Here is a 57671-nt window from a genome sequence, read left to right as displayed (position 1 = left end):
CCCAGCCAAACCATCACCAACGATGAATTGGTGGAATCGTTTAATGCCTATGTGGCGAAATTCAATGAAGCGCATGCAGATGAAATTGCCAGCGGCGAATTGCAGCCGCTGCAACCTTCCAACTCGGCTTTCATTGAAAGCGCATCCGGCATCAAGCAGCGTTATGTGATGGAAAAAGAAGGCATCCTGAACCCGGACCGCCTTCACCCCTATTTCTCGGAACGCGCGAATTCAGAATTGTCCATGATGGCTGAAATCGCCGTCGATGCGGGTCGCAAAGCGATGGATGCAGCAGGGCTGACAGCCGATCAAATTGACGCGGTAATTTGTTCCGCCTCGAACATGCAGCGCGCTTACCCGGCAATGGCTATTGAAATTCAGGAAGCACTGGGCATTCAAGGTTTTGGTTACGACATGAACGTGGCTTGTTCGTCGGCCACCTTCGGCATTGAACAGGCTGTGAACGCAGTGCGCAGCGGCACAGCCCGTGCGGTACTGATGGTCAACCCTGAAATCACCTCGGGCCACCAGGCCTGGTTGGACCGTGATTGCCACTTCATTTTTGGTGATGTGTGTACAGCGGTGATTGTTCAACGCCTTGAAGATGCAAAACCGGGCAGTTGGGAAGTGTTGGGCACCAAGCTGGCCACCAAGTTTTCAAACAATATTCGCAACAACTATGGTTTCCTGAACCGTTCCGAAGATGCCAAGCCCGATGCGCGTGACAAGCTGTTCATGCAGGAAGGCCGCAAAGTGTTCAAGGAAGTGTGCCCCATGGCCGCAGAACACATGAGCACCCACCTCGAAAGCTTGGGGCTGAATTCAGCCAACGACGTGCGACGTTATTGGCTGCACCAGGCCAACCTGGCCATGAACCAGTTGATTGCCAAAAAACTGTTGGGCAACAGCGACTTCAGCGCCGACAAAGCACCCGTCATTCTTGATGAATTTGCCAACACCGCGTCTGCCGGCTCCGTGATTGCCTTCCACCGACACAGTGCCGACTTGGCGCAGGGTGATGTGGGTGTGATCTGCTCGTTTGGGGCTGGTTACTCGATTGGCAGCGTGGTGGTACGTAAAACCTGACAACGCTTACGTTGCGCAAGCTTTGTTCGGTGTTCGCTGCTGCCGATTTCGCTTGTTGCGTAAGCTTTGGTCGGAGTTCGTTGCCGCTCATCTCGCCTTGGACAAGGCTGATTTCCCGACTTCTTGATTCTGGCTTGGGTCATGCGACACGCCAAAGCGTGCTCGCATCGATTGCTTGCGCAATCGCCCCGCGCTGCGAATCAGCCGGGAAGCCTTGCCCTGAATCGGCAAGATGATGCAGCAAACGAACACCTCCCAAGGCTACAAACTTCCGCTCGTTAGTGGCTGGTGACAACGGACATCTCACAGGCTGCGAATTAGCGCTGGTGAGCCAGATGACTTGAGCAGCGCCGCAGCTTGCAGGTCGCGCATTACTCGAAGCAAGTCGCAGGCGCTGTTCTTCGAGTTTGCGAAGGCTGCATGTCCCTCGCACCGCCTTTCAAGAAAGCCTGCCCGTTTTGAATTCACACGCCACGTTCGGCCATTGGCCGACACCTCGATTCGGCCATCTTTTTTGCCGATCGAGGTGAGTCAGTGTGAATTTCAAAAGGGGGAGTTCAGGCTTTCTGGCGGGAGAGAGACTGCGCCTGAGTAAACGAGCAAGCAATCATTCGCCTGAGCAAGCGAACAATGCCTCAGGCGCCAACAGAACCGTTACGCCCCGTATGTCGAATCCAGATAACGCAAGATGTCATTCGACTCGTACATCGCCACACCCGTATTCGGGTCAATCAGGTACGGCACCTGAACATGGCCCGTGTTTTCCGCCAGCCATGCACGGTTACGTGTGGTGGCCTTTGGGCCTTTGAACAGCTTGTCGCGAAACACCGCAGGACCCAGGTCGGTCATCTTGCCCTTGGGGGTGTTTTTCAGCAGGTACGGTATTTCCAATTCGCACAGGCGCGCGCGCACTGGTTTTGAATAAGGGCTTGCCTCAAAGCTGTACAACACCAAGGGTTCCGCTGGCACTTTGGCAGGCCGTGCTTTCATGCCCTGAAAACCACCAATACGGTACTGGAACAAACTGGCCAGTACCGAACTGCCCACTGCCACTTTTCGACCCACGCCTTGTTGGCTTTTCAGCTTGCTGTCGTAGGTTTTGGCCAGGTAATCGATGATGTTGGCCGATTCGTTCATTACCACGCCGGTGTTGTCATCGACCAGCATCGGGAATTTTGTACCGGGCAACAAGGCGCGGGCCTCGTCGCGAAAGCGCTTGCTGCCGACAGGGCAAGGCAAGATGATCACATCCAGATCCATTTCAGACAGGGCTTCACGCACCAGTCGGCAATAGGGGCTGATCTCGATGTCATACAGCTTCAAGGGTTTTTCAGGTGTTTTTCGGGCGCGGGCAGTTACGCCAGTTCCGCGCCAGCCGCGGGCTGTTCCAGCCAGCAAATTGAAAATTGCGTCGATGTTCGTGTTCATGGTGGGCCTTGGTCTCGGAATTTGTCGTTATTTTGTGCGCGAATGGTTCTGCAGTGTAGACGAAACCCCCTAGCCCACCACTTTGCTTGTTACTATTTTTTCAAACACACCGTACCGGAGAACCATTTTGAAAAAACTGCTGTTGATCAACGGCCCCAACCTGAACCTTCTGGGTACACGCGAACCAGGTATTTACGGTCACATGACCCTAGCTGACATTGAAAAGGCGCTGAAAAACATCGCTTTTACCGACGGTTTCGAATTGCTGACCTTTCAAAGCAATCACGAAGGTGCCCTGATCGACCGTGTTCACAAAGCAAAAACTGAAGACATTGCAGGCATTGTGATCAACCCGGCTGGCTACACGCACACCAGCGTGGCCCTGCGTGACGCCTTGGCCGGCGTGGCCATTCCATTCATTGAAGTGCACCTGTCCAATATCTACAAGCGGGAAAGCTTCCGCCATCACAGCTATTTTTCGGATCTTGCTGAAGGCGTTATTTGCGGTCTGGGCTGGCAGGGCTATGTGTATGCGCTGCGCCAACTGGCGTCAAAACAGTCATAACAATAGAGTCGGCGGTGCCGACCCTGCAGAAATGTTGATTTCGTGTTCAATTTTGTAAAGATCAGTTAACCACTGAACAAAAGCCCACAGAGTGTGGTCTGATGGGCACTCGACAAGAACAATGACACCATGAAGCAGCACCCCAACTTACCTCAACCGAAAAACCTGTTGTTTGCAACGCAGGAAAACCGGTGGCCCACAACATTCACGGCTGTGGTTTCAGCCATATTGCTTGCCTTTCTTGCTGGCTGTGCCAGCATCGATGCCTCAAAACCTGAAATTGATTCACGCTTTGAAAACGCGAACTTCAAACCACTGGTGGGCAGCGATGCACAGCCAGCCCCCGCCGACTGGTGGGTTGGTTTTTCAAGCAATCAACTGAACACACTGATGCAAAAGGCGCAAGCGGACAACCTGAACCTGGCGGCTACCGCAGCACGTCTGCGTGCCGCACAAGCCAGTCTGGATGCAGCTCAGGCCAGCTTTTTCCCCACGCTGAATTTCAACGCGGGGCGACAGGAAAACACGGTCAAAGGTGTCAGCATTCAGGGCCAGGCCACCAACAACCGCGGCCTGTTTACCTCGGGCTCATTTAGCGCCAGTTATGAAATTGATTTGTGGTCGCGGGTGCGCAACACAGCGCAGACGGCTGAACTGCAACTTCAAGCCACACGTTTCGAACTGGATGCTGCAAAAATCAGCCTGGCTGGCGAACTGGCTACAACCTGGACGCAATGGGTGGCGGCAGACCAAACCGTGGCACTGCTTGAAAAAGAACTTGAAAGTTTCCAGACCAATTTGAAACTGGTTGAACTGCGCTTTCGACAAGGCAGTGCAGTTGCCTCAGATGTGCTGCAACAGCGCCAATTGGTGGAATCGGCCCAAGGCAATCTCGCACTGGCCAATTCCAATCGCGAGGTGTTGCTCAACAGCCTGTCCATTCTTGTGGGTCAAGCCCCAAACAGCCTTGATCTGACACGTGAACAACTCCCCACCCTACCCCCCATACCCGCCACGGGCATTCCGGCTGAATTGCTGAACCGCCGCCCGGATGTGCAACAGGCGTGGGCCCTGGTTTTGTCCACGGATCGAAGTGTGGCCGCAGCCATTGCAAACCGCTTTCCACAACTCAGCTTGCGGGCCAGCTTCAGTGACCAGACACGCAGCTCAGATCTGTTGTTCGACAATTGGGTGCGCAACCTCAGTGTCAACATTGTCGCCCCCCTGTTCGACGGGGGTGCGCGGTCTGCAGAAGTGAACCGTCAACGCGCCTTGCTTGATCAGGCTGTGGCGCAGTACCAAGCTGCCGCCTTGAGCGCACTGGTTGACGTGGACAATGCGCTGGTTCAGGAAACCCGTCAGCGTGAGGCCGTACGAAGTTTTCAACAACAGCTTGAGCTGGCAGAACTCAGTTTGAAACGCCTGTTTGCAGGTTATCGCAACGGGTCAGTCGACTACCTGGCCATTCTGGACGCACAACAAAGTACCAGCCAATTGCGCCGTAACCTGGTGAATGCACAACAACAATGGGTAGGCTTTCGCATCGCTTTGTACAGGGCTTTGTCAGGCAATATCCCCCAACAATCCACAGCAGCAGAACCGTCATGAGCAATCAGCCTTTTTTTAAACGCAAGTGGGTTCAAATTGGCTTGGCCATCGGAGTGATCACGCTGGGTGTGCTCGCCTCGGAATTGCTGGTGGCCACCGCGCCAACCGCCAGTCGAAAGCCACCAGAAAAAACCGCACGCCTGGTCACAACCGAAGCAGTTGAATCAGGCAACTACAACGTCAGCCTGCTGGGCTACGGCGTGGTTCAAGCCGAACAGCAGGTCACCTTGCAAGCCCGTGTCAGCGGTACAGTTCAAAGCATTGGGCCACAATTTGTTCCGGGGGCCACCTTCAAAAAAGGCGATGTTCTTGTTCAACTGGACAACACCGATTACCGAATCGAATTGCAAACAGCGCAGGCCTCTTTGGCGCAGGCACAATCCAACCTGACCTCTGAACAAGGCAACCAGGTTGTGGCGCAATCGGATTTCGAGTTGCTTGGGTTGAATGTGGACGAACGCGAACGGGCATTGATCCTGCGCAAACCGCAACTGGAAGCCGCGAAGGCCACCGTGCAATCTGCACAGGCCGGGGTAGAACGAGCCAAGGTGAACCTGGATCGCACCGTGCTGCGAGCCCCTTTTGACGGCGTGGTGGTCAGCCGCGAAGCCAGTGTGGGCGCACAGGTCAGCGCCAGCAGCACCTTGGGGGTCCTTGCCAGCAGCAAAGCCTATTGGGTTAGCGTTGCCGTTCCGCAAGCCGACGTGAAGTGGATCAATTTCCCGAGCGGGCAGCAAAAAGGCTCTACGGTGTGTGTCAATGATGCAAGCAGCAGGGAAAAAGGCTGTCACAAAGGTTATGTGCTCAGCCTGCAAACCAGTGTTCAGGACAACGGCCGACAAGCCCAGGTGTTGATTGAAATCCCGAGAACATCGGACAAAACGCTTCAACCTTTGCTGCTGGCCCAGTACGTCAAGGTGCGGTTCGAAGGCATTGAATTGAAGAATGTGTTCAAGCTGGCGCCGTCAACAGTGCACGACAGCAAGGTGTGGGTGAACGACAATGGCGAGCTTGACATTCGCCCGGTGAATATCGCGTTTCGTTCCGCAGAGTACGTGCTGATCGACAAGGGCCTGAAAGACGGTGAACACATTGTGACCTCCAACCTGGGCTCACCCGTGAACCGCATGGCCATTCGCACGAACACAGCCAATGCGTCCAACACACCCACCCCAGCGGCGGCGGTCAAGCCATGAACGCAGCCAGCAGACGGCGGGTAGACCGCTCAGGCCCACTGGCCTGGATGACCAAGAACACCGTAGCGGCCAACATTCTGATGTGGTTTTGCCTGATCGGTGGTGTCATTGGTTTCATGAACATGACCAAAGAAGTATTTCCGGAATTCGAGCTGGATCTGGTCACCATCACTGTGGCCTACCCTGGCGCCAGCCCCCAGGACGTTGAGCAGGGCATTGTGCTGGCCGTGGAGGAAGCCATTTCTGCCATTGAAGGCATTGTGGAAGTCAATTCCACTGCCAATGAAGGATCTGCCAGTGTTGTGGTGGAAATTGACGAATCCGAAGATGCCCAAGCGGTTTATGACCGAATCAAACAGGAAGTTGATCGCATCACCACGTTCCCCGGTGACGCTGAAGTACCTAACGTGGCATTGACCGCACGCAAACGCGGTGTAGTGACCCTGGTGGTTTACGGCGAAACCGATGAACTGTCGCTTCGTAACCTGGCCGAAGAAGTACGGGATGGTTTGCTTCAGAACCCTGGGATTACCCAAGTGGATCTCGCTGAAACCCGCGAACAGGAAATTCACATCGAGGTGCCCGAAGCCAAACTGAATGCATTCGGGCTCAGTCTCCAAGGAATTGCAGACAACATTCGCGCCAATGTGGTGGAAGTATCCGGCGGCAGTATTTCCACCCAAAGCGGTGAAATTCTGTTGCGCGTGTCTGAACGTCGCGACTTCGCCAATGAATTTGCTGCCCTGCCGATTGTGTCCCCGGTGGCAGGAACACCACTGAAACTGGGCGACATCGCCACAGTGCGCGATGGCTTTCAGGACGTCGACAAATACGCCACATTCAATGGCAAACCCTCGATTGAAATTTCGGTGTCGCGTATTGGGGATCAAACACCCATCGGCGTTTCAGAAGCAACCCAGGAAGCCCTGGAGAGAATTCGTCCACTAATGCCTGAAGGTGTGGACATCGCTGTGGTCAGCGACAGTTCAAGCACCTACAAACAACGTCAGGAACTACTGGCCAGTAACGCCCTGCAAGGTCTGTTGCTGGTCATGGTTCTGCTGACCCTGTTTTTGGACTGGAAACTCGCATTCTGGATCTGCATGGGCATTCCCACAGCGTTTCTGGGTGCCATGCTGCTACTACCGCTATTTGGTGTGACATTCAATATGATCTCGATGTTCGCCTTCATCATTGCCTTGGGCATTGTGGTGGACGACGCCATTGTGGCGGGTGAAAACATCTATGAATACCGCCAACAGGGCATGAGCTTGCTGGACGCATCCATCCAGGGTGCTCGCGATGTGGCCCTGCCCGTCACCTTCAGTATTCTGACCAACGTGGCTGCTTTCGCACCGCTGTTGTTTGTTCCCGGTTTCCTTGGAAAGATATGGGCGTCCATTCCTTTGGTGGTCTGCACGGTCTTCATCATTTCCCTGATGGAAGCCATTTTCATTTTGCCAGCTCATTTGGCGCACAGCAAAGAAGGGGCGGGCAAGTTTCACGACTGGCAACAACGGTTTTCCAAAAACTTCAGTCTGTTTATTGAACGTCGCTACAACCCTATCATCCAGAAATGTGTCGAATATCGCTATTTGTCCATGGCCATGGGCATTGCATTGATGATCGTAGTGCTGGCCTGGCCCATCAGTGGTCGAATGGGGTTCGAGCTATTCCCACAGGTGGAAGCTGACCTGTCTGAAGTTCGCGCAATTTTGCCGCTGGGGAGCACCAACGAACAGGTCAACGTCGTACGCGACAAAATTGTGGCCAGTGCCCTGAAAACTGTGGAAGCCACAGGCGGTGAAGAACAAAGTACAGGCATTTATGCCAGCGTAAACGAGAATAACATCACTGTAAAAACCTACCTGACCCCACCCGGCATACGCCCGGTTCCAACAGCCGAATTCACCGACCAATGGCGCAAGGAAGTGGGCACCATTCCAGGGGTTGAAACCATGCGCTTCGCTGCAGATTCTGGCGGTCCCGGGAGCGGGCCCGCATTCACAGTGCAGTTAAGCCATCGCAATGTAGATACACTTCGCGAGGCCAGTGAAGCCTTGGCACGCGAGTTGGCCAATTACCCCATGGTGTCTGAAATTGATGACGGTTTTCAAAACGGAAAGGAACAGTTCAGTTTCACATTAAAAGAGGAAGCTCGCCGCCTGGGCCTAAGCTCCAATGAGATCGGCAGGCAAGTACGTGCAGCATTTTTTGGTGCCGAGGCACTTCGCCAACAACGCGGACGCAACGAAATCAAAGTACTGGTGATGCGACCAGAAACAGAACAGTCTGCACAAACTGATGTTCGGGACCTGTTGATTCGCACGCCACAAGGTACTTTGGTGCCTTTGCATTCGGTGGTTGAATTTGATGACACCCGAGCGGTCGCCAACATCACCCGTCGCGATGGTCGCAGAACCATTTCAGTGACAGCAAACGTCAACCCACGCAACCAGGCGCAGCAAGTTCAAGCCACCACGGTGCAAGACCTGATGCCCAAGTTGATGAACGACTACCCGGGCCTGAGCTACAGCTTTGCAGGCAGGCAACAGGACTTTTCCGAAGCCACCAGCGGACTGGGCAAAGGCTTCATGGTCGCACTGTTGATGATTTACGTGCTGCTGGCCATTCCGTTCAAAAGCTACCTGCAACCCTTCGTCGTCATGCTGGCCATTCCTTTCGGAATATTTGGTGCCATTCTGGGCCACTTGCTGATGGGCTACAGCATCAGCATTGTGTCTATCATGGGTATTCTTGCGCTGGCGGGCGTGGTGGTCAACGACTCCCTGGTGATGGTGGACTATGCCAATGAAAAGGTTCGGGATGGCATGTCACCCTATGAAGCCATTTGCAGTTCAGGTGTGCGACGTTTCCGGCCCATCATGCTGACCACCGTGTCTACATTTGGTGGTTTGGCCCCCATGATTTTCGAGACATCGCGGCAAGCCAAGTTCATGATCCCCATGGCCATTTCTCTGGGTTATGGCATTTTATTTGCCACTGCTATTACACTGCTGCTGGTGCCTTGCCTCTACCTGATTATTGATGATTTGAGACGTTTGTTTGGTACGAGTCCGGGTCTTGAACCCGATAAAATTGACCTGACCAAACTCGAGGAAAACAGCGCGACATGACCGCGGCAGACCCAAATACACCCGAGTTTCTGACCACCAAAGAAGTGGCTGAACTGCTGCGGATCAAGGAACGCAAACTCTATGACCTGGTCAGCGCGCAGGAAATTCCATGTGTAAAAGCCACGGGAAAACTGCTGTTCCCCAAAGCGGAACTGATGCACTGGATACGGACCGGAGAAAAACCGGTTCAAACACAGACTGCGCCGCGTTTGAATGTGGTCTCGGGCAGCCACGACCCATTGCTGGAATGGGCCATTCGTGAATCCGGCTGTGGTTTGGCCATGCAGTTCGATGGCAGTTCAAGTGGCCTGGATGTATTCGAGAACGCGGGGTCAATGGCCACTGGCCTGCATGTTCTAAACCCGGCAGCCACCGCGTGGAATATCCATGTGGTTCAAACCCGATTTGCCAGCAGCCATGTGGTGCTGGTGAATTGGGCCGTGCGGCAGCAAGGCTTGATTGTGGCCAGAGACAACCCAAAACGGATTGGCAGTGTGGCTGACCTGTCTGCCTTGAAAGTAGCCTTACGCCAACGCGGCGCGGGCGGCATGATTCTGTTTGAACACCTGCTGCAGGCACAAGGTTTGAAACTGGATACCTTGAATGTGACCGAAACCTGCCGTACCGAGAATGACACCGTTGCTGCAGTGGCTGGAGGAAGAGCAGACGCCGCACCTGGTTTGCAGGCACTGGCCCTTCAGTTTGGTTTGGGTTTTGTGCCCACTCAAACTGAACAATTCGACTTGTTGGTGTGCAGAAAAGCGTGGTTCGAGTCACCCTTTCAAACACTGCTGAAATTCACGCAGACAAGCGAGTTCAAGACCAAAGCCCAGCAATTTGCGGGCTATGACACCACGGCACTGGGTACCGTGGTGTGGAACGCCTAGCGATTCCAAAAAACTTACTTCGTTGCCTTATTTAGGCGCATTGGGAAAGAACAGCGACTGCCCGTTCTGTTTGAATCCCGCAATGGTGGCCTGTCCTTTCGGTGACAAAATCCAGCTCACGAAAGTATTGCCCAAGTCACTTTTCACATTCGGGCATTTGGCTGGGTTTACGGCAATTACGCCATACTGGTTAAACAGTGTGGGGTCGCCTTCCACCGCAATCTTGAAATTGCCCTTGTTACCAAACGCAATCCAGCTGGCACGGTCAGCCAACACGTAAGCGCCCATGCCCACCCCGGTGTTCAAGGTGGCGCCCATGCCTGAACCTGTTTCGCGGTACCACTTGCCACTGACGGCCTTCACATCCACCTTGGCCTCTTTCCACAATTCCTGTTCTTTCTTGTGGGTGCCGCTGTCGTCACCACGCGAAGCAAACAAGGCCTGCTTGTCGGCAATCGCCTTCATGGACTTGACAACTTCCTTGCTGCCAGCCACACCGGCTGGGTCATTGCTTGGGCCAACCACCACGAAGTCGTTGTACATCACATCGGTGCGTTTCACGCCATACCCTTCGGCCACGAATTTTTCTTCGGCAGATTTGGCATGCACCAGCACCACGTCTCCATCGCAGTTCTGCGCATTTTTCAAAGCCTGACCTGTACCCACGGCGACGACGCGAACATCAATGCCGGTATCGGCTTTGAATGCGGGCAACAGGTGGCCGAACAAGCCAGAGTTTTCTGTGGATGTAGTGGACTGAACCACGATGAACTTGTCGGCGGCATGGGCCTGGTGCACCAAGCCATTTGCAAATACGCCGCTTGCCATCAACAAGGCCAATGTTTTGATTTGAGTTTTCATGTGTGTCTCCGTTTGCTTCAGCAAAAAAATCAGTCAATCAATAACTCACCGGCCAGGTAAGCTTTCGCTTCCCGACTGGCCGGCTGGTTCAAAAAGGAATTGGTGGCCTGGACGGCATGCGCCTGGCCTTTGTGCACAAACATCACTTCGTCTGAAAGGCGGGCTGCCTGCCCCTGGTCATGCGTCACCAGCAACACTTTCACGCCACACTGGCTGGCACGCCGCACAATGTTTTCAATCAAGGCCGTGGCCTGTGGATCAAGGCTTGCGCTGGGTTCATCCAGCACCAACAAGCCGGGCTTGGCCGCCAAGGCGCGCAACAAGGTCAGGCGTTGCTGTTCACCGCCAGAAAGTTTGCGGGCCGGGGATTTGGACAGGTGTTCCATGCCGCCCAGTTCAAGCAGGGCTTGCGCGCGAGCAAGTCGCTGGCCCCGCTCTAGCCCCGCAATGGCCAAGGCGTGTAACAGGTTGTCTTGCACACTGCGGCGCAACAACACCGGGCGCTGAAACACAAAGCCGATTTGGCCCGCAAGCAAACCAGGCTTGTTGTTGTAAAGTACGCGCCCTTGGTCAGGCTGAATCAAGCCAGCGAGTAGCCGCAAAATCAGGCTTTTGCCAGCACCATTGGGCCCCATGATGGCGGTGATGCCTTGCGCGCCAATCTCCAGATTCAAATTGCTGTAAATGGCGCGTTTGGCAAACGCCAGGTGAATACCTTCAAAGCGGATGGGCAGGTGTTCAGAAAATGATTTACCGGGCGCAAGCAAGGCACGGTCGCTGTTAATCGAATTGTGCATCGGAGAGGTCACTTCACGCATACGCCCTCTTCTGAGCGCTGTTTTTCAGCAAAAACAAGGCGGCATTGATCAGGATGGACAACACAATGAGAATAATGCCCAAACCCAGTGCCAGCGCCAGCTGACCTTTCGACGTTTCAAGCGCAATGGTGGTGGTCATGACACGGGTCACATTGGCAATGTTGCCGCCCACAATGATGACTGCACCCACTTCGGCCAATGCCCGCCCCAAGCCTGCCAGTGCGCTGGTAAGCAGGGAATAGCGTGCGTCCACAATCAAGGTCCAGATGGTTTGAACGCGGCTGGCATTCATGGCCCGCAACATTTCATCGTATTCGCCGTACAGGTCTTCAATCACCTGCCGGGCCAATGCAGCCACGATCGGCGTCACCAACACCACCTGTGCAATCACCATGGCGGTTGGGGTGTAAAGCAGTTGCAGAAAACCCAATGGGCCAGCTGCAGACAAAAACAGGTAGATCACCAAGCCCACCACCACCGGGGGCAAGCCCATCAAGGAATTCAGAAACACCACCAACAGCATCCGACCCGGAAAGCGCCCCACAGCGAGCGCGGCACCAATTGGGAAACCCAGCACACAGGCCATGACTACGGCCGTAAGTGTTACCTGAAGCGACAAGGCAATAATGTCGATCAATACGGGGTCCGCTTGCCCGATCAGGGAAAACGCTTGAACAAAGGCTTGTGAGAAATCTTGCATTCGACTGCATTTTTTACGGAACGAATGCAGTGTACGGGGAAAAGACGAGACAGGTTATTGGTGGTAACACCAGCAACAGCAAAACGGAGGGTATAAAAAAGGCAGAGGACAAATTGTCCGAATTCGGGGTGGTCCCCTGCCGAAACCAGCTGACCCAATGCTAGTCAGATCAGCCAGTGCTTGGTCAATACGGTGTTACTGCAACAAGCTCAGCACGTTGTTGGGCAACTGGTTGGCCTGGGCCAGCATGGCGGTACCAGCCTGCTGCAAAATCTGTGAACGGGTCAGGTTCGCTGTTTCCTTGGCGAAGTCTGCATCCATGATGCGTCCGCGTGCGGCCTGCAGGTTGGTGCTGGAGGTGTCGGCAAAGGAAGCCACCTGTTCAAGGCGGCTTTGGCCCGCGCCCACCACAGCCCGAATGCCCGTGATGGCATCAATCGAGGCGTCCAGTGTGTCAATCGCCGTGGTGGCGTTGGCCACGTCGGTGATGGCACCGAGGTTGGTTTGAATATCGGCTGCGCCGTTGGTCAGGATGGTAGTCAGGTCGTTGCCTGTGCTCAAGCCGTCGTCGGTCAAATTCAATTCAAGTGTGTCGGTGGTGGCGTTGCCCGTGCCCACCTGGAAGCTCAGTGTCTGGTTGGCTGCATCAAACAGGTTGTTGCCGTTGAAGGTGCTGCCTGTGGTGATGCGGTCCACTTCGTTGGCCAGCTCCGTGTATTCACGGTTCAGGTTCACGCGGTCGGTGTCGTTCAGGGTGCCGTTCTTGGCTTGAACAGCCAATTCACGCATGCGCTGCAGGTTGTCTGTCATCTTGCCCATGGCGCCGTCAGCGACCTGGAGAAGAGAGATACCGTCGTTGGCATTGCGGCCCGCCACATCAAAGCCCCTGATCTGTGCTTGCATGCGCTCGGCGATTGCCAGGCCTGCTGCGTCGTCCTTGGCGCTGTTGACACGAAGGCCAGAAGACAGGCGGGCGATTGAGTTGTTCAAACCGATGCCTGAACCTGACAGGTTCTTCTGGGCGGTCAGCGATGCAACGTTGGTATTGATTCCTAGCATGATATTTCTCCAAGCAATTCAGTTGAGTTCATCGGGCTGCATCACTGTGTGTGCTGCCTCATGATTCATTAACGCTTGGAAAAATCGATTCTTTAGGGTCTATACCAAAAAAATTTAACTGGGTACCCTCAGACGAAGCGCCCAGGCCTGCAAAGCCTGCAACTGCGCAGCCAGGTTGGATTTGATTTTGTCATCCGTCACATTGCCATCGGTATCGAAACCACCCGCAAAAGCATTCGCAAACACCTCGGGTTTATTCAAGGGGTGCAAATCAACATACACGCACACTTGCCGCAAATGATATTGCGCCCTGGAAGTGCCCATGCCACCACCCGCCCCACACAGTGCAACCGCCTTGCCACCCAGCAATTTGTTGTCCGGGTAACGCGAGGCCCAGTCAATGGCGTTTTTCAATACCGGCGCAATGGAATAGTTGTATTCCGGGCAAGCCAGCAACAAGGCATCAGCCTGCTCTAATTGCTTGAAAAACGTTTCCACTGCTACCGGCTTTTCTTGCAGGTCCGCATTGTAAAAAGGAATCTGGCTGACATCGGCAAATTCAAATTCCATGCCTTCCGGCAATTGGCTGGCTGCCGCACGCAACAAACCGGTGTTGCACGACTTGGCGCGCAGACTGCCTGAAATACCCAGCACGCGAATGATTTTGCTCATGGTGAACTCCTCTTAATCTTTCTTGGGGGGAATGGCGTAAGTACCTACGGCGTGAGCAACCGGATCGGCCAAGCCCTCGGAATACACGCTGACTTCACCAATGGCCAAAGTTTTACCCACCTTGATCAACTTGCACACCCCGATGATGTCGCGGTCCGCAGAAGGCTTTCTCAAAAAGTTGATGTTCATGTTGGTAGTCACGGCCAGGGGCACAATGCCGATCCGTCCAAGTATACCGACGTACAGCGCACAGTCGGCCACCAGGAACATGACCGGCCCTGCCACGGTTCCGCCTGGCCGTAGCTCCGCGTCAGTAATCTTGTGGCGAATGGTGGCCGATTCGCCATCGACGTGTTCAACCGTGATTTTGCTTTGGGGAAATTGCGTGTTGATGAATTCATTCATCAGATCTTTCGTGACCACCGACTGCCTCCGTTCTATTGGAACTGTTCTGTTGTTTTTCGTTACTAAAAAAGCTTTTCTTTTTTTATTTTTCTAGAGGACATTATGCAAGCAGTGAAGTCACTACTCACCCAACAACTGGCAGAAATGAAAGGCAAGATACCCGAATCAAACGGGGTCAGCGTCAAACAATTCGAAAGCTTGCCAAAAACCGTGGCACAGTCGCTGGCCTTTTCACTTCAAGCCGAACAAGCGGGGCTGAAACCTTTGGGAAGCAGTGCGCACCAAGTGTCGATGAGTTGCTATGAAATTGCCGAACAAACGCCACCCGATTCATTTGTGCCGACACCCAATGGCGAGTCACTCACCAAGCTCGATTACCTGCAAGCCGCTGCCAACTTAAGTCCGAAAAAAACATTTCTATGGCAAGCCTTGGCTGAAAACCTTGGGGAACACCAAACTGTGACAGTGGGGCAGCAAAGGCTGAACAAATCAGATTGCCAGGCTCGCAGCGCACCCCTACCTCCAATTCGGGTCAAATTAGCTGAGACCCCCCCAGAAAACCAGACCCACACCAATCAGGGCGCTGCCCCCCAAAACCTCCAGCACCGTTCGCTTGAAGTAAAACAAGGCCACAACGGCACCCGTTGAAATCAATACGGAAAGCCAGTCAGGCTGACCGTTCAACCCTTGTGGTAACCACACATGGTAGGCAAAGAAAATGGCCAGATTCACAACCACACCCACCACAGCCGCAGTAATGGCCAACAAGGGTGCGGTGAATTTCAAATCGCCATGTGTGCTTTCAACCAAAGGCCCGCCAGCAAGAATAAAAACAAACGAAGGCAAAAAGGTAAACCAGGTCACGAGTGCCGCAGCAAGCGCACCGGCTACGAAAGCGTTTTCAGGTCCGAATGCCGCCTGTACATAGGCCCCCACAAAACCAACAAAGGCCACCACCATGATCAGCGGCCCAGGCGTGGTTTCACCCAGCGCCAGGCCATCAATCATTTGGGTTGGTGTCAACCAGCCATAATGCCCCACCGCCCCCTGATACACATATGGCAACACGGCATAGGCCCCACCAAAAGTCAGCAAAGCCGCCTTGGTAAAAAACCAGCTCATTTGCGTAAACGTGTTGGCCCAACCCAAAGTCAGGGTGAGCAAACCCATGGGCACCACCCACAACAACACACCGGTTAAAACCACACAGGCCAAACGCTTTTTGCTGAAGCGTGCATGTTCAGGCGTGGGGGTGTGGTCATCGATCAAGGCAGGCCCGTAATTTTTCTGCCCCGCTGCGTGGGCAGCGCTGCCATTGAATTTCTCAGGGAAATAGCGCCCACCGAGAAACCCGATAATCGCTGCTACCAGCACAATCAGGGGGAAAGGTACGTTCATCGCAAAAATAGCCACAAACGAAGCTGCAGCGATGCACCACATCCAGTTGTTCTTCAAGGCCCGTGACCCAATGCGATGGGCAGCATGCAACACAATGGCGGCCACGGCAGGTTTGATGCCGTAGAAAACGCCGGCCACCAAGGGGACATCGCCAAATGCCAGGTACACCCAGGACAGCGCAACCAAGATAAACAGCGAGGGCAGCACAAACAACACACCTGCCAACACCCCACCCCATGTGCGGTGCATCAACCAGCCCAAATAGGTAGCCAACTGCTGGGCTTCAGGCCCCGGCAGCAGCATGCAGTAGTTCAGGGCGTGCAGAAAACGTTTTTCAGAAATCCAGCGGCGGCGTTCCACCAACTCCTCGTGCATGATCGCAATTTGCCCGGCAGGGCCACCAAAGCTGATAAAGCCCAGCTTCAACCAAAACCAGAACGCTTGCATCAGGGTAATGGGTTGGGGGTCAAGGCGGGGGGGTTCGGAATGTGGGGCGGCTTCGGTCATCAACCACGGACTCTTTGTTTCAAAGATTTACAGTCTATCCCACCACCCCGGGTGTAATCAGGCCAAGTGAGCAGATTGCCTAACACTGCGATATGCCAGTAGGTTCACGGGTCCTGCAATTACCTCAAGCCTGTTCGCCGCCATGGATTTCGCCCACATTCCCGTATTTGGTCAGTCAGTCAAACCTGGACTTGGCCTTCGCTTTCGCGGCAACTATTGGGCATTTTTTGACAAGCGGACCGAGCTGTCCCCTTGGCTGATTTTGCACCGGGAATCGGTTAACGACACAGAACTTGATGAACTGCTGTTACACGGGTTCCCGCGCACACGCACAGGCGACACCGTGGATTGCAAAGTGTTGACCCACTTTGGGCTGATCCAAGGCGATTTGTATGAAGACGGCTGGACAGTGGGCCGAACTGAACGCCAGCGCACGGCCGCATTCACGGGCGATGTGCTGGTAGTCAAGATTCCGCTTTCGGCGAATCCGCAGAAAGACCTGCTTGACCCCGAAAGCATTTACTGGAGCAGCCAGACCAAGCTGGTACAGCACGCTGTAGGCAGCCCAGAACATGAGCGGGGCAAAGCCCTGGTAGAAATGGCCAGTATTTTGCTGGCCCGCTGGCGCGAACACGACACCCAGAACCTGGATTTCAAAATCAAGAACCGAATACAGGAATTGTGGGAAGAAGGAAAGGCCGTGGCCAGCGGGGCGGGTGCCGCCGCCATGGGCTTTGTTCAGGGTTTGTGGGATTTGATCAAGGTCACGGTGGAGTTTGATCAAACCGTATTCAAGGCAAGCTGCCATGGAGTGGAAACCATCATTGCGTCCAACTTCAGCCAGATCAAGACCATGTTGCTGGACGCAGGCATGGCCGCTTACAACACGGCGCAGGAAATGACAGCAGCCGTGAAGGAAGGCTTGCGACTTCTTGAACGAATCGGTTCCGACCGTTTGTTGCGCACTGGCCTGTTCGAGTTTCTGGACGGCTACGGCGAAAGCGTGCCGCACCTTCGAAGGCTGCACAATGCTTCCACCGTGGTGTTCACCATCGGCATTGAGGTACTGCTGGCCATTGCCACCATGGGTGGAAGCCTGGCAGTGGGAGCCGCACGCGTTGGTGCCCGTATTGGTAGCGGGGCTGCCCGGGCGGCAAGCCACGTGGGCCCATTTACCATGAAGGCGATTGGCCACCTGGCCCGCTTTGCCAAAGCGATGGACAAAGCCCAGGCCCCAAAAATGCGCAGTGTAGACTCTGCCCCCGCAGCAAAGCCGGCAGGTGGAGGTGGTAAATCTGGTTCTGCTGGTGGCGCAGGCAATGGTGTAGGAAATAAAAACGCAACGCCAAAGGCCGCAGACAACAATTCCCAAGGCGCCAGTTGCACCAAGGTGTCTTGCACGGAAACAGCGGGCGAGCCCATCAGCATGTTCAACGGCGAGGAATTGCTGCAACTGGTGGACTGCACCCTGCCCGGCCTCATCGGCCTGAACTGGCAGCGCACCTACCGCAGCAGCCTTGCGGAAAAAGGGTTCAACACGGGCCTTGGCAAAGGTTGGTCCCACCCCTTGGGCCAGCACCTTGAAGTGAACGCCGACAGCCTGAACTACATCGACGACGAAGGCCGCGCGGTTTATTTCAAACCCCTCGCAATTGGACAACGCTCTAACAACCTCAGTGAATTTGTGACACTGGTGCGCACAGGGGAGCACGCCTATCGCCTGCAAGCCAACAACGGCCTGGGGATAAGCTGGTTTTTTGAACAACTGCGCGATGATTCCTTGCACAGCAAGCAGCCGGGCAAATGCGCACTGGTTCGCATGGAAGACGCGTTTGGCAACACACTGCGCATTGAATACACCGCAGGCCGGGCCACGCATGTCCACAGCAGCCAAAGCACTTGGGTGATTGGCTACAACGCACACGGGCTTGTGTCGCAGATTGCCCAACTGGCGGCTGATGGTTCAACTGGTGCGGAAGCCAGCCCCTTGGGTGTGAACCAGTTGGTGCTGGTGCAATACCGGTACAACGAACAAGGCCAGTTGACAGGCGCCATGGATGCCGCCGGCTTCGAAGAGCAATACGCCTACAACGCCGACAATGTGCTGGTGCAACGCACCCTCAAAAGCGGCTACAACATTTACTTTGAATGGCAGCGCGTTGCGGCAGACGGCACCGCATGGCCCAACGCACGTTGTGTACGCCAGTGGGGCGACCCTGTCGATGGTCAACCCACCTACCACTACCGGTTTGAATGGAATGTGAATGGCTGCGCCAACCACAGCGCATCCATCGACAGCCGAGGTGCCCGCACCGACTACCAGTTCAATGAGCAGGGCCAGCCCACCTGGGTTCGTGGCCCCGAGGGTGGCACCACCCGCACCCGTTACAACAGCAACGGGCAAGTGCTTGAGCGCATTGACCCGCAAGGTTTTGGTGAACAGTTTCAGTACAACAGCAAAGGTCACTTGGTGGCCTACACCAACAAGCTGGGGCAACTGCACCAATTTGAATTGAATGCACAAGGGCAGGTGTTGAAGCACATCGCACCCGCCAACCCGGACGGCAAACAAGCCGTTCGCACCAACACCTACACCCCCGAAGGCCTGCTGGCCACCCACACAGACGCAACCGGCGCCACCACACGGTACCGTTACAACAGCCTGGGCCTGCTGTGCGAAACCATCAGCCCCTTGGGACAAAGCAGCCGTATTCTGTACAACGCCCAAGGGCAAGTACAGGCGCAAACCAATGCATTGGGCCAAAGCAACACGGTGCAGTTTGACAACTGGGGGCGGCTGGCCAGTGTCACCAACCCGCTGGGAAGAACAGCCTGGTATGCCTATGACCTGATGGGGCGCTGCACCCGCGCCAGCAACCAGGAAGGCTTGACCACGCAGTATAGCTACGGCCCACTGGGGCAGCTTGAAAGCATCACCGACCCCACAGGCCGCAGCACGGTGTATGAGTACGCTGACCGCCTAAGCCAGCCCACCGCCCGCATTGACCCCATGGGCAATCGCCTGCGTTACCGCTACGACAGCGAACGCAACCTGATTGAACTCCAAAATGAAAACGGCCAAAGCTGCCATTTTGATTATGACCTCGCAGAAAGACTGATCAAGGAAAGCGGCTTCGACGGCCGGGTTCAAACCTACCACTACAACGCCGCATGCCATCTGCTGGAAAAACAGGAATGGGGCGTGCTGCATGGCCAGCTTGGCGGGGGGCAACAATCTACCCTGCTCGACTTGGACCAGATTCCAGCGCAACCCGTGGCTTACACCCGTTACAAACGCGACGCACACGGCAAGCTGCTAACCGCCACGCACAGCGATGGAGATGAAGCACATTTTGAATACAACTCCCAAGGCCAGTTAATTCAGGCGTTCAATGCCCACCGCCAACTGGCGTGGGAAGTGGATCTGGAAGGCCGCGTGCTGGCTGAAATTCAAGACCAACACCGAATTGAACACCAGTACAACCTGGGCGGTTGGCTCAAGCTTACCCACTGGCAAGCCATGGGCGCAGGTGCACCGGAAGGGACGCTGGCCTACCAGTACAACGCGCTGGGCCTAGTCAGTGAAATCAATTTGAATGGCACGCTGCTGGCACAGTTCGAGCGCGACACGCTGGGCCGTGAACTGATGCGCAAACTCAGTAACCAGGTGCACACCCAAAGCCTGTACGACCCACAAGGCAGGCTTGTTGGGCAAGTGAATCGGCGTGAATTTTCGCCTTCCAGTTCAGTCGAGAAAAACACAATTTCGCGCAGGCGTTATTGCTACAACCCGCGCAACCAACTGGTACGGATTGATGACCAGGGCCACGGCACCCACCTGTACCATTACGACGTGCTGGACAGGCTGCGCACCGTGGAAGGCTCCACGCCGGAAGCGTTTCTGTTCGACCCCGCCAGCAATTTGCTGGAAACACTGGACGGGCAAGAAGCCACCGACGCACTGGCCAGCAAAGCCCTGCCCGAACCCACAAGCCCCAATGCCCACCGGCCACAGCAGGCACCGGGCAACAGGCTGAAACGCCAGGGCAACCGCCGATTCAACTACGATGCACGCGGCAACCGCATTGAAGAAGTTATCGAGCGCGGCCCCCGCCAAGGGCAAGTAACACGCTACCGCTACAACGCTCAAAACCAGCTTGTGGAAGTGAATGTGGGCGGAGTGATCACCCGCTATGCCTACGACGCACTGGGCAGGCGGATTTCAAAAAACAGCGAGCACGGCAGCACCACTTTTTACTGGAACGGCGACGTGTTGTTGGGCGAGGTCAATCGCGGATCTTCTGCCGCCTCGGCCGCTACCGGCCATAGCACTACACCCAGCCGCACCTACCTGTATGAGCCTTTCAGTTTCAAGCCGTTGGCACTGGTACAAGGTGCGCAGGTGTACCACTACCACACCGACCACATTGGCACGCCGCGCGAAATCACCAACGCTCAGGCCGAGGTGGTGTGGGCCAGCACCTTCAAAACTTATGGCGCGCTTGCCCTTGCGCATGTGAACGAAGTGGAAAACCCGCTGCGTTTTCAGGGTCAGTATTACGATTGCGAAACCGGATTACACTACAACAGGCACCGGTACTACGACCCGAACTGCGGGCAATTCACTACGCAGGACCCGATTGGTTTGCTGGGGGGAATGAATGCCTACCAGTACGCGCCGAACCCAGTGACGTGGGTGGATCCGTGGGGGTTGAGTTGTAAGGAAGGCGATAATGCCCCTTTGATTTCCCGAACCGACTTTATCACCGAGAAAGACAAAGCATTTTTTTGGTCAGGATTAGGTCGTGATGGTGCTATCAAAGCACAAGAAATTGCTCGAGAGAGAGGAGGGGTAACACTTGAAACAACAATTGAAGGTAGAAATATTCGAATGCCCGCTTGGGATGCCTCGGACCCTGCAAAAGTCAAAGCTTGGCAGGATGCTTCAAAATATTACGCCGAAGGCGCAAGCGGAAAGGTACATGCTATTTTGGGTGATAACTTGAGGCCAGGAAATATTTGGGAAACCTATGAGTTTCCAGCCCTAAAAAACAACCCAAAGGTGACGGAAATAATTAGAGTCAGTCCTGCTAATGGCGCGGAAGAGATACTTTTTAAACGGTAACGAAAAATGCTTGATGATGCGATAAGTGATTTTTTAGGTATAGATTCGAATAAATTTCCGAAAGAAAATCCAAAGTTAATTGTGTCGAGGTACGGTAGTTCAATGAATGAGCGCATTCAGGTAATCATGACCGCTTTTGAACATGAACTGCATAACAATCCGAATTTGGAGATAGCTGAGGCAATTGAAGTAGCCAAGGCCAAGATTTCCGAAAAATTTCCTGAAATTGGACAGTCTGGTCTTGATGCGCTTGAACGGGCCTTCTCTTATTGGTTTAAATGAATTCAGCCTTAAAGACAGGCTGATTTATTGGCCTTCCCTTGAGGAATTGGGAAACGAGTTGATAAAAATTACAAATGCTATCGCTATTGGATTAGTCCACCTTTCAATGACACCTCGATACCTCATCTTTTATCTGACCGTTTGTAACAGTCAGTTGGCTTTGCCAACTGACTACCCAGTTATCTGATTACGTACATACAACAACTCCCGCTTAAGTCAAACGAACTTTCCATTCTCTCCAGCCACTTACCTCTAATTCGAATGCAAAGTTTTCAGGTAAAGCTTGTCAAACAACTCAATCATTGTCGGTATTGATCTTGGCACCACGAACAGCTTGGTCGCCGTCATGGATCAGGGGCAGCCACGTATCCTGCCCAATTCCTTGGGCGAAAAACTCACTCCGTCTGTGGTTGGTCTGTGCAATGAGGGAAAGCTCATTGTTGGTCGATCTGCACGAAATCGATTGGTTACCCATCCAAAGCAAACAGCGGCCATGTTCAAGCGAAGTATGGGGACAGACCAACAGTTTGATTTGGGTGGCAAAAACTACTCGGCGACAGAACTCTCTGCATTGCTGTTACGTCATTTGAAAGATGAGGCGCAGGCGCAGCTGAACAGTGAAATTGTTGAGGCGGTTGTCAGCGTGCCGGCGTACTTTAATGAAAGCCAACGTCGTGCTACGAAGCAGGCTGGTGAGTTGGCAGGCTTGAAAATTGAACGCCTGATTAACGAACCTACCGCGGCTGCAATTTTCTGCTCAATGGCTGATTTGAGCAGAAACAAAACCGTGTTGGTGTTTGATCTGGGTGGCGGTACGCTGGATGTGACAATTCTCAATCAATACCAAAGCGTGATTGAAATCATCGCCACGGCTGGAAACCATCAACTGGGTGGCGAAGATTTAACCGACGCAATCGTTACCTACTTTTTGAAAGAGCATGATTTGTTGCGATCGGAAGTGGATTGCCATGAATTAGCACAACTTCGACATCACGTGGAATACATCAAGCGGGGACTGTCTCTCAAGGATGCGATCAGCACGCATGTGCAGCTTGCCGGTGTGTCAAGGCTACTTGTCCTGACTGCCGAAAAACTGGCATCGATTATTGAGCCACATCTACAAAAAATGCATGCCGTACTCAAGCAAGCTTTGCGCGATGCCGGGGTCATGACAACCCAGTTGGACGAAGTTATCTTGGTTGGTGGCGGTACACGCGCTTTGGCAGTGGCTGACCTTGTTCGGAAGTATTGTGGTTGTGAGGTGCTTCGGCACACGAATCCAGATGAGGCAATTGCCTTGGGTGCTGCACTGCAGGCGGCACTTAAATCACAAGACCAATCAATCAGCGATCTCATTCTCACTGATGTTTGCCCTCATAGTCTTGGTGTTGAAGTGGCCAACCGCGGATGGAGCGGGCAAATCCAGACTGGGCATTTCTCGTCAATCATCGACAGGAATGTGGTGGTGCCATGCAGCCGTGAGCGTCGTTTTTTCACGGTGAGTGACAATCAGACCGAAGTACGTCTCAAAGTGTATCAAGGCGAGCACCGTCGCGTCGAAAAGAACCTGTTGTTGGGTGAACTCCAGATTTCTGTTGATGCCCGACCTGCTGGCGAACAAGCCGTTGATGTTCGCTTTTCATATGACATCAACGGCCTATTGGAGGTCATCGCAAAAGTTGCACAAACAGGTCTTTCATACTCGAAACTGATGCTCCCTCAGCAGGGAGTTTTATCAGAGGAAGAAGTCACCCAATCGCTACAACGACTAAGCGCACTCAAAACACATCCTCGGGAAAAGCAGGTTAACCAAGTTCTTTTGACAAGGGCTGAGCGTGTTTTTCAAATGACACTGGGCCAACTTCGAGACCAACTTGAGCACTTGATACGTCAATATGAATTTGCCCTTGATTCTCAGGATGAGAGAAAAATTCGTGCTGCTGTAACCACTTTGTTACCCCTACTCGAACAACTTGATAACGAGGAAATCCAATGAATTGGTGGGAAGTGTTGAACGTTGATTCAAATGCAGATCTGAACAAAGTGCGGTTGGCGTATCTCGATTTATTGAAGTCGAACAAGCCGGAGGAAAATCCCGAGGGTTTCAAGTTGATTCGCGATGCTTTCGAAGGAGCAAAGCACCACCTGGAAAACCACCACCAGGTCACCAAACATGAGAACCCTGAAAACCCATTGAAAGAATGGATAGAAAACTATCAGAACTTTGAATCCAGAATTCAGCCCGAAAGTTGGCAAAAATTAATCGCAGCGCAGCGTGAATTGGCCGATGCAAAAATCTTTACCCAATTGGCTTTGGGATTGTTCGAGTTCCTGCTGAGGAACCCCTATTTGCCTGCATCAATCTGGAAACTTCTGGACGGGTACTTTGGCTGGATAAACAATGCCGAACGTTTGAACACCTACTTCAGCGAAGACGCTGTAGGGTATTTGTTGTATCGGGTCGAATATGGCAAATGGCTGCCCAAAATTGATTCTGTCAAGTTTCCACGATATTACAGCCACGAACAGACCCAAACATATTTTTATCACCGCGATCAGGTCTACCGATGCCTGCGAAACGGTGAGGTCTGTTCAACAGAATTGACCACACATCTAAAAAACAGCTTGTCGAAGGTTCAGGATGAAGAGGCATTTCTGATGCTTTTCATCGTGCATGGCAGGCAAGGCGAGGCCGATGCGCAAGTGCAAACGGCCAAGCTATACCTGGACTGTTTTCCAGATTCGGTCGATGCACAGCAAACCTGGTTTCAAGCAATGGTTTTCCAGAAAAGGCACACGGATGCAATTGAGTTTTTCCAGCACACACTGGAACAGCAGAACCCCAGCCTGGACGCACTGAAAATGGCAGCAAGCAGTGCGGAGGCTACCGGCAACATGACATTGGCCCAGAATTTGTATGACAAGGCGATTGTGCTTTGCCCCTGGGACTATGAGGCGAATTTCCACAAGTATTTACTTCAACTCAAGGAAGTAGAGGCGGCGAATGATCCAGTTTTAATGTGCATAGAGCGGGCTGAGGTGGAGGCTTTTCGCGGGTATCCGGATATTGCGCTTGAGTTGCTTACAGCTGCGGCGAAAGAGTTCTGCTATAGGACAGATACCAAATGCATTCATAGTCTGGAAAAACTGTCACTTGCCTTGTTGCGTTTGAACGCCTACGCACAACTCAAGGACCTGTTGAAACCTGTCATAAAAACCGGGACGAACAATCACGTGTTGCTGTTTTGCCTGGCCGAAGCTTACCGCGCTCTATTAAATCCGGGCAAGGCACTTGACCTGTTGAGTCAAGCCGATGAGACCTTACCCACGCTGTGGAGCAAAAGCAATGTGTTGCTCGAGTTGAGGCGGTATGGCGAGGCCAAGGAGGTGTGTACTACCTTACTGAACCATTCTCCAGCGGATTGGACTTTGTATCGATGCATGGGGCGCTGCGAAGAGGGTTTGGGCAATAGGCTGGAAGCACTTTCGCATTACCAAAAGTTACTTGAATTACAACCCGGGGAATTCGCATGCTATTGCGCTGTGATGGATCAAGCGCTTGCACTGGGAAAAATGGAACTGTTGCACACCACATTCCAGCAATTGCAGGTACGTGAAATTGCACCGCAGAATGTTCTGGATTATTGGGGCGTGTACGCAGCAGGCCTGGATTGCAAAGCAAAGGACGCGCTGTTGAAATGAGTGATCAAAACAATGAGCAGACCAAGCAGTGGTTTTTGGGACTTGGCGCAATGTTTCAAAAACGAGAAGGGTGGTCACATGAAACTTTTGGGCCGCGTGATATTGCCCCGAAAAACAAAGACTTCTACCGCCGGGCTTTGGCTGACAGTTGGGAAATCGAAAATCGGGATCAGCTGCATTCACAACTCGACTGGTTGTATACCAGTGGGCAGCAGGACAGTTATCTTGGGATACGCAATCAAATCTGTTGCATGAAGCGGGATCGGGTAGCCGCCTTGGCGAGTGAAATCGCTGAAGGTGACAAACAGCGTCTCAGACTCGGTGTGGTAATGCAATATCAGCATGCCTTGGGTGAAGGGGGTGTCCTTGGTTTTGACGCAGCGCGAGCGTTTTGGATATGCAAGGTGAGTTACTTGGTGGGCATTATGAGCGAGCAAGAGGCCTATGCGTGTTTGCATAAATTTGCTTTGCATGTCCAACCAAAATTCAACAGCTGGTACCACTACGGATTAAGTTACATGGTTGGTCGAGAGTTCTGGCGACCTAGCACCTCGACCGAGAGTCTGATTTTTTTGATGAAAGACGCAAAAGGCCTTGCCACCGACCCAGCGAGCCCATGGAAAACTCTCCCGTGGAAAGTGAGTTTACCCAAATCACTTTAACCAAGTAAACTCAAATGGGGATTTTTTGGAGGTCCCTGTTCAGTGCCACAGTGCTCACAATTCAATTTGTAAATTCTGGTTGGGATTCTGCACGCCACGCAGTTGACTTTCAAGGCTTCGATCGGGGGTCTTTGGTCAACTGTGGAAATTGATACGTCAATGTCATGACGGGTAACCAATACCTTTTCTCGATTTCTCAAGAAATAAAGTAACGCCGCCGTGGTAAACGGCGTCACTAACACGCTGCAGAAAACCCAAAAGAAAATGCTTCTGCCTTGTTTGGCAACCATCTTTGCAACTGCACAAAACATACAAAGGTAAACAATCGCAATCAGAATGGTCATGGCGAGTAACAGCGGAATTTAAAATTTTAGAGTGTGATACGGCTTGAGTGACCATGCAGCCCATAAGGTTCGATGGGACCTGATTCTGCCCACTTCCAAACCCGGTAAAAAAATGGGAGGATCAGCGTGCCACCGCAGTGCAACGAAAAACTTGCGCCTGTCTTCAATATTAAGTAGCTCGAATGCATCCAAACTGTCTGGGGATTCTTCCATGTCACAAACCAGCACCATGACCGTACGCTTGAACGCAACCTTGAGCGAATTTTTGGCTACCAAGGTTCATCAGGACGGCGCATATGAGAATGCTAGCGAATACATGCGCGACCTGATTAGGCCTGACATGGAACGAAAGGAACAGCAGGTTTTTGATCGCTTGAAGGCTGAGCTGACTCACGCTTTCTCGTCACCCGAGGACACATACCAACCCCTGACGGCTGCTGAAGTGATTGCGCGCAATACCGAAGCCCGTGCCAAGAAAGCAAAGGGCGGCTGAACGATGCCTGCCCTGCGTATCCAAGAGGCCGCCTCCTGGCGTCTGGATGAAATTTATCTCCACACCTTGGAGCGCTGGGGCGAAGCGCAAGCCAATCCCTAGGTCACCGGTCTGTTCGATGCATTTGAAAGAATCGAGTCGCATGCTGTGGTGTCAATCCAAGTACCGGCTGAGTACGGGGTCAAAGGCTTCTTTTTTCCTTATGAGCGACACTTCGTGTGCTGGCAGCGCTTGTCAAACAACGACATCGGCATAGTTACCATCTTGCACGAGCGCATGCACCAGATTGCGCGCTTTCAGGATAACTTTTTCGGGGAAGCCCCTTCTTAACAACCCCTTCCATAAAAAAACAAAAACTCAAATCACCGGTCTGCCCTGCAACGCTTGAACCAACGCATACACTGTCAGGCTGCTGTACAGCAATGCAAACACGGCCACAGGCCAGCGCCGTTCTTGCCCAAGCCAACGCGCAACAACCCATGCAAAAAGAGGTATCACATGCATGGCATGCACCCCAAGAAAATGCGCCACACGGTAATCCCCAAACTGGCGCGACCAGCCCAACAAGGGCAGATCATCGGGACCCGGCATGCCGCCCACCACGCTGGTGGGGCCACCCGCCATGACAATACCAACGCCTGCACCCAGTATGAAAGTCAAGCTCAGCCCCAGCACCAGGCCAAGTCGAAGCGCTGGCCCCACCAAGGGCTGTGGGCTGCGCCACAAGCCCCAGGCCAGCACGGCCGAAGCCGATGTCAACGTAAGGGCACCAATACCCATAAGCTGAAACATCACGAAGTGGAAGGTGTCGGTTTCATTGAAGTGCGAAGGCTCACCCCGCGCAGCCTGAAACACGATGTAGCCCAGCTCGAAAAAGGATGGCAGCATGGCACCCCACACCACGAACCGCCCTTTGCGAGTGGCTGCAAAGGCTTTGCCCGCCAAGGGAAGAAAGAATGCGAGGGTAAGCAGGTATATGCCCAGGCCCAGCTCGAAACGCATGGGCTTGGCCCAAATGGATGAACCATGAATCAAGCGCTCGTCGAACACCAAGGCAAACGCAGTAGGAATCATCAACAGCAGCAGTGCAATGCCTGCGGCGGCCAGTCGTGGTTCAAATGTGGGCAAACGGAAACTCAGTCGGGTCATCCACATGGCAGGGGATTGCGTTGCCCACCCTGCTGAGGAGAATACACCGCCCTGCTGCCACGCAAGGCGAAGCACCAAAAACAGCAGATACCCAACCGGGCCGAACATCAATGTCAGGGGCAGCAAAGGCAGCACCAGCCCATGCGGAATTCCCTCACGCTGCGCAGTACGCACTATCCAGCCACCGATCAACAGGTCGAAAGCAAGGTAGTGAAGCCAGCCCGCCAGCAGCAACGCATCGGATTCAAACAACACGCGCAACTCAGCCAGTGAATCGAAACTGCCATGTGCTGTTTGCCAAGCTGCAAGCACCAGACCTGTGTAGGCTGCGGCCAACAAAGCGGGTACCAAGGTCAACGCCAACAGTTGGCCCACACGCCAGCGCGGTGTGACTGCCAACAAGGCCCAGCCCAGCAGGGCGACGGCAGAGCCTGCAATAAAAACATCGTCGAACAACGCCAATTCAGTGACCATTTTTCCCTGCATCCAAACACTGCGCTTCCAGTTCCAGTTTTTCCAGCCACACCTGGTGCCACTTGATGTGCAGGCTACCGGGCATCATCAACTGCCCCAAGCGGCACAGCCAACCGTGCTGGGTTTCTTCGGTGAGCACATGGCAACCTGTCGCAGTCGGTGTGATCAGCCACGCGTGGTAAGCCCAGGTGCCAACACCCTTGGCATCCCAGGCCAATCGGGATTCAGGCTCAAACTCGCGCACATTGCAGTTGATACGCAGGCCCATGGTTTTCCAGCTGAAGTTCAAGTCTTGTTCCAGGGTGGTTGCGCCGCCTAAATCAACCTCGCTGGCCTGCGGATAAAAAGAAGGCCAGCGCTGTGCATCGATCAAGACCTGCCAAACCGAATCGGGAGAAGCGCGCACATTCAATTCATTGCGGATGTGGATGGGTACACGGCCTGGTCGAAATTCGTCAGGCCAATGAATTGCAGATGGCGAAGATTGAGTGGCAAAGTTGTTTGTGCTCATCGGGTAATTTCATCCTGAAGCGGTTGGACGGCTGGAGACCAATGCACGTGCTGCGCGACCTGTCAGCCACGCTTACCATGCACTGAAAACGTACCGGAAATTGATTGTGCTGAGGCTACCTGTGATGGGCGATGGCTTGGTTCAGCAGAAGGATACAAAAAAGCCCCCAAGACCGTCACGAGTCGTTGGGGGCACTACCCTCAAGGAAAGCGGAAACCACACCCCGCCAACTTGATCTTTCAATAAGCGCTTATGCGTTCACTTCAACTGGCACTTGTCGATAGGCTTTCAAATCGAACTGGCCCATTTGTGCGGCGTACTGCGTTGCAAAGCCGGGGAACATGGTGGCGTTGAAACCGTCTTCGGTCAGGTACCAGCTCTTGCAGCCTGAGTTCCAGTTGGTTTTGGCCAAACGTTTCTGAATGTTGGCATTGTGCTTGGCCTGTACATCGGGCTTCACGTCCAGCATTTTCAAATTGGAATCCAGAATTGTGCGAATACCTTTGACTGCATAGGCAATTTGCTGCTCCATGTACACCAGTGCGGAGTTGTGGCCAGGGCCACTGTTGGGTCCGAACATGATGTACAGGTTGGGGTAGCCGCTGACGTTGATGCTCTTGTACGCTTGCGCCCCACGCTGCCATTCTTTGGCCAACTCACGCCCACCCACACCGTGAATCGGATACGGTGTACCGCTTTTTGGCACATCAAAACCGGTGGCAAACACGATGCAATCCACGCGGTGTTCAATGCCTTCGGAGGTGCGAATGCCCTTCTCCACGATATTGGCAATCGGCCAGGTGATCAGCTCGCAGTTCTCTTTTTGCAAGGCGGGGTAATAATCATTGCTGACCAGAATTCGCTTGCAGCCCAGCTTGTAGTCGGGCTTCAACTGGCGGCGCATCCAGGGATCAGGCACTTGTGATTTCAAGAACGCTTGGCCCAAACGCTCGCCCAGGCGAGTCACTGGTGAACTCCAGATCACGGCCAGTGCCATGCTTTCATGCGCCCAGTACAATGCCTCGCGCACCGCCTTCTGTGTGAAGGGCAGTTTTGCAAACACCTTCTTGCTCAAATCCGATGTGGAGAAATCAGGACGCGGCATGACCCAGGCCGGTGTGCGCTGGAACACCTTGAGCACATCCACTTTCTTGACCAGTTCAGGAATGATCTGGATTGCACTTGCGCCCGTGCCGATTACTGCAACACGTTTGCCTGTGAAGTCGTACTCGTGGTCCCACTGGGCACTGTGAATTTTCTTGCCTTTGTAGTTTTCAAGGCCACGAATATTCGGGAAACTGGCGTTGGCCAAAGGGCCAGACGCCATGATGACGGCTTTGCCTTTCCACACCTTGCCATTGTCGGTGTGGATCATCCAGATACCTTGGGCCTCTTCGAACTCCACACGCGACACATTTTGCTGGTACTGAATCAGGCTACCCAGGCCGAAGTCATTCACCAGGCTGTGTACATAGCCCAGAATTTCCTTGCTGCCTGAATAGCTGCGTGACCAATTGGGATTGGGCGCAAAAGAAAAGCTGTACAGGTTTGAAGGAATATCGCAGGCCGCACCGGGGTACTGGTTGTCACGCCAGGTACCACCCACCTCAGCTGCGCGTTCCAGAATGGCGATGTTGTGCACGCCGGCTTCACGCAGTTTGATGGCTGTTCCAAGGCCGGCAAAGCCTGCGCCAATGATCAGGGTGTCGTACACATGCTCGCCGCTTTTTTCCGCGGCTTTGCGGCGTGTGGCTGTGCCCGCAGTGGCCGATGTTGTGGCCGAAGTTCTGGCCGTTGTTCTGGACTTTGGCTCAGCTTTCAATGCCTGTGCACGTGTGGTTTTCTCAGTCGTCATCTTAATTTCCCGTTCTTGTTCTTTCTCGTTCTTGCAATCAGGCCGTGGTGTGCCAGGTCAACTTGTTCACCCAGCTTGGCACTGCAGGCAGCCAGCTTTTCGGAATGTAGTTGGAGGCTTTCACCGCGGCATCCACGGGTGCATGGTAGAAGCGGTTTTTGCGGTCGATCACCCACTTGCCATGAAGGCGCATGATCTGATACCAGGGGTTGCGGCGACCTTCGGGTGTTTCACCACCGTACTTTTCAAACTTGGCCATGGCTTCATACAGCTTTTCTTCTTTCAAGCCCATGGTTACGATGTTGTCGCGCATGCGGTTTAGCAACGGGAAGTACACGGCCACGCCCAACAGCAATTTGGGGTTGATTGCAGTGGCAATCGATTCCAGCGCCAGGCGGTACATTGGGCCGTGACCCATCATTTCCAGCACGTGGAAGTCCACGCCAAGGTGGCGCGCTTCGTCGGAATTGATTTTCTTGAACACTTCGTGACACACGGGGTCTTTGACTTCATCCAGCAGGAACTTGCACAGTGCGCCGTCCAGCGTCACTTCCAGCATGGGGATCACACTGCCCAGCACGCTCAACGGCATGTCGTCGCTGTACTTGTCCAGCCACTCGATGGTCAATCGCAGGTTGATGTTTGGCTCGGGGATTTCGCCGTCTTCCAGCATGCCCCAGCGTTGCATCAAGGCCAGTTCGGCGTTGGCGTGGCGCTGCTCTTCAGCATGAAACCAGGTGTAAATTTCGCGCAGCGTGTCATTGGGCGCCTTCTTGGCCATGGCGGCAAAGCCGCGTGCACCAATGTGCTCAATCCATGTCAGGTCGGCCATGAAAGCTTTCAGCTTGGGCCACTGTTCTTCAGTGATCATTTCGCGTCCGGGTGCATCCCAGTCAATGTCGGCCAGGGCCCATTGATTTTCCTTGATGCGACGCAGTGTTTTTTCCAGATCGAGTTGAGGCATTTGTCAGTACTCCTTAAAAAGCTTTAGCGGCCACACGGGCCAACAAACCAGCACCGCGTGTATAGCTGCGGGGCATCAAGCGCTTCATGCGCCAAATCATGCGTGCATCAAGCTGTGGCAACACATACAGTTGCCCCTTGTCCAATGCATTCAGTGTTTCTTTGGCCACGCCGTCAGCGGACACGCCGGTCCACTCCATCAGCTTGTTGGCAAGTTGGTTGGAAGCCGCATCAATGCGGCCGTCCTTGGTGATGTTGGTTTTGACGAAGGTGGGGCAAAGGGCGGTGACATTCACGCCAGTTCCGGCCATTTCAGCGGCCAGGGTTTCGCTCAGCGCCAAGGCACCCGCCTTGGTGACGTTGTAGGCGCTCATCAAAGGCGCAGCAGCGAAGCTTGCTGTAGAGGCCACATTGATGATGCCGCACTTCTTCGCAGCGCCTTTCTTGCGCAGGCGGGGAGCAAACACGTGGCAACCGTGGATCACGCCCCACAGGTTCACGCCAATGGTCCACTTCCAGTCGTCAATGGTGGTTTCACCCACCGGCTTTCCACCCGCACCCACGCCTGCGTTGTTGATCACCAGGTCAATCGCTGTGTCGTGGTCAGTGCCACCAAAAATACGTTCAGCCTCAATGGCCAGGGCTTCGACGTCTTTCAGTTTGCTGACGTCGCATTTCACGGCCCAGGCCTGCGCAACAAACACGAGATCGGGGTTTTTCAGTTTGCCTGCCACCATGTCCATGATCAGGTCCACGGTTTCCTGTGCACGCTCCTTGCTGATGTCGGCACACACCACGCGGCCACCGCGGCGAACAATTTCCATGGCGAAGGCCCGGCCAATGCCACTGCCTGCTCCGGTGACTACTGCGTTGGCACCCTTGGTGATTTTCTTGCCGAACATTGAATTCCCTTAGTTCACTTGGTTGAGCTTGGCAAATGCTTGACACATTGACCGTGACATTGAACAATGTCATATTAAAACGAACGTTTGTTCGGATTCAATTCGGATTTTTTATGGCCAGAAAACCAAAACAGAATCGCTCCCAAAACACTGTGGACACCATTGTTCAGGGTGCCTTCATCGCCCTGTCCAAACATGGCGCAGAAGGCGCAACAACAAGGCAGATTGCGGAATGTGCCGGGGTCGGCGTGGGTTCAATTTACGAGTACTTCGAGAACAAGGAAGCCATTTTCGGCGCGATGGGGGAACAATTTTCCCGTGAGCTGGTGGCCTTGATTCAGACAGCAGCCCCTTCCCTTGTTCGGCTTTCGCTTCGCGATGCGGTGTATGAATTGATCGCCCAAACCGCAGAGTTTCTGAGAAAAGACAACGAACTGTACCTGCGCTGCGCCAGGGAGTCAGCCTTGATGGAAAAGCATGTGCCTTTTGGACAGGTTTACCGGGCTCTGGCTGACCTGTTTATTCAACACGCCATCAAGCATCCGGAAATTCTGAGGCTGAACAATTTGCAGACCATGGCTTACATTTTCATCAACAGCGGCATGGCCACTATGATTCGCTATTTGAACCACCCCAACCCCGGTTTTTCATTTGATGATCTGGCCAAAGGGCTGGCGGACATGGCGGGGCATTATGTGGAGAAAGAACTCAGTCAGTTGTAATGACAGTTGTAAGCGGCCCGACAAGGTTCTCGCCTATACTGCTTCAAACAAATGAGAAAAATCCGGAGACATTCATGCGTCAACTGATGCGTTCATTTCAACGCACCGCCTTGCTTTCATTGGCTGTAGTGCTCACAGCCTGCAGCCCCCCCGCCCCAGATTCCATGGAAAAAATGGCCAACGGCAACATTGCTGAAATTCGGGGCTTGAACACGGAGCAACTGACCTTTGTCACCCGCAACCGAATCGTGACCCTGTTTGCAACCGACGCCTACAACATCATGCGGGAAATGAAACGCTTCTACCCACAGGAATTCAACAGCCACCCCACCCTGTCAGTGCAGGCGGTGACCGAATTGAAAAACCAGAAAGGTGAAGTGTTTCAAAACCAGCCGCTGTTTACGGTGCATTGGCGCCGCCCAGACCTGAACCAGCTGGACCTGGATTCGAAGTTCAGCCTGGACACGGAGGAAATTCTGCTTTACGCCGACCGCGTTGAATCACAAAGCCTGGTCGGTGACCAGGTGTTGATTGAACATTGCACCGTGACGGGCAATGGTGAAAAACGCCAACGTTTTTGTGACCAAGTGCTTGAAGGCCTGTTCAACAAGTAAAGCGCAACATTCAGTTTGAAAAACGGGTCAGTGACATGGTCACTTTCCCGCCTTTCATAATGGACGTGTTCAGTGGTTCATCCCTTTCCAATTTCACAAGACCCACACCGGGTGCATACCATTCGGTGTGATTGATCAGGATTTCCTGGTAACCCGCGCTGGCATCGGCATAAAAAACCATCTTGCCCGTGCCATCTACACGCACGCATTTTTCGAATACACCGGCAGGCGTTTCAACCGTTTCATCCAGTGCGGCTATTTCATACACCATGTCAAACGGCTTGATACTGGCATTGGCTTGATCAAACGGAGGCATCCAGTGCATCACATACGGACTGGTATCCAGTGTCCAGGTGTAACCCAGCCGAAGATTGCGGCCCTTGGGCAGAATCAGCCTGGCTTCCTTGTCCACCTGGGGCTTGGTTTCAACCACCAGGCGCTTGGCCACACGGTAAAAACCATCATCACGTTCCTGGATGAAATAGTCTGTTCCGTCCGAGGTGCGGCGTACGAACCCTTCAATTTCCTTTTCGCCTGACAGAAAACCTGTTTCACCCAGTGTGCGAATTTCCAGTTGCTTGTTGTTTTTGCCGTCGGGCATCACCTTGTTCAGGCTGTAGCTCCAGGAGCTTCCACTTTCCAACGGAAAATAATCCTTGTCACCCAGCAGGGAACAGGATGAGAGGGGCAAAGTCAGAGTCAGCGCCAGTGCGGCCACACGCAGTTTTTTCAACATGGCTTATTTCTCCGGCAATTGGGGGTCGGGCAGATCCGTGAACTCCAGGTCAATTTTCCTGTCTGCAATCCGGGTGTTGTCACGCGCAGCCTGAGGATCGAACAAGGCGCCCCCCACTTCACCAATTTGAAGGTTGCCATTGCGCATCTGGCGCTGTGCGGCGTCGAGCTTGGCATGCAAATCCTTGCCATACGGCAGCACATAAGCACGCGGTGTGTCAGCAGGTTTGTCATTGCTCAAATCACTGGCCCAAACAAACAGGCGCCCTTCTATGCCTTCCGCCTTGTCAGGTTCTTCCACCACCACTGCGTAAAACAGAAAACGCTTGGGTAACTCGGCTTGGCTGGGCCAACCCTGTGCGTCTTGCCAGTTGATGTAACTGACCCAGTAAAAACCGACAGACACGACAATCAGGATCAACTTGGTGACCCACTTCATCTGCCCGAAAATCAGGGCCAGCAGCAACAGGGCTGCGAGGAAAATATAGGCAATGCCCAAACCCACTAACACTTCATTCATTTGCCGTCTGCCTTCACCAAAGATTTTTCAAGTTGGTTGATGTTGCTCACCGTGCCATTGGCATCGATCGAAAATCGCACTGCCGTGGCTTCGTCGCCTTCCTGCTGCATGTTCACGGTGGAGTAATGCAGCACTTTCAACTTCGGGTTGACCTCGGCCACGTAAATGTTCACGGGCACAGGGAGCTTGTTTTCGGTTTTGTAGTAATGCAGGTTGATGATGTACTCACCTGGCGGGCGGCCACGTATGGTCAGCACTTCCTGATTCAACGGGTTTACAAATGTTTTGCCCTCGATTTCCTGCGTGTCGTTGGCCAAACCACGGTCATCTCGGTCCAGGTGCAAGAGACCATCTTGCGGCCGCATGAACCACACCTGCGCACCGGCAGGCCCGGCAGCCCACACATCAATGTCATTGGGGTCGTTGTCAGGCCAGCTCACCGTGACCAGAAATTCGGCCTTGGGGTCGATGATGCCGCTTTTGGCTGGCGGATTCAGCAACAGCAAAGCCATCAAAAACAGGAATGTGAAAATCAACAGCGCGTTGAAGATCAAGTCCGTGAATGGGTCCAGCTCAAAGTCCGGTTTGTGATTGAAAAGAGCCATACGACTCAGGCCGCCTTGACAGTTCGATGCGCAAAGTCAACCGTGTCAGCAACAAGGCGATCGGCATGCCGGTCCAGCAAGAGCAATTGAATACTCAACAAGATACTGCCAACCAAACCGACCAGCGTGGTGTTCATGGCCACGGCCATGCCCTGGGTCATTTGCTGCATCAGGGTTTTGATGTCAGAAATGTCCAGTTGCTCCAGCCCCTCCAGGCTACCCAACATGATCGTGAACCCGACCACGGTTCCAAGCAGGCCCAACTTCAACATCAAACCGGTGACAAACCAACCCACCTGGTGCGTGCCACGCGCTTTTTCGGCCATCACCTCGGCCATCAACTGGCTTTCATGGGGAGTGTTGCCACAGTGGGTCAAGTAGTCATTACAAATTGACTGGCCTTGATTGAAGGTGCGCAGACCCCGTTTGAATTGATCGAAGTAAAGAGACTGCAAGCTGAGGTAAATGCTGCGCCAGCCGGCCAAACCACTGCCCAACAAAAAAGCCAGAATGATCACCACGCAAATTCTGGTGTTGTCAGTCAATACAATCCACTGAAGCAGGCCTTTGTCCCACGTCATGTAAAGGCCAAAACCAGTCAGGCTGGTCAGTAACAACCACAGCAAAAACAGGGTGTGTGTTTTGTAGGTATTCAATGCGAATCATCCCCTTGTTGTTGTTCTCCTGTTCCAGTTTGAAACAACTGGAATGGGGTGCGCGGTTTTGGACCGCACAACAAGAGGCTAAAAGCAAGCCTCGTTCCACATCGATCTTAAAACGCAAACGGCTCGGTTTGATGGAATATCCGTTGAATGTTCAACTGGTGGGTTTCAAGCGCTTGGGCGTTGGCGCGGGGGTCAGTTTCAGGCAGAACAGGATTTTTAAAACGTGTAATGTCGGCACTGATTTGTTCGATCAGTTCCACTTCGCTGAAGCCTGCCTCAAGCCCATACAACACAGTTTGATGTACCTGTACGAAATAATGAAGATTGCGATCAATCCATTCGGCGTCTAAAGCACCGAATGAGGTTAGTACTGTTTCATCGGACTTTAACTGGGTTTTCAATCGGCCCAGAAAATTGACACGGTCAATCACATTGCCATCGTAGAGATCGGGGATGTCGCGATTTTGCAGTGCTGAACCCACCCACCACAGTTTCAAGTCTGCGTTGCGAAGTACCAGTGCTTCTTCAGTCTCCAGGTCCTTGTGCAATCTGTATTTCCACTTCACCCAATCACTTTGCAACACACCCAAATGACCTGTCTGTGTTTTTAATACGCGTTCAGGCACCAGGGACTCGGTGCCCTTCACGGAGTCACCGCCCATGCGTTCTGAAAAATTCTCGATGCATGTCGGGCAACGTGCCTTCATCAGGTCTGCTGTGCGCTTGCCCGCCACCAAGCGGTTTGCAAACGATTCGCCTGAGACAACAGTGTCCTTGAATACATTTCGAAAACCCACATTGCCCAGTACATGCTCAGGCTTGGGCTGGGAATTCAGTACCCAAAACGGCTTGGTACCAAACTTTGAGCGAATGGCTTTTGCGGCGCTTTCACCCACAGCTGCAGTTGCACCTGAATCAATCACCAGCAACGCTTTGGGTGAATCGACCACAACAATCGACAAGGCAAAATTCTTCCCTTCAGCAGGCAGGCTTTGTCCTGCGCATGTCCACTCATGAACTGTGGCACGGTGCTGTTGCCAGCATGGTTCACCTTGCGCACTGGCGGGCAGCGTCAGAAAAACAGGGATGACTGAAAAAATAAAAGTGGGGAATTTAAAGCGCATCAAAAATACAGGGCCTGAATCAATGCAACTACAAGAGCATATCTGATTCAGGCCTCAGCTCAAACCACTAGAACCGGAGACTCAGGCCAAGCCACGCATTTCGGGGAGTACCTGGTGCGAGGAAGGTTTCATAAGTGATGTCATCCTCTTCTTCAACAAGTGCGCCATTGCGATCAAATATATTGCCGCCCAGCACCGCCCCGTTGAAATACTTTCGGTCAAACACGTTATTCAACCGGGCAATGACGGTGAGGTTTTTGCTCAATGAGTGATTCATGCCCAGATTGAACACCGCAAAACCCGGAATTTTTCCATTGTCCCTGAATTCAACCGGCCCTTGACCTGGAACGTTGACGACACCTGCCTGATGCTGGTTGTTCTCGTTACCTCGCGCATATTGCTCACTTTGTGCTTGCATGTCGACAAACAGGGTGGTGAGCGCACTCGCTTTGTAGCCCAGCGACAACTTCACATTGTGCTCGGCTAGACCTGGTATCTTGTTACCGGGTTGCACCTGGATGAACCCGCCTTCTACTGCAGGGTCTCCGTTCAAATCCACTGCACTGCTGTTGCCTTCACTGGCCAGTCGCGCTGCGCTTTGAAAGGTGGCATCCAGGTATTGGTAACTTGCCCCAAAGTTCCAGGCTGAAACGTCCCAGTCAAAATCAAGCTCCAACCCTTGCCTGCGGGTTTTTCCATAATTCTGAAAAAAACCGCCTGAGCCTGCTCCATCTGTTACAAACAGAATGTCGTTCTTGTTGTCAGCCTTGAATAGGTTGAATGAGAAACCATACTGGTTGGCGCCACTCGCCCAACGTGTGCGATACCCGCCTTCCACCGTGGTGGTAATGACCTGTTCAAGAAAGGGGTCTGCCGCCATGGCATTGGGCAACAAGCAGGGAAACTCTGGATCGGAGCAAGCCAGTTCGACAGGTGTCGGCACACGGTTGCTGGTTCCTGCACTGGCGTACCATGTCGAATTGATTGCGGGTTGATAGGACAAACCAATGGAGGGGTTAAAACGCTGATAGGTGTAATCGTTGTTCAAACCAGGGCTGGCTTCGCCCTCAACATTGATCAACACCGGGCTGAGGTGATCCGTGGTTTTGACAGACGCATGGTTGTAACGCCCCCCCAGCAACAGGGTGGTTTTTTCGCCAACAGCCCACACATCTTGAGCATAAATACCAAACTGTCGATTGCTGGCTTCCACATTGACTTGCTCAATTGGCGCATACAACTCGCCCACAGTTCTGTCGGCATTGAATATCCCAAGCGCATAGCTGCGGCGAAAATCAGATTTGCCAAATTCAAGCTGGGTTCCCACCAGCAACTTGTGGGCACCCAGCGGTGCAAAGGCATATTGCAAACCCAGCCCAATTACGTCCTGATTCAACACACCCCGGTTGTTGGCACCAGGGCAATCTGCCGTATTGGGGTCGATTGCTGCGGGATCATTTTCGTCAAAAGTCACAGTACCTGGGGCGTAGGCCAGCGCTGCGGGTGCGCTACACGCCACATTGTAGGTACCGGGCCCCAAATTGGCTTCTATGCCCGGCAAGTCGGGCTCGAAGGGTGTCACACCGAATCGGTAATCTTCGTTTTCATTGGCATCGCCGTTGAACGTTCTGGATTTTGAACTGCGATAGTATGCGTTCGCACTCAGCTCGGCACCGCTTTTCAGGAAACGGGTGAAATCCACGGCAAACTGCCCACCCGTGTTCTGGGTATTGTCAAAGTAAGTGAAGGACTGGGCACGATTTTGTTCATAAAAACTTCTCGGCACCACACCGTTTCCGTTCAAATCGGACTCATAAAGTGACAGGCTGAAGTTGGTTTGCGTGTCACCCGAAGTTACACCCATTTTCCCGAACAATTGCATGACCGAACTGGGAGACATGATGCGCCAGCCATCTTCCTTGAATGAATTGAAGTTCACATAGAAATCGCGTTGTGTTGGCTCGTCAATCCAGCCTTTTTGCAAACCAAACCGAGTTCGACCAAAGTCGCCAAGCTCGGCATCCAGTTGGGTCCCTTGAAAGTCACGACCGCTTTTGGTCTGCATCACAATGGCGCCGCCCAGAGAATTCAAACCGAACTGGGGCATGGTGCCAGGCAGAACGGTCACCTCCTTCAAAGCCGATTGGGGTATGGCATCAAATCGAACCACATCACCAAATGTTTCGTTCTGGCGCACGCCATCCACATAGACCGACAAACCAGGGGGCGTACCCAACAAAGGCGTTACAGAAAACCCGCGGTAGGTGACATCTGACTGATACGGGTTGCCCTGATTGTCGGTAACCTGCACGCCACTGATGCCGCGAAACAGGCTACGGCTAAGTGATTCCCGGTCGGTGTCATTCCTCAATGAATCTGGCTTCTTGACACTAAAAGGCGCCTGCTCAATCGGCAAGGCGCCACCCGGCAGTGGTGTGGTGGAAATAACCTGCACTTCCTGAAGCTGCTGCGCCTGAACAGGCACGAACAAAGAATAAAGAGAAAGCGCCACTAGACTGCGGCGCATGCAGAGATGACGGTACATGAACATAAAAAACCCTTGGCAGGTATTGACTGTGTTTTATGAAGTCTCGCAGCTTGCCTGCTCTGCGCGCCATGGAGATTGGCCAGGCAAGCACGTGACTTGTTTGATCACATCTTCAATTATTCTGCCAAAATCGAACAGGGAAGTTTTCCCGAAAATGAATTTGGACCTGTTGCAAACCTGGTTTCTGGTGCACATTGTTGCAATTCTTCAAAGGTAATCATTCCATGCGGCTTCGCGAGCTTTTGGTTCGGCGTTTACTCACCTGGCTGGGACTTTGGGCCCTGTGCTGCGTACTTGTTGTGTTCATGATGGGCCGGCTGGATGTCAAGACCGAATACACCAGCGCTTCAATCATGGTTGGCGACCTGCACCGCGCACTGTCGCGTGTTGAACCCTTGGGCAACCTGGAGTTCGAATTGTTTCGTCAACAGCTTGCTGAAGCCAAAGCGAATCAGGAGCGCCGTGAAACACGTCGTGAACTGCTGTTGACCAGCGCGATGTTGTTGTTGATGGCTGCAGGAAGCGGCATTGTGGTGTGGTATTCGCTGAAACCGGCCCTGAACCAACCCCTTCAGGAACTGGTGCAATGGCTGGGGGACTATGAACAATCGGAACGCCATACCTTCGCATCCGACAAACTGCCCACAAGCCAGACCACATTCAAGATTGATGAGCTGAAAAGTATTCACGACAGCGTTTTGCAACTGATCCAAACACTGAATGCAGAACAGCAAAAAAGCCGACGCCTGCTGAATCATGTGATCGACGCGCAAGAAAAAGAACGCGAGACAATTGCCCAGGATCTTCACGACTACTTTGGGCAGTCATTGACGTCGATTTCCGTGAATTCGGCCTTTTTGGTCAAGAGCACCGATTCTTATACTCGCGAAGCTGCGCAAGCAGTGCATGACCAAACGCAGGAAATGATGGGTTGGCTGCGCAGTTCACTGAGGGAATTAAAGCCCCATCTGCTTCTGGATGTTTCCCTTCGAGATGCCGCACTGGATTTGCTCGACAACTGGGCGCGACGGCATGGCTGGTACGTCGACTTTGCCTGGGACCCTGGCACGCCGCCGCTACCGAAAGAGGCCCCCATCGCACTGTACAGAACATTGCAGGAAGCGCTGACCAATGTGGCCCGACATTCCACCGCCAAGAAGGTCAAAGTGCTTGCCGGATTTGATCGGGAAAAATCGGAGTTCATCCTGATTGTCGAAAATGACGGTGTGCGCGAAACCAAGGCAGTGAGCCCTTCACTCGGACTGACAGGTATTCGTGAACGAATCAGCAACCTGAATGGCAGAGTCCGCTGGAGCACGGACAAAGAATCATTTGTATTGACCTGCTTTTTGCCCGTGGAGAACCTGCCGAATGTCCCTTGAATCCCGAATTATCCTGGTTGACGACCATGCGGCGGTGCGCTCAGGGTACAAGCGCTTTATCGACACTGAACATGATCTGCGAGTGGTTGGTGAGGCCTGCAATGCGGAGGAGGCCTTCGCTTTACTTAAAACAATCCCGTGCGACGCACTGGTGCTCGACATCAGCATGCCTGGCCAAAGTGGGCTGGAACTCATCAAACGGGTGCGGCTGAAATGGCCGCGTTTGCCCTTGGTGGTTCTGTCGATGCACGACAGCCCTGTGGTGGCGAGCAAAGCACTGGAACAAGGTGCCAAAGGATATGTCACCAAATCAAGCGATCCGGATGAGTTGATCATCGCCTTGCGAAAAGCCATGAACGAACAAACCCATGTGTCACCGGACATTCAAAGCCAAGGATTGATTATCGAAAACGTTCACTCGCAACCTGGATTGCCCGTGCATGAAGCGGAAGGCCATTCGGTGGACGGTGCGACCACAAACACCAGTGGGTTAACCCCACGAGAGGTCGATGTAGTGCGGTTGTTGGTAGAGGGAAAAACAATTGATCAGGTGGCAACCAGCCTGGGGATCAGCAGCAAGACGGTGAGTAACAACCTGTCACAGATCCGGCAAAAAGTTGGTGTGCAAACCGACTTCGAGCTGGCATTTTGGGCTTGGAGTCAGGGTTTTGGAAGAAAACCACCTGGCTTTGGCGACTGAATAACCGGGAGTAATCCCCATTCGTATTTTCCCTTATTTTTCGGAAAAACAGGGACTTGCGCCTTGCAACCTGTTGCGTTCTCGGGGATATTCAAGCCACAACCAAAACATGACAACACCACTCAGGAGGATTTCCGCATGATGTTTCGCACAGCAAAAACTGCCATTCTGGCTGCCACAATCACTGGCTTGGTATTTGCAGCAACACCAGCCAAAGCCGAATTCATCAACATCCTGACAGGCGGTACATCAGGCATTTATTACCCGATTGGTGTCGCTCTTTCCAAAGTGTACGGCGACAACATCAAAGGTGCGCGCACCCAGGTTCAAGCGACCAAAGCATCTGTTGAAAACCTGAACCTACTGCAACAAGGTCGCGGAGAATTGGGTATTTCTCTGGGTGATTCAGTGAAGCTGGCTTGGGAAGGCGATGCAGACGCAGGCTTCAAAGCTCCTTTGAAAAAACTGCGCGGCATTGCAGCAATCTACCCCAACTACGTTCAAATTGTGGCGTCGAAATCCTCTGGTATTACCACACTCGAACAACTGAAGGGCAAGGGACTTTCTGTGGGTGCAGCCAAGTCGGGCACTGAATTGAACGCACGTGCCATTTTGGGTGCGGCAGGCCTTGGCTATAAAGACCTGGGCAAAACAGAATACCTGCCCTATGCCGAATCTGTGGAGCTGATGAAAAACCGCCAGTTGGATGCAACATTGCAGTCGGCCGGGCTGGGTGTGGCTTCCTTGAAAGACCTGTCTGCATCGATGGAAGTGAATATGGTGGCAGTACCGGCAAGCGTGGTTAAAAAACTGGGGGCACCTTATGTTGAAGGCACCATTCCTGCCGGTACCTACCAAGGGCAAACCAAGGATGTACCCACAGCAGCAATCGTGAACTTCCTGATTACCCATTCGGACGTTTCGGATGAAGCGGCTTATCAAATGACCAAGCTGCTGTGGGAAAACCTGCCCGCCTTGCGCTCAGCCCACAAGGCAGCCGAAGCAATCAAGTTTGAAAACGCCTTGCAGGGTATGCCAGTGCCCTTGCACCCCGGTGCAGAGAAGTTTTACAAAGAAAAAGGCTTGATCAAGTAAGCGGGCGGTTGCAACAGCTGTCACAGTTGCATTAGTTGTCGAAGCTGCCACATCCCGCCGGGGGGTGGCTTTCAACCTCAATTACCTTGTAGCCCGTTCCGGGCTTCCTGCCCATGTCCAATATTCCTACTACCTACCCCATTGACGCAAATCCGGGTTTTCATGACCCCACTGCTGCAGGCTTCACGCAGTCTTTTGAAGGCCGGCTACTTTTCTGGATTGCCGTCCTGCTTTCAACGTTTCAAATTGCTACTGCCGCCCACCTTTTTGACCTGTCCAGTCAGGTTCAACGGGCCTGCCATGTGGGATTTTTGTTGTTACTGACGTTCCCGCTGATTGCCATGAACAAGAATGTGGCTTTCAAAGCCATGGCCTGGATCCTGGCCTTGTCAGCTGTTTGCGTAGCAGGCTATCAATGGGTGGAATACGAACCACTGCTGATTCGAGCGGGCGACCCCACTGAACTGGATATTTACCTCGGCATGTTGGCCATTGCCACCGTGTTTGTTGCCACTTGGTTGCTGATGGGCCCTGCACTGCCGATTATTTGCGGAACATTTTTTGCCTACTGCCTGTTTGGCCAGTACCTGCCAGCACCTTTCGACCACCGCGGTTACGACTTTCACCAGGTGATCGAGCACATGGCCTACGGCACCGAGGGTATTTATGGCATTCCCACGTATGTATCAGCCTCGTATATTTTCCTGTTCATCCTGTTCGGAGCTTTTCTTGAAAAAGCAGGCATGATCAAACTGTTCACCGACTTCGCATTGGGTCTGGTAGGCCATGCGCAAGGTGGTGCAGCCAAAGTTGCCGTGGTGTCCTCCGCCTTGATGGGAACCATTTCAGGTTCGGGTGTCGCCAACGTAGTTACAACAGGCCAATTCACCATTCCATTGATGAAGCGGTTTGGCTACCGGGCCGCGTTTGCAGGTGGAGTGGAATCCACCGCATCCATGGGCGGACAATTGATGCCACCTGTGATGGGTGCAGTAGCCTTCATCATGGCCGAAACACTGGGCGTGGCCTATTCAGAAATTGTGAAAGCGGCCATCATTCCAGCGGTGTTGTATTTCTTCGGGGCATTCTGGATGGTGCACCTGGAGGCCGGCAAACATGGCCTGAAAGGTCTGGACAAAAAAGATCTGCCCTCACCATTGAAAGCGGTCAAGGAACAGTGGTATTTGGTCATTCCGCTTGTGGCACTGGTTTGGCTGCTGGTGGGTGGGTACACGCCACTGTTTGCAGGCACGGTGGGGCTGGCTTTCACGGTGGTGCTGATTTTGGGTGCGTCCATTGCGATTGGTTTGCCAAGTACCGTGATTCGTATTTTGTTCTGGATCGGTCTGGGTGTGGTATGTGCCGCGTTCCTGCAGTTCGGTATTTGGGTCATTGCTGGCGCCATTCTGGCGCTGATTGCAATCAATGCGCTGAACAAAGGTGGACGTGAAACGTTGAAAGCTTGCCGCGACTCTCTGGCAGACGGTGCCAAATCCGCCCTGCCGGTGGGTGTGGCCTGTGCCATGGTGGGCATTATCATCGGCACGATGACGCTGACAGGTGCGGCAAACACGTTCGGTCAGTTTGTGGTCAGCGTGGGCGAGAATAGCCTGTTCCTGTCACTGATATTGACGATGATCACCTGCATTGTGCTTGGCATGGGCATACCCACCATTCCGAACTACATCATCACATCCAGCATTGCCGGGCCCGCATTGGAACAACTGGGGGTACCGTTGATCATCAGCCACATGTTCGTGTTCTATTTCGGCATCCTTGCAGACCTGACGCCCCCGGTTGCACTGGCCTGCTTTGCAGCAGCACCCATTGCCAAGGAACGGGGCCTGACCATTTCAATTGAAGCCGTGAAAATTGCCGCAGCAGGGTTTGTCATCCCGTTCATGGCGGTGTACACCCCTGCACTGATGCTGCAAGACGGTGGCCCATTGGCCAGTGAAATTGGTTACGTTCCAGCGGTGATTTATATTGTTGTAAAAACAGTGCTTGCGATCAGTTTGTGGGGAGCAGCGGTGATTGGCTATTTGGGTACCAAACTTCCAGTCTGGTTGCGCGTACTTGCAATGACCAGCGCATTCACGCTGATTGCTGCCTTGCCTGTAACTGATGAAATCGGATTTGCACTGGCCGTGGTGTTCGGCTATCTGGCTTGGCGCAACGTGCGGGCAGTGAAAAGTAAACTTCAAACCGCATGAGCTTGTGCGTTTTCATCGCGGGGAAATCAGCAGCTTGCCTGGCAGGTTTGCTGTTTTCCCTGAGTTGGACACACTCGATTGAGAAAACGCAGTGGGTGGAGCACTGGAAAATTTCTGGCGAACAATTGAGCTTGCGAGAAACCTTCGTCAAGGGCAGTGGCGCCGGAATAGACCCAGCACCCCATGCCGTGCTTCAGGATGGCTGGTACCGATGGAAGCCCTTACAGGCAGTTGAACTGACATCGATTTCACTGGCCAACTCGGAATTGACGCCTGACAACTGGAAGCTTTGCGCGATTGATGCCGTGACCTACCAGGTTGGTGAATGCATCGACTTTGACAGCTTTAAAGCGCTGCACTCGGAGTCGTTCACGATCAGGCCGGTTCCATAGGCACGGGCTGCGGTCTTTGTTTGCTCAGGCGCATAATTCGTTCTTCATTTGCTCAGGCGCATGCCCTACTTCCGCCAGAAAGCCTTTAGTCCCCGTTTTGAATGGCGGTGCGAGGGCTATGCTGCCTTCGCAAACTCGAACGGGCTCCGCCTGCGACTTGCGGTGAGTGACCTGCGACTTAAGAAAACTTTCAGCGACTCACTCAAGCTTGCAGTGGCTTCCGGCGATGATTGAATCACCTGCCCTTTCTCCGGCGCAAGTTCGCAGCCAGTGAGGTGTTTGTTTGCTGCATCATCTTGCCGATTCAGGGCAAGGCTTCCCGGCTGATTCGCAGCGAGGGGCGATTCCGTTAGGAATCGATGCGAAGACGCTTTTGCGTTTCGCATGCCCCAAGCCAGAACCAACAAGGCAGGAAACAAGCCTTGACCAAGGCGAGATGAGCAGCAACGAACATCGAGCAAAGCCCGCGCAACATCGGCCGCGTCCAAGGCGAGATGAGCTGTGAAGAACACCGAACAAAGTCTGCGCAAAAAGCGCTAGCCACCGCCTCTCAGCGTGTGCATCTGAAACTGCTTTGAAAAATGCGCCCTCGCTTCCACTGGAACCCCATCGGAATACGCCAGCGTGACTTCCATTCGTTTCAACCGCACCAAGGCTATAACGCGGTCGGGCAACAACTTCCACGCAATACGCGCAGTACCACCCTCAAGCGCGAAGTCCGCATAGGAATCACCGGTGCCGCACTTGGGGAAAAGCGACGCAATCATGTCGACCCAGCGCAGTAACTCGCGCTCGGTGCACGACATGTCGAGCGCCACGTCAGTGTTGAATATGGTCATCGAACAAATCAACCACCCGCGATGGGCGGCCAAATGGCCAACACATCGTCGGGGGTCAATACTTTGGTACTGCGATCGGCCGGGTCCACGTACACCCCATTAACCAACACCAGGTGGGTCAGTTTTTCAGGCAGGTGAAACTGGTCGATGATTTGCTGCACGGTGCTGCCATCTTTGACTTGCAGGTGAACCGCGTTGTCCACGCGGTTCGAAGGCAAGTAGTCGGTCAGTGTTGCAAAGAGTTTGAAGGTAATTTCCATGTGCTTTGTGACTGAGCGCAAGCCAGATAGGCTTCCATTAATCGGGTTGGATCTTCAAGCAAATGGTCTTTCCATTCACCCAAGTGGATTTTGCCCTGAATCAGCCCCCGCATGACGCCAACATGGTTCGTTAGCCCCAAACTGGTTGCACCAATCAGCACATCGTCGAGAAACTCCAAACGCATGTAGGAAAACTCGTCCTTGTTTTGCAACTCAACGCTTTGCCCACCCTCAGCGCCCCACCACTGGCCAAACGAGGCAGCAATCAAACCCAAGGTATCCAGTACGTTCATGGCCAGGCTTCCCTGCGTACTCGTGCCCTGCCCCATCATGTTCTGGGCGGCAATTCGTGCGTCGTCGGCAGCAGCAGGCTGAATCATGTTCACGGTTTTTTCACCCGTGGAGAAGTCACGAACCTGAGCCACGTCACCGGCAGCATACACATCCTTGATGTTGGTCTGCATGTGGTCATCAACCAGCAAACCCTGATCCAGTTCAAGACCACTGCCTTCAAGAAAGTCCAGGTTGGGTTTCACACCTGTTGCGGAAATAACAAGGTCCACTTCCAGCACTTCGCCGTTGGACAACTTCACGCGCAAGGGTGCACTGTCCTTGGCAGCAAGCACAGCATTATTACCTCCACCACCAAAACCAAGTGCGGATGTAATCTTGCCGATCAGGCCTTGCTCAGAGGGTTGAACAGGCTGACCGCCTTGTTCGATTGCTTCCACGCGGGTGGAGCAATACACATTCACGCCTTTTTTGATACACCAGTCACGGATCATGGAACCTGCGCCTTCGGTCATCATGCGGGGCACCATGCGGTTGCCCATTTCGACCACGGTCAGCTTCACACCGCGCAAGGCCAGTGCTTCCATGATGATGCAGCCGATAAAGCCCGCACCCATTTGCAACACACGTGAACCAGGCTTGGCCAGCTCAATGATCTGCCGGGCGTTTTCCAGCGTCCAGCACGGGTGCACACCGGGCAAATTCACCCCCGGAATGGGCGGTGAAATTGGGCGTGCGCCTGTGGCAATCAGCAGCTTGTCGTATTCAAGCACATCGCCATTGTCCAGCATCACTTTCTTGCCCGCCGTGTCCAGCTGGGTTGCACGGGCTTGCACTTCCTGAATGTTCTGCTTCTTGAAATGGTCTGGGTCTTTGCGAAGGTATGTGCCTTTCTCGCCCACTTTGCCAATCAGCAGGTAGGGAATGGCCATGCGGGAATATGGGGGTTCCGGTTCGGCACCCACCATCACGATTGAATCGCGCGGCCGCTGCTTGCGAATCTGCTCGGCAGCGACCACCCCCGCTGGCCCGTTACCCAGGATAACGTGCCTCAGAGAACCCTTTACGGGAGTGGATACAGTCATAGCCCCAAACGCTCCAGTGTGGCGGAAGTTGGTCGACCTTCGGTGTCCCAGCCGCGCAGGTCATAGTACTCGGGCAACATTTTGTCGATGCCGTTGACCAGGCCTTTGGCGGGGCCCACCTTTGCAGCGTCTTTCTTCAAGCGTGCTGGCAGGTCGTCGTCGGCCTTGGTGAAACCAGCTTCCAGGTTGAACTGGCGCTCCATGTTCCAGATGCGCTCGCCCATGGTTTCCAGGTTAGCCATGTCGAACTCGTCACCACAGGCAGCAGCCACCTGGGGCTGAACATCAGCCAGGGTCCATGCAAAGCTGGTGAACACGCAAATACCGGCTGAATCAAAAATGGCTGTTGCATCTTGGAAAGCCTTGACCAAACCGGCTTTTCCATCGGTCACCAACGGGTCTGTTTTAACAGGAATACCCAAGACTTCGGATGCGACGGTGTAGCCGCGCAAGTGGCAGGCACCGCGGTTGGATGTGGCATAGGCCAAGCCCATGCCCTGAATGCCGCGTGAATCGTAGGCCGGGAATTCCTGGCCTTTCACGCTCATGGACAGCTGGGGCTGACCATACTTTTCTGTCAGGCGCTTGGAGCCCTGTCCTATTTCCACGCCAAAGCCCACGGCGTTGCAAGTGTCTTCAGACAACTTCACCAAGGCCTGGGCAGAACCAAACGGGGCTTTGCAACCAAGTTGTGCTTCAGTCAACACGCCCATTTCATACAATTCCATCACTGCGGAAATGGTGGCACCCAAAGAAATCGGATCAATGCCGTGCTCGTTACACAGGAAGTTGACATAGGTCAGCGCTTCCAGGTCATTCACGCCATTGGATGAACCCAGTGCCCAGGCTGCCTCATATTCCAAGCCGCCAGATGCGCCATGGTATTGCGGCTTGTTTTCTACGGTGAAATGGGTTTCATCAATTTTTGAAATGCGACCGCAGGCAATGGTGCAACCGAAGCAGGCCTGGTTGGTCACCAGGTTGGCCTTGCCGTCGGTTTTGCGTGGCTCGTGCATTTTTTCGCCGGAAATGTCTTTGGCGCCATCAAAAATCACGTCACGGTGGTTGTTCGTGGGCATCGCGCCCATTTCGTTGATCACGTTCATCAACACCTGCGTGCCGTAGGTGGGCAGGCCTGTGCCGGTCACAGCGTTCTCGGCGAGAATTTTTTTCTTCTCGTAAGTCACCTTCATGAATTCCTTGGGGTTGGAAATATTGCCAACACCCTTGGTGCCACGAACTGCAATGGCTTTCACATTCTTGGAGCCCATGACGGCACCCACACCAGAACGTCCAGCAGCACGGTGCAGATCGTTCACGATCGCTGCATACAGCACCTGGTTTTCACCGGCCTTGCCAATCGAGCACACACGCATCAGCGGGTCCTGGTGCTTGGTCTTGATGGCGGGTTCTGTGTCCCACACGCTCTTGCCCCACAAGTCCGATGCATCCATCAGTTTCGCGTTTTCGTTTTCAATCAACAGGTACACGGGCTTCGGGGACTTGCCTTCCATGATGACCATGTCCCACCCGGCACTTTTTAACTCGTTGCCAAAGTAGCCGCCCGAGTTTGAACAGGCGATTGCGCCAGTCAATGGACCCTTGGTGATCACAGAGTAACGGCCACCGGTTGAGGCCATGGTGCCCGTCAAAGGGCCAGTTGCATAAATCAGTTTGTTTTCAGGTGAAAGTGGATCCACTTTCGCGCTGACTTCTTCCACGAAGTACTTGGTGGCCAAACCACGCTGGCCAAGGTAGCTTTTCGCCCAATCCATTCTCAAGTCTTCAGTTGTACAGGTGCCTGTAGTCAGGTTAACGCGCAGTACTTTGCCGGTCCATGCCATGTTGTATTACTCCCTTCTCTATTCTTCAGAATTACGCGTGAGCCTGGTTGCTCAACTTTTCAGCCCATTGCTTCATCTTGTCCAGACCTGTCCAGTTGGAATCGATGAAGGTGATTGCGCCGGTTGGGCAAGCTGTTGCACAAGCAGGGTCGCCACCACACAGGTCACACTTCTGAACCTTGCCGGTTTCCTGGACATAGTTGACCGTACCGAACGGGCAGGCAATGGTGCACACCTTGCAACCCACGCATGTGTCTTCTGAAACAACCTTCACACCGTTGGTCTTGTCCATCGTAATGGCTTCGACCGGGCAGGCATGCAGACACCACGCCTCGTCACACTGCGTGCAGGTGTAGGGCACTTTTTTGCCAGTGTGATGAAAGTCGAATACCTTGATTCGCGACAGTGAGGTGTTGAACACCTGGTAGTTTTCATAGCTGCAAGCCATTTCACACTGCAGGCAGCCCGTGCACTTGTCGGGCGTGATGTGAAGAGATTTTTGCATCCCGTTGTTCCTCGCTTTATTGGTTTATTGGTTTTTTGGCACTACTCATGGAGGGGTCTTATGCAATAAGCCTGCCAACTTTAAAACAGGTGCGGAACAGGTCACGGCAACAATTTTCTGAATTAACGACAATCACGCAGCATCGAAGAAGGACAGGTGTTTCATTTTGATACAACTGCTTCAAAAAAAAGCCCTGCGCATTGGCAGGGCTGTTTCATTCAATCACTTCAGGCGTTCAGGGCCTAATGTACTTCACACCGTATTTTTCAAAGATTTTTGCCAGTTCCCCTGATTCCTTCAAATCATTCATGGCGTTGGTCAGCTTTTCAGCCAATTCCTTGTTGCTTTTCTTGGTGGCCATGCCAACGACCCAACCTTTTGGAGGCAAGGAGTTGTGTGGAACCTTGGACACGTAGAAATCGGCTTTTTTGTCAGGGTACTGCTGCAAGGCCCACTCCAGCTCTGCACGGGTGGCCATGACCGCCACCAACTCACCGCTCACCATGGCATCTACTGCTTCCTTCGGGGTTTTGAAGTTGACCAGGTTGTCTGCATAGGCTGCATTGTCAGCCCCTGCAAGCATGATGCTGGGCAATGCCGCGGTTTCAGCCCCGATCCTGTTGCCTGCTTCAGAAAACGGCTTGAAACTGTCCAGCGTGGGCAGTTTCTTGATATTACGCGCCACGAAAATGTCGTCGCGTGTGTAAGGCGAGAAGAACAGTGCCTGGTCCTCTTTCTGCATGATGTAGGCGTCAACAGGCGCATGCATCAGGATGTCGGCAGGTGCTCCAGCCAGGTAGTGGCCACGGGTCACCATGTTACGAATGTCATCAGAAAACTCTTCATCCTCATTGAACGGACGAACGCGCAATCCCAATCCAAGCTTGCCCGCAAGGGCGCGGGCAATGTCAACGTCAATGCCTTTGCCTTGGTCCGAATAAGGGGCCAGGTAGTTATAAACAGCCACAGTGAGCACACCCGAGGCCTGAACCTTGGCCCAGTCGGTGAGTTCCTGTGCCTGGGCACCCACGTGAACCGAGAATGCGATCGCTACTGCAGAAAGGGCTTTTACAGCCAAGTTGGCAGTTTTGCGAAAAGAAAATGGAAGAGTCAACGCGATGGGAGTTGCGTTCATGAGGTGTGTCTCCTGAGAGGAATGTGCCTTGGTAGCACTTCTGTTTTTTCTGTAAATGAAGGCCCAAGCTTCAATGAACCTGGGCTCTTCGTAAAGCCAACTGGCGCAGCTTATTCCGCTGGGCGGGTTTCTACATACGCCTTGATCGCCCAAATGGCTTCCTGATTCAGGATGCCGGCGAAGGCCGGCATGTAAACGCGGTCACCGCGCACTTTGCCACCCAGTACAGAATTGCGGAAGTAAGTGTCCATTTCAGTCTTGCACTGTTCTTTGGCCTTCTTGCCTGCGAACGAATCGCACTCGGCATTCATCTTGCGCAAGTCAGGTGAAATTCCACCGCTGATTACTTCCAAACCATGACAACGCGCGCAATTCTGGTTGTAGGCCGAGCTTCCAATCCGAATGGCTTCCTTGTCGCCCGTGTACGGGTTGTTGTCCAGCATGTCGTCACCAAGCGGCTTCAGCGTCGAGGTGTCAACAACCTGAGGGGTTACATCGCCATGGGCGAAAGCAACGGCCGCAGCAATTGAAAAAAGGGATGCCACAAGGGCTTTACGAACTAACATCACAACTCCTGTCTTTCTAAGAATGATTCAACACCTCCGAGCTATTGCAAGCCCCATGCCACCCAACAAACCATCAATTGTGAATAACCTTGAGAAACTGTAACAAATGGCGAACTGGGTAGCCCCTGCCACTGTTCTGTGCTAATTTTCATCAAGCTGTGTTTCATTTTGAAACAAGATGAATTGAGTTGGCACAGTGTTTGCATTGTGAAGAAACAGGATCGAGCAGGTGGATGTTGTCACTGCCAGACTCAGATCCCCGTTGCACCAAAAAACATACCTATAAAAAGCAGCACCCAAAGAAGCAGGAGACAAGGATGACATTTTTATCCGAGCGGGACAGCGGCAGCATCGCGTCCAATGCCCAGGTACTGGAACTGATTGACCCCGGCACAGAGGGGCATCTTGAATTTATTCGCAGGGCCCACCAGCGTTCAACCGCAGCCGGCCTTGACACTACAGCCAAAGTTGACATTGCCCCCCCTGCAGGAAACACGCTCAAAGAACTGATCGAAAAAAACAATCGATTGAAATCTTGCGCGCTCCCTTTCATGGAGACGCTGTACGAGCAAGTGGTCAATACACACAGCATGGTTCTGCTGACCGATGCCAGCGGAACCATCATTGAATCCCTCGGAGACGACGACTTTCTGGTCAAGGCCCAGAAAGTTGCCTTGGCGCCTGGCGTTACCTGGAGCGAAGAGCACAAGGGCACGAATGCGATTGGCACTGCCCTGATTGAGGAATTGCCCACGGTGGTTCACGGTCAGGATCACTTTCTGGATGTGAACCGTTTTCTGACCTGCTCTGCTGCACCGATTTTCGATCCGAACGGTGTCGCCATTGGTGTACTGGATGTGACAGGCGATTACCGCAGCTACCACCGCCACACCATGGGCCTGGTGCGCATGTCGGCGCAAATGATTGAAAACCATTTGTTCAACAGCTCCTTTCAAGACGCAATTATTGTCCAGTTTCACCAGCGCGGAGAGTTCTTGGGCTCTGTGGTGGAAGGTGCTGCGGCGTTTTCTCCAGGAGGCAAGTTTCTCGCAGCCAACAGGGCGGCCATGGTCCAGTTTGGCATGTCCAGCAACGCACTGAAAAGCCACACCTTCAGCTCGCTTTTCGGCATGCCTTTGTCGGCACTGATTGACCATTACCGAACTTGCAACCCTATCCCCCTGATTCTCTGCCTGCACAATGGCAACCAGGTAACCGCCAAGGCAAGCCTTGGCAGCGTGGGCCGTGGCCGCATATTCGACTCAGTGGGCCTGGTCAAAAACAATGCCGACGCTGCGGTGGTTCAAAACCAGGCGCCAGCTACACAAAAAGCCAACACCACGTGCCAAAAAAGCCGCCACCTTTCCAGCTTGAAGTACCTGAACACTGGTGACAACCAGGTCGCCCGAATTATTGACAAGGTGTGCAAGGTCATTGACAAGGATATCCCCATCCTGATTTTGGGAGAAACCGGAACTGGCAAGGAAATTCTGGCGCAGGCCATTCACAACGATTCGCCACGGCAAGACAAACCGTTTGTGGCTGTGAATTGCGCATCCATCCCGGAAACGCTGATTGAATCTGAATTGTTCGGTTATGAAGACGGTGCCTTTACGGGTGCGAAGAAAAAAGGTTCACAAGGCCGAATTCTGCAAGCCAATGGCGGCACATTGTTTCTGGATGAAATTGGTGACATGCCAATTTCGCTGCAGGCCCGTTTGCTGCGGGTTTTGCAGGAGCGGGTGGTCACGCCCCTGGGCAGCCAAAAGAGTATTCCTGTCAATTTGCAGGTGATTTGTGCAACGCACAGAAACCTGCGCGACCAGATTACCGCCGGACTTTTCCGCGAAGACTTGTATTACCGGCTACATGGCTTGGTGGTTCGTCTACCGGCACTTCGTGAACGCACTGACCTTGAAAAAATCATTCAGCGCATCCTGGAAAACGAATCACACAACCCACGTATTCAGGTGTCGGCTGAAGTAATGAATGCATTCACCACGCACAGTTGGCCCGGCAATATTCGACAGTTGACCAACATTCTGCGCACGGCCAGCGTGATGACGGACGAGCACGAAATGATCGAATGGGATCACCTCCCCGACGACTTTCTGGACGAGTGGCGCGCCTTGCGACTGGACCAGCAAAGTACGCGTGAGGCCCCTAGCTGCGCACCGGTTGCTCCTGTTGAGAAGCACACACCGCAAGTGGCTCAACCCGCACGGCCGCAATTCAATGTTCGGAGCAATTTTTCCACCGAGACCAAAGGAAGCGGCTTTCAAACGAAAGCTGTTCCTGCAAGTCACGCCCAGCAAAGAAACACCGGCAAGGCAAATCACAGCATGTTCGATGTTCAGGTGCATCGAGGTCAAAACACATCGGCTCCCGCAAGACCTGTTCAGCAAAAAGCAAACGGACTCGATCAGACTTTCAACAAGTTCAGGGAAGGACGTTTTGATTCCTGGCAAAGCCCGGCAAAAACAGTTGGCCGGGACGACTTCGGGTCAACCACTGCGCAGCCTCCTCACCGTTTCAAGGAGGATGGTTTTGATGCACGGCCTTACGACGCCCGTTCACAAGGCTATCTTGGATCAAGACAGGCTGCCCGTACCCCGGTGGAGAACCCAATCAACCTAGACGACCTGGAGTCCAAAGCGATTCAGGAAGCACTGGAAAACTGTCGGGGCAACGTCAGCGCTGCCGCCCGAATGCTGGGTATTTCAAGAAACACAATCTACCGACGTTTGAACTCCAAGTAATCAATTGCATACCCGAAAAACCACCCCCTTCGCGGGGTGGTTTTTTTTGGTACATGCCCAATGCGCAGCTGTCACAAAACTGTCACCTCACTGCTCCAGCTCACAACAACATTGTTTCAAAGCGCATCGCCTGACGCGACACACCCCTGGCGGAAGCACACGTCCTGACAACCATCGTATTTTCAATTAAACCAATAAAAACAATAACTTAATAATTGGCACGGCTTTTGCCATAGCTCTTTGCAAGCCAGGTTTACTCTGCGGTTCACTGGCGAGCTTTAGAAGACAACAAACAAGCAACAACCTTTAAAACTAAAAACTGGAGGGTTGATCTTATGATCAGCAAAAAATTAGTAGCAGCTTCAATCCTGGCGGCAATGGGGACATCGGCACACGCAATCGGCTTCAAGGCCGGCGAATGGGAAATGGACATTTCCGGTTCTGTTAACGCTTACTACAACACAACCAGTTGCGACAACGCTGGCGCTGCTGCATCTGGCGCGTTGGGTGTATGCGGGGGCACGGCCACCGGTCAAGATCGCACATCGATTCAGAACGGTCTATTGCCTGGTTTCGTGATTTTCTCTGCTTCGACAAAGCAAGCTGGATACGATCTGAAAGCAGTCATCTCCATTGATCCAGGTACAACTTTCACTGGTGCCGGTACTGGCACATCGGGACAACTGGTCGGTGACCAGCGCCGTGTATTCCTCCAATTCGGCAACGAATCCATGGGTACCATCAAGGCTGGTCGTGACATTGGTCTGTTCGGTCAGAACGCCATCTTGAATGACATGTCCTTGCTGGCTGTCGGTGGTGGTTCCGGTTTCAACGGCGCATTGAACACAACATTGGGTTCAATCGGTGCTGGCTACATCTACACTGAATTCCAACCACAGATTACTTACACCGCTCCTGCGATGGGTAACCTGAGCTTGTCCGCTGGTGTCTTCCAACCCAAGACACCACGTGGAGAAGCTGATTCTGCAGGCATCCAGGCCTTGGCCACATACAGCCTTGGCAACACAGGCAAACTGTGGGGCGCACTGATCAATCAATCACGTGACACCTTGGCAGCAACTGCACCAGGCGCAGGCAATCAGCAAAGCGACATCATGGGCTACGAAGTGGGTGGTGCGTTGAACTTCGGAAATCTTGGCTTGGTAGGTAACTATTTCTCCGGCGAAGGTTTAGGTACAACATTGATCGGTTTCGGCGGTGCTGACGCTCTGGGTCAAGAACGTGATTCTGATGGTTACCTGGTACAGGCAACCTACAAAGTCGGTAACACGAAGTTTGGTGTTAACTATGGTTCATCAAACCTGGATGCGACTCGTAACGACAACGCCATCATGCTGGATCAAACCAATCAGATGGTATTGGGCGTGTATCACAGCCTGACACCCAGCTTGACTCTTGCTGGTGAATACATCACACGCGAAGAAAAGTACCGCTTCGCTCCAGCAGGCACACCAAAAGGTGAAGAAAGCACCATCGCTGTAGGCGCAATCCTGTTCTTCTAATCGTTAACTACCCTCCGTTAGCGATTTTCCCAAGGCGTGAACTCAAAAGGTTCGCGCCTTTTTGCATTCTGTTTCAAACTGGAACAGTTTGAACATCTCCACAATCAGTTTTCCCTAACGCAAACGCCCTCAATCGAAAGACCCGATCACGGCACAGTAATTGCTATTTAACCCTTGAGGACGAACAAAGCGGCAAACGCCAGGTTCTTCACCAAGCCCATCGGGTTCTGGTGCATTTCAATAAAGCAAAGGAGGATTGATCATGCAGTGGACTACACCATCATTCGTTGACATGCGTTTCGGTTTCGAAATCACCATGTACATCGCCAACCGTTGATTTGACGGTTTGCAAGACCCCGAACAGCCGCTTGGCTGGCGGGGTTTTTTTTACCCCTGAAAAAAGCAATTATGAAAATCAAAGTTCTGGGTTCCGCAGCAGGCGGAGGGTTCCCTCAGTGGAACTGCAACTGCAGCAATTGTCAGGCTGTCCGGGCAAAAAAACCGGGCTATACCGCGCGCACGCAATCGTCGATCGCCATCTCGGACGGGTCGGCCAACTGGATTCTGGTCAACGCATCACCTGACATTCTGACCCAAATCAAGAACACACCGGAACTGCAACCCAATCGCAGCCCCAGAGACAGCGGCATTGCCGCCGTGATTCTGATGGACGCCCAAATTGACCACACCACCGGCCTGTTGATGATGCGCGAGGGTAAAAACCCCATGCGCCTGTACACAACCCCCGCCGTGTGGGAAG

50 protein-coding genes (2 of these 50 only partly in view) are annotated in these 57671 nt (G+C 53.3%); 24 read left to right on the top strand and 26 right to left on the bottom strand.

Annotated elements, in window-relative coordinates:
• Nucleotides 1-1086: the 3' portion of a beta-ketoacyl-ACP synthase III gene (locus RGQ30_RS04945; protein ID WP_130558811.1), read on the top strand. It extends 39 nt beyond the left edge of the window; the window shows 1086 of its 1125 coding nt (coding positions 40-1125); its start codon lies beyond the left edge, outside the window; the stop codon is at nucleotides 1084-1086.
• 654 nt (nucleotides 1087-1740) lie between these two features.
• Here RGQ30_RS04945 and RGQ30_RS04940 read toward each other — a convergent pair.
• Nucleotides 1741-2514, bottom strand: coding sequence for a glutathione S-transferase N-terminal domain-containing protein (locus RGQ30_RS04940; RefSeq protein WP_130558812.1), 774 nt, complete (start codon nucleotides 2512-2514; stop codon nucleotides 1741-1743).
• 127 nt (nucleotides 2515-2641) lie between these two features.
• Between RGQ30_RS04940 and aroQ the strand changes: the two genes are divergently transcribed.
• The 5 genes from aroQ to RGQ30_RS04915 all read left to right on the top strand — a co-directional run bounded on the left by aroQ (nucleotide 2642) and on the right by RGQ30_RS04915 (nucleotide 9907).
• Nucleotides 2642-3079, top strand: a complete 438-nt coding sequence (gene aroQ, locus RGQ30_RS04935) for a type II 3-dehydroquinate dehydratase (RefSeq protein WP_130558813.1) — start codon at nucleotides 2642-2644, stop codon at nucleotides 3077-3079.
• Nucleotides 3080-3208: 129 nt separating this feature from the next.
• Entirely contained in the window at nucleotides 3209-4687 is a 1479-nt protein-coding gene (locus RGQ30_RS04930) for an efflux transporter outer membrane subunit (protein WP_130558814.1), read from the top strand.
• On the top strand, nucleotides 4684-5883 hold the full coding sequence (locus RGQ30_RS04925) for an efflux RND transporter periplasmic adaptor subunit (protein ID WP_338284819.1): 1200 nt from the start codon (nucleotides 4684-4686) through the stop codon (nucleotides 5881-5883). Before RGQ30_RS04930 ends, RGQ30_RS04925 begins: the two co-directional genes overlap by 4 nt.
• Nucleotides 5880-9020 carry an efflux RND transporter permease subunit gene (locus tag RGQ30_RS04920; protein ID WP_130558816.1) on the top strand — a complete coding sequence of 1047 codons (3141 nt, stop codon included), beginning with the start codon at nucleotides 5880-5882 and terminating at the stop codon, nucleotides 9018-9020. The genes RGQ30_RS04925 and RGQ30_RS04920 overlap by 4 nt, the downstream gene beginning before the upstream one ends.
• Nucleotides 9017-9907 carry a helix-turn-helix transcriptional regulator gene (locus tag RGQ30_RS04915; RefSeq protein ID WP_130558817.1) on the top strand — a complete coding sequence of 297 codons (891 nt, stop codon included), beginning with the start codon at nucleotides 9017-9019 and terminating at the stop codon, nucleotides 9905-9907. The genes RGQ30_RS04920 and RGQ30_RS04915 overlap by 4 nt, the downstream gene beginning before the upstream one ends.
• A gap of 27 nt (nucleotides 9908-9934) precedes the next feature.
• Here the strand turns inward: RGQ30_RS04915 and RGQ30_RS04910 are convergent, their stop codons facing one another.
• The 6 genes from RGQ30_RS04910 to RGQ30_RS04885 form a co-directional block, all read right to left on the bottom strand.
• Nucleotides 9935-10768 carry an ABC transporter substrate-binding protein gene (locus tag RGQ30_RS04910; RefSeq protein ID WP_130558818.1) on the bottom strand — a complete coding sequence of 278 codons (834 nt, stop codon included), beginning with the start codon at nucleotides 10766-10768 and terminating at the stop codon, nucleotides 9935-9937.
• A 29-nt stretch (nucleotides 10769-10797) separates the two neighbouring features.
• Nucleotides 10798-11586, bottom strand: a complete 789-nt coding sequence (locus RGQ30_RS04905; protein WP_130558819.1) for an ATP-binding cassette domain-containing protein — start codon at nucleotides 11584-11586, stop codon at nucleotides 10798-10800.
• Nucleotides 11579-12286 carry an ABC transporter permease gene (locus RGQ30_RS04900; protein ID WP_130558820.1) on the bottom strand — a complete coding sequence of 236 codons (708 nt, stop codon included), beginning with the start codon at nucleotides 12284-12286 and terminating at the stop codon, nucleotides 11579-11581. The genes RGQ30_RS04905 and RGQ30_RS04900 overlap by 8 nt, the downstream gene beginning before the upstream one ends.
• A gap of 195 nt (nucleotides 12287-12481) precedes the next feature.
• Nucleotides 12482-13345: a flagellin N-terminal helical domain-containing protein gene (locus RGQ30_RS04895; protein WP_338284818.1), complete on the bottom strand. Its 864-nt coding sequence runs from the start codon at nucleotides 13343-13345 to the stop codon at nucleotides 12482-12484.
• A 114-nt stretch (nucleotides 13346-13459) separates the two neighbouring features.
• Nucleotides 13460-14017, bottom strand: coding sequence for an NADPH-dependent FMN reductase (locus tag RGQ30_RS04890; protein ID WP_130558060.1), 558 nt, complete (start codon nucleotides 14015-14017; stop codon nucleotides 13460-13462).
• Between the two features lie 12 nt (nucleotides 14018-14029).
• Nucleotides 14030-14440 (bottom strand): PaaI family thioesterase, encoded by a 411-nt coding sequence (locus RGQ30_RS04885; protein ID WP_130558061.1) that lies wholly within the window; start codon nucleotides 14438-14440, stop codon nucleotides 14030-14032.
• An 84-nt stretch (nucleotides 14441-14524) separates the two neighbouring features.
• On the opposite strand from RGQ30_RS04885, the gene RGQ30_RS04880 reads away from it, so the two are divergent.
• Nucleotides 14525-15070, top strand: a complete 546-nt coding sequence (locus RGQ30_RS04880; RefSeq protein WP_338284817.1) for a hypothetical protein — start codon at nucleotides 14525-14527, stop codon at nucleotides 15068-15070.
• Here the strand turns inward: RGQ30_RS04880 and chrA are convergent.
• On the bottom strand, nucleotides 14960-16327 hold the full coding sequence (chrA, locus tag RGQ30_RS04875; protein ID WP_130558063.1) for a chromate efflux transporter: 1368 nt from the start codon (nucleotides 16325-16327) through the stop codon (nucleotides 14960-14962). The two genes, RGQ30_RS04880 and chrA, sit on opposite strands and share 111 nt — an antisense overlap.
• 142 nt (nucleotides 16328-16469) lie before the next feature.
• On the opposite strand from chrA, the gene RGQ30_RS04870 reads away from it, so the two are divergent.
• From RGQ30_RS04870 to RGQ30_RS04845, 6 genes are all read left to right on the top strand, one after another.
• A complete protein-coding gene (locus tag RGQ30_RS04870; RefSeq protein WP_130558064.1) occupies nucleotides 16470-21452 on the top strand; it encodes an RHS repeat-associated core domain-containing protein in 4983 nt (1660 codons plus the stop codon).
• A gap of 6 nt (nucleotides 21453-21458) precedes the next feature.
• Nucleotides 21459-21734: a hypothetical protein gene (locus RGQ30_RS04865; RefSeq protein WP_130558065.1), complete on the top strand. Its 276-nt coding sequence runs from the start codon at nucleotides 21459-21461 to the stop codon at nucleotides 21732-21734.
• Between the two features lie 283 nt (nucleotides 21735-22017).
• Nucleotides 22018-23730 (top strand): Hsp70 family protein, encoded by a 1713-nt coding sequence (locus tag RGQ30_RS04860; RefSeq protein ID WP_130558066.1) that lies wholly within the window; start codon nucleotides 22018-22020, stop codon nucleotides 23728-23730.
• On the top strand, nucleotides 23727-25436 hold the full coding sequence (locus RGQ30_RS04855; protein WP_130558067.1) for a J domain-containing protein: 1710 nt from the start codon (nucleotides 23727-23729) through the stop codon (nucleotides 25434-25436). Before RGQ30_RS04860 ends, RGQ30_RS04855 begins: the two co-directional genes overlap by 4 nt.
• Nucleotides 25433-26098, top strand: a complete 666-nt coding sequence (locus tag RGQ30_RS04850; protein WP_130558068.1) for a DUF1266 domain-containing protein — start codon at nucleotides 25433-25435, stop codon at nucleotides 26096-26098. Before RGQ30_RS04855 ends, RGQ30_RS04850 begins: the two co-directional genes overlap by 4 nt.
• Before the next feature lie 555 nt (nucleotides 26099-26653).
• The gene (locus RGQ30_RS04845) at nucleotides 26654-26935 is read left to right on the top strand and encodes a ribbon-helix-helix domain-containing protein (RefSeq protein ID WP_130558069.1); all 282 of its coding nucleotides are present in this window, start codon (nucleotides 26654-26656) and stop codon (nucleotides 26933-26935) included.
• Nucleotides 26936-27292: 357 nt separating this feature from the next.
• On the opposite strand, the gene RGQ30_RS04840 is transcribed toward RGQ30_RS04845, so the two are convergent.
• The 5 genes from RGQ30_RS04840 to RGQ30_RS04820 all read right to left on the bottom strand — a co-directional run bounded on the left by RGQ30_RS04840 (nucleotide 27293) and on the right by RGQ30_RS04820 (nucleotide 32789).
• Nucleotides 27293-28558 carry an ABA4-like family protein gene (locus tag RGQ30_RS04840; protein WP_130558070.1) on the bottom strand — a complete coding sequence of 422 codons (1266 nt, stop codon included), beginning with the start codon at nucleotides 28556-28558 and terminating at the stop codon, nucleotides 27293-27295.
• The gene (locus RGQ30_RS04835; RefSeq protein ID WP_130558071.1) at nucleotides 28548-29069 is read right to left on the bottom strand and encodes an SRPBCC family protein; all 522 of its coding nucleotides are present in this window, start codon (nucleotides 29067-29069) and stop codon (nucleotides 28548-28550) included. Before RGQ30_RS04835 ends, RGQ30_RS04840 begins: the two co-directional genes overlap by 11 nt.
• A 250-nt stretch (nucleotides 29070-29319) precedes the next feature.
• A complete protein-coding gene (locus RGQ30_RS04830; protein ID WP_130558072.1) occupies nucleotides 29320-30924 on the bottom strand; it encodes a flavin-containing monooxygenase in 1605 nt (534 codons plus the stop codon).
• Between the two features lie 37 nt (nucleotides 30925-30961).
• Nucleotides 30962-31888, bottom strand: a complete 927-nt coding sequence (locus RGQ30_RS04825; RefSeq protein ID WP_130558073.1) for a ferritin-like domain-containing protein — start codon at nucleotides 31886-31888, stop codon at nucleotides 30962-30964.
• A gap of 13 nt (nucleotides 31889-31901) precedes the next feature.
• Entirely contained in the window at nucleotides 31902-32789 is an 888-nt protein-coding gene (locus RGQ30_RS04820) for an SDR family NAD(P)-dependent oxidoreductase (protein ID WP_130558074.1), read from the bottom strand.
• Between the two features lie 113 nt (nucleotides 32790-32902).
• On the opposite strand from RGQ30_RS04820, the gene RGQ30_RS04815 reads away from it, so the two are divergent.
• Entirely contained in the window at nucleotides 32903-33511 is a 609-nt protein-coding gene (locus RGQ30_RS04815; RefSeq protein ID WP_298215664.1) for a TetR/AcrR family transcriptional regulator, read from the top strand.
• 74 nt (nucleotides 33512-33585) lie between these two features.
• Complete coding sequence (locus tag RGQ30_RS04810; protein WP_130558076.1) at nucleotides 33586-34125, top strand: hypothetical protein; 540 nt, start codon at nucleotides 33586-33588, stop codon at nucleotides 34123-34125.
• 10 nt (nucleotides 34126-34135) lie between these two features.
• Here RGQ30_RS04810 and RGQ30_RS04805 read toward each other — a convergent pair whose 3' ends face one another.
• The 6 genes from RGQ30_RS04805 to RGQ30_RS04780 form a co-directional block, all read right to left on the bottom strand.
• Entirely contained in the window at nucleotides 34136-34861 is a 726-nt protein-coding gene (locus RGQ30_RS04805; RefSeq protein WP_130558077.1) for a hypothetical protein, read from the bottom strand.
• 3 nt (nucleotides 34862-34864) lie between these two features.
• A complete protein-coding gene (locus tag RGQ30_RS04800; protein ID WP_130558078.1) occupies nucleotides 34865-35380 on the bottom strand; it encodes a hypothetical protein in 516 nt (171 codons plus the stop codon).
• On the bottom strand, nucleotides 35377-35985 hold the full coding sequence (locus RGQ30_RS04795) for a hypothetical protein (RefSeq protein WP_130558079.1): 609 nt from the start codon (nucleotides 35983-35985) through the stop codon (nucleotides 35377-35379). The genes RGQ30_RS04800 and RGQ30_RS04795 overlap by 4 nt, the downstream gene beginning before the upstream one ends.
• Nucleotides 35986-35990: 5 nt before the next feature.
• The gene (locus RGQ30_RS04790; protein ID WP_130558080.1) at nucleotides 35991-36641 is read right to left on the bottom strand and encodes a MotA/TolQ/ExbB proton channel family protein; all 651 of its coding nucleotides are present in this window, start codon (nucleotides 36639-36641) and stop codon (nucleotides 35991-35993) included.
• Between the two features lie 116 nt (nucleotides 36642-36757).
• Nucleotides 36758-37774 (bottom strand): MBL fold metallo-hydrolase, encoded by a 1017-nt coding sequence (locus tag RGQ30_RS04785; protein WP_130558081.1) that lies wholly within the window; start codon nucleotides 37772-37774, stop codon nucleotides 36758-36760.
• 67 nt (nucleotides 37775-37841) lie between these two features.
• Complete coding sequence (locus RGQ30_RS04780; RefSeq protein ID WP_338284814.1) at nucleotides 37842-40301, bottom strand: TonB-dependent receptor; 2460 nt, start codon at nucleotides 40299-40301, stop codon at nucleotides 37842-37844.
• Between the two features lie 218 nt (nucleotides 40302-40519).
• On the opposite strand from RGQ30_RS04780, the gene RGQ30_RS04775 reads away from it, so the two are divergent.
• The 5 genes from RGQ30_RS04775 (at nucleotide 40520) to RGQ30_RS04755 (ending at nucleotide 46104) form a co-directional block, all read left to right on the top strand.
• The gene (locus RGQ30_RS04775) at nucleotides 40520-41704 is read left to right on the top strand and encodes a histidine kinase (protein ID WP_130558083.1); all 1185 of its coding nucleotides are present in this window, start codon (nucleotides 40520-40522) and stop codon (nucleotides 41702-41704) included.
• Nucleotides 41694-42404 (top strand): response regulator transcription factor, encoded by a 711-nt coding sequence (locus RGQ30_RS04770; RefSeq protein ID WP_130558084.1) that lies wholly within the window; start codon nucleotides 41694-41696, stop codon nucleotides 42402-42404. The genes RGQ30_RS04775 and RGQ30_RS04770 overlap by 11 nt, the downstream gene beginning before the upstream one ends.
• A 138-nt stretch (nucleotides 42405-42542) precedes the next feature.
• Nucleotides 42543-43499 carry a TAXI family TRAP transporter solute-binding subunit gene (locus tag RGQ30_RS04765; protein WP_338284813.1) on the top strand — a complete coding sequence of 319 codons (957 nt, stop codon included), beginning with the start codon at nucleotides 42543-42545 and terminating at the stop codon, nucleotides 43497-43499.
• Nucleotides 43500-43612: 113 nt separating this feature from the next.
• Nucleotides 43613-45712 (top strand): TRAP transporter permease, encoded by a 2100-nt coding sequence (locus RGQ30_RS04760; protein WP_130558085.1) that lies wholly within the window; start codon nucleotides 43613-43615, stop codon nucleotides 45710-45712.
• Nucleotides 45709-46104: a DUF1850 domain-containing protein gene (locus tag RGQ30_RS04755; RefSeq protein ID WP_130558086.1), complete on the top strand. Its 396-nt coding sequence runs from the start codon at nucleotides 45709-45711 to the stop codon at nucleotides 46102-46104. Before RGQ30_RS04760 ends, RGQ30_RS04755 begins: the two co-directional genes overlap by 4 nt.
• A 536-nt stretch (nucleotides 46105-46640) precedes the next feature.
• Here RGQ30_RS04755 and RGQ30_RS04750 read toward each other — a convergent pair.
• The 7 genes from RGQ30_RS04750 to pedF all read right to left on the bottom strand — a co-directional run bounded on the left by RGQ30_RS04750 (nucleotide 46641) and on the right by pedF (nucleotide 52629).
• A complete protein-coding gene (locus RGQ30_RS04750; RefSeq protein WP_130558087.1) occupies nucleotides 46641-46943 on the bottom strand; it encodes a hypothetical protein in 303 nt (100 codons plus the stop codon).
• Nucleotides 46944-46951: 8 nt separating this feature from the next.
• Nucleotides 46952-47203: a MoaD/ThiS family protein gene (locus tag RGQ30_RS04745; protein ID WP_130558088.1), complete on the bottom strand. Its 252-nt coding sequence runs from the start codon at nucleotides 47201-47203 to the stop codon at nucleotides 46952-46954.
• Nucleotides 47170-48579 (bottom strand): NAD(P)/FAD-dependent oxidoreductase, encoded by a 1410-nt coding sequence (locus RGQ30_RS04740; RefSeq protein ID WP_338284812.1) that lies wholly within the window; start codon nucleotides 48577-48579, stop codon nucleotides 47170-47172. The genes RGQ30_RS04745 and RGQ30_RS04740 overlap by 34 nt, the downstream gene beginning before the upstream one ends.
• Entirely contained in the window at nucleotides 48576-50423 is a 1848-nt protein-coding gene (locus tag RGQ30_RS04735; protein WP_130558089.1) for an aldehyde ferredoxin oxidoreductase family protein, read from the bottom strand. Before RGQ30_RS04735 ends, RGQ30_RS04740 begins: the two co-directional genes overlap by 4 nt.
• A 31-nt stretch (nucleotides 50424-50454) precedes the next feature.
• Nucleotides 50455-50928 (bottom strand): 4Fe-4S dicluster domain-containing protein, encoded by a 474-nt coding sequence (locus RGQ30_RS04730; RefSeq protein WP_130558090.1) that lies wholly within the window; start codon nucleotides 50926-50928, stop codon nucleotides 50455-50457.
• A 235-nt stretch (nucleotides 50929-51163) separates the two neighbouring features.
• Nucleotides 51164-52063, bottom strand: a complete 900-nt coding sequence (locus RGQ30_RS04725; protein ID WP_130558091.1) for a substrate-binding periplasmic protein — start codon at nucleotides 52061-52063, stop codon at nucleotides 51164-51166.
• 110 nt (nucleotides 52064-52173) lie between these two features.
• A complete protein-coding gene (gene pedF, locus RGQ30_RS04720; RefSeq protein WP_130558092.1) occupies nucleotides 52174-52629 on the bottom strand; it encodes a cytochrome c-550 PedF in 456 nt (151 codons plus the stop codon).
• A 317-nt stretch (nucleotides 52630-52946) separates the two neighbouring features.
• Between pedF and RGQ30_RS04715 the strand changes: the two genes are divergently transcribed.
• From RGQ30_RS04715 to pqqB, 4 genes are all read left to right on the top strand, one after another.
• Nucleotides 52947-55388 (top strand): sigma-54-dependent Fis family transcriptional regulator, encoded by a 2442-nt coding sequence (locus RGQ30_RS04715; RefSeq protein WP_338284811.1) that lies wholly within the window; start codon nucleotides 52947-52949, stop codon nucleotides 55386-55388.
• A 335-nt stretch (nucleotides 55389-55723) separates the two neighbouring features.
• On the top strand, nucleotides 55724-56911 hold the full coding sequence (locus RGQ30_RS04710; protein WP_130558093.1) for a porin: 1188 nt from the start codon (nucleotides 55724-55726) through the stop codon (nucleotides 56909-56911).
• A 262-nt stretch (nucleotides 56912-57173) separates the two neighbouring features.
• Nucleotides 57174-57248: a pyrroloquinoline quinone precursor peptide PqqA gene (gene pqqA / locus RGQ30_RS04705; protein ID WP_083797182.1), complete on the top strand. Its 75-nt coding sequence runs from the start codon at nucleotides 57174-57176 to the stop codon at nucleotides 57246-57248.
• Between the two features lie 71 nt (nucleotides 57249-57319).
• Nucleotides 57320-57671 carry the 5' end (the start) of a pyrroloquinoline quinone biosynthesis protein PqqB gene (gene pqqB / locus RGQ30_RS04700; RefSeq protein ID WP_130558094.1) on the top strand. 581 nt of this gene lie beyond the right edge of the window, so 352 of the gene's 933 nt are visible here — the first part of the coding sequence; it begins with the start codon at nucleotides 57320-57322; its stop codon lies beyond the right edge, outside the window.

The organism is Limnobacter thiooxidans (assembly GCF_036323495.1).
GTDB lineage: Bacteria > Pseudomonadota > Gammaproteobacteria > Burkholderiales > Burkholderiaceae_B > Limnobacter > Limnobacter thiooxidans.
Note: the sequence above shows the minus strand (reverse complement) of the source record. Positions and strands in the feature narration are given on the sequence as shown.

Coding starts and splice junctions, on each gene's coding strand:
- RGQ30_RS04770 (WP_130558084.1), top strand. CDS start 41,694: ATGTCCCTTGAATCCCGAATTATCCTGGTTGACGACCATGCGGCGGTG.
- RGQ30_RS04835 (WP_130558071.1), bottom strand. CDS start 29,069: ATGAGCACAAACAACTTTGCCACTCAATCTTCGCCATCTGCAATTCAT.
- RGQ30_RS04730 (WP_130558090.1), bottom strand. CDS start 50,928: ATGCAAAAATCTCTTCACATCACGCCCGACAAGTGCACGGGCTGCCTG.
- chrA (WP_130558063.1), bottom strand. CDS start 16,327: ATGACCGAAGCCGCCCCACATTCCGAACCCCCCCGCCTTGACCCCCAA.
- RGQ30_RS04735 (WP_130558089.1), bottom strand. CDS start 50,423: ATGGCATGGACCGGCAAAGTACTGCGCGTTAACCTGACTACAGGCACC.
- RGQ30_RS04820 (WP_130558074.1), bottom strand. CDS start 32,789: ATGTTCGGCAAGAAAATCACCAAGGGTGCCAACGCAGTAGTCACCGGA.
- RGQ30_RS04900 (WP_130558820.1), bottom strand. CDS start 12,286: ATGCAAGATTTCTCACAAGCCTTTGTTCAAGCGTTTTCCCTGATCGGG.
- RGQ30_RS04915 (WP_130558817.1), top strand. CDS start 9,017: ATGACCGCGGCAGACCCAAATACACCCGAGTTTCTGACCACCAAAGAA.
- RGQ30_RS04855 (WP_130558067.1), top strand. CDS start 23,727: ATGAATTGGTGGGAAGTGTTGAACGTTGATTCAAATGCAGATCTGAAC.
- RGQ30_RS04795 (WP_130558079.1), bottom strand. CDS start 35,985: ATGGCTCTTTTCAATCACAAACCGGACTTTGAGCTGGACCCATTCACG.
- RGQ30_RS04740 (WP_338284812.1), bottom strand. CDS start 48,579: ATGACTGTATCCACTCCCGTAAAGGGTTCTCTGAGGCACGTTATCCTG.
- RGQ30_RS04880 (WP_338284817.1), top strand. CDS start 14,525: ATGCAAGCAGTGAAGTCACTACTCACCCAACAACTGGCAGAAATGAAA.
- RGQ30_RS04930 (WP_130558814.1), top strand. CDS start 3,209: ATGAAGCAGCACCCCAACTTACCTCAACCGAAAAACCTGTTGTTTGCA.
- RGQ30_RS04745 (WP_130558088.1), bottom strand. CDS start 47,203: ATGGAAATTACCTTCAAACTCTTTGCAACACTGACCGACTACTTGCCT.
- RGQ30_RS04940 (WP_130558812.1), bottom strand. CDS start 2,514: ATGAACACGAACATCGACGCAATTTTCAATTTGCTGGCTGGAACAGCC.
- RGQ30_RS04870 (WP_130558064.1), top strand. CDS start 16,470: ATGGATTTCGCCCACATTCCCGTATTTGGTCAGTCAGTCAAACCTGGA.
- RGQ30_RS04910 (WP_130558818.1), bottom strand. CDS start 10,768: ATGAAAACTCAAATCAAAACATTGGCCTTGTTGATGGCAAGCGGCGTA.
- RGQ30_RS04760 (WP_130558085.1), top strand. CDS start 43,613: ATGTCCAATATTCCTACTACCTACCCCATTGACGCAAATCCGGGTTTT.
- RGQ30_RS04715 (WP_338284811.1), top strand. CDS start 52,947: ATGACATTTTTATCCGAGCGGGACAGCGGCAGCATCGCGTCCAATGCC.
- RGQ30_RS04765 (WP_338284813.1), top strand. CDS start 42,543: ATGATGTTTCGCACAGCAAAAACTGCCATTCTGGCTGCCACAATCACT.
- RGQ30_RS04810 (WP_130558076.1), top strand. CDS start 33,586: ATGCGTCAACTGATGCGTTCATTTCAACGCACCGCCTTGCTTTCATTG.
- RGQ30_RS04850 (WP_130558068.1), top strand. CDS start 25,433: ATGAGTGATCAAAACAATGAGCAGACCAAGCAGTGGTTTTTGGGACTT.
- RGQ30_RS04890 (WP_130558060.1), bottom strand. CDS start 14,017: ATGAGCAAAATCATTCGCGTGCTGGGTATTTCAGGCAGTCTGCGCGCC.
- RGQ30_RS04805 (WP_130558077.1), bottom strand. CDS start 34,861: ATGTTGAAAAAACTGCGTGTGGCCGCACTGGCGCTGACTCTGACTTTG.
- RGQ30_RS04825 (WP_130558073.1), bottom strand. CDS start 31,888: ATGCCTCAACTCGATCTGGAAAAAACACTGCGTCGCATCAAGGAAAAT.
- RGQ30_RS04750 (WP_130558087.1), bottom strand. CDS start 46,943: ATGACCATATTCAACACTGACGTGGCGCTCGACATGTCGTGCACCGAG.
- RGQ30_RS04725 (WP_130558091.1), bottom strand. CDS start 52,063: ATGAACGCAACTCCCATCGCGTTGACTCTTCCATTTTCTTTTCGCAAA.
- RGQ30_RS04780 (WP_338284814.1), bottom strand. CDS start 40,301: ATGCGCCGCAGTCTAGTGGCGCTTTCTCTTTATTCTTTGTTCGTGCCT.
- RGQ30_RS04905 (WP_130558819.1), bottom strand. CDS start 11,586: ATGCGTGAAGTGACCTCTCCGATGCACAATTCGATTAACAGCGACCGT.
- RGQ30_RS04865 (WP_130558065.1), top strand. CDS start 21,459: ATGCTTGATGATGCGATAAGTGATTTTTTAGGTATAGATTCGAATAAA.
- pedF (WP_130558092.1), bottom strand. CDS start 52,629: ATGTTAGTTCGTAAAGCCCTTGTGGCATCCCTTTTTTCAATTGCTGCG.
- RGQ30_RS04845 (WP_130558069.1), top strand. CDS start 26,654: ATGTCACAAACCAGCACCATGACCGTACGCTTGAACGCAACCTTGAGC.
- RGQ30_RS04800 (WP_130558078.1), bottom strand. CDS start 35,380: ATGAATGAAGTGTTAGTGGGTTTGGGCATTGCCTATATTTTCCTCGCA.
- RGQ30_RS04710 (WP_130558093.1), top strand. CDS start 55,724: ATGATCAGCAAAAAATTAGTAGCAGCTTCAATCCTGGCGGCAATGGGG.
- RGQ30_RS04840 (WP_130558070.1), bottom strand. CDS start 28,558: ATGGTCACTGAATTGGCGTTGTTCGACGATGTTTTTATTGCAGGCTCT.
- RGQ30_RS04815 (WP_298215664.1), top strand. CDS start 32,903: ATGGCCAGAAAACCAAAACAGAATCGCTCCCAAAACACTGTGGACACC.
- RGQ30_RS04755 (WP_130558086.1), top strand. CDS start 45,709: ATGAGCTTGTGCGTTTTCATCGCGGGGAAATCAGCAGCTTGCCTGGCA.
- RGQ30_RS04920 (WP_130558816.1), top strand. CDS start 5,880: ATGAACGCAGCCAGCAGACGGCGGGTAGACCGCTCAGGCCCACTGGCC.
- RGQ30_RS04895 (WP_338284818.1), bottom strand. CDS start 13,345: ATGCTAGGAATCAATACCAACGTTGCATCGCTGACCGCCCAGAAGAAC.
- RGQ30_RS04925 (WP_338284819.1), top strand. CDS start 4,684: ATGAGCAATCAGCCTTTTTTTAAACGCAAGTGGGTTCAAATTGGCTTG.
- RGQ30_RS04785 (WP_130558081.1), bottom strand. CDS start 37,774: ATGCGCTTTAAATTCCCCACTTTTATTTTTTCAGTCATCCCTGTTTTT.
- RGQ30_RS04830 (WP_130558072.1), bottom strand. CDS start 30,924: ATGACGACTGAGAAAACCACACGTGCACAGGCATTGAAAGCTGAGCCA.